57 protein-coding genes (1 of these 57 running past the window's edge) are annotated in these 55451 nt (G+C 70.6%); 28 read left to right on the forward strand and 29 right to left on the reverse strand.

Annotated features, from left to right (window positions below; all coding sequences use genetic code 11):
• A partial coding sequence (locus tag BWR60_RS09770) for an MFS transporter (protein WP_218823422.1) occupies window positions 1-1487 on the forward strand: 1487 nt, incomplete at its 5' end.
• 163 nt (window positions 1488-1650) lie between these two features.
• Here the strand turns inward: BWR60_RS09770 and BWR60_RS09775 are convergent.
• Window positions 1651-2070 (reverse strand): acyl-CoA thioesterase, encoded by a 420-nt coding sequence (locus tag BWR60_RS09775; protein WP_034849154.1) that lies wholly within the window; start codon window positions 2068-2070, stop codon window positions 1651-1653.
• A 138-nt stretch (window positions 2071-2208) separates the two neighbouring features.
• Here BWR60_RS09775 and BWR60_RS09780 point away from each other — a divergent pair, with 138 nt between their 5' ends.
• The 3 genes from BWR60_RS09780 (at window position 2209) to BWR60_RS09790 (ending at window position 4161) form a co-directional block, all read left to right on the forward strand.
• The gene (locus tag BWR60_RS09780; RefSeq protein WP_088150827.1) at window positions 2209-2550 is read left to right on the forward strand and encodes a cupin domain-containing protein; all 342 of its coding nucleotides are present in this window, start codon (window positions 2209-2211) and stop codon (window positions 2548-2550) included.
• The gene (locus BWR60_RS09785) at window positions 2508-3725 is read left to right on the forward strand and encodes a family 1 glycosylhydrolase (protein ID WP_088150828.1); all 1218 of its coding nucleotides are present in this window, start codon (window positions 2508-2510) and stop codon (window positions 3723-3725) included. The genes BWR60_RS09780 and BWR60_RS09785 overlap by 43 nt, the downstream gene beginning before the upstream one ends.
• A 127-nt stretch (window positions 3726-3852) precedes the next feature.
• Window positions 3853-4161, forward strand: coding sequence for a hypothetical protein (locus BWR60_RS09790; protein WP_144445576.1), 309 nt, complete (start codon window positions 3853-3855; stop codon window positions 4159-4161).
• A gap of 10 nt (window positions 4162-4171) precedes the next feature.
• Here the strand turns inward: BWR60_RS09790 and BWR60_RS09795 are convergent, their stop codons facing one another.
• The 4 genes from BWR60_RS09795 to BWR60_RS09810 form a co-directional block, all read right to left on the reverse strand.
• Entirely contained in the window at window positions 4172-4966 is a 795-nt protein-coding gene (locus BWR60_RS09795; protein WP_088150830.1) for an undecaprenyl-diphosphate phosphatase, read from the reverse strand.
• A 118-nt stretch (window positions 4967-5084) separates the two neighbouring features.
• A complete protein-coding gene (locus BWR60_RS09800) occupies window positions 5085-6539 on the reverse strand; it encodes a hypothetical protein (RefSeq protein WP_088150831.1) in 1455 nt (484 codons plus the stop codon).
• Window positions 6540-6918: 379 nt separating this feature from the next.
• Complete coding sequence (locus BWR60_RS09805; protein WP_088150832.1) at window positions 6919-10032, reverse strand: efflux RND transporter permease subunit; 3114 nt, start codon at window positions 10030-10032, stop codon at window positions 6919-6921.
• A gap of 1 nt (window position 10033) precedes the next feature.
• Window positions 10034-11089 (reverse strand): efflux RND transporter periplasmic adaptor subunit, encoded by a 1056-nt coding sequence (locus tag BWR60_RS09810; RefSeq protein WP_179221705.1) that lies wholly within the window; start codon window positions 11087-11089, stop codon window positions 10034-10036.
• A gap of 282 nt (window positions 11090-11371) precedes the next feature.
• On the opposite strand from BWR60_RS09810, the gene BWR60_RS09815 reads away from it, so the two are divergent.
• Complete coding sequence (locus tag BWR60_RS09815; protein WP_088150834.1) at window positions 11372-11788, forward strand: response regulator; 417 nt, start codon at window positions 11372-11374, stop codon at window positions 11786-11788.
• A gap of 135 nt (window positions 11789-11923) precedes the next feature.
• Here the strand turns inward: BWR60_RS09815 and BWR60_RS09820 are convergent, their stop codons facing one another.
• Window positions 11924-13000 carry a Gfo/Idh/MocA family protein gene (locus BWR60_RS09820; protein WP_088150835.1) on the reverse strand — a complete coding sequence of 359 codons (1077 nt, stop codon included), beginning with the start codon at window positions 12998-13000 and terminating at the stop codon, window positions 11924-11926.
• A 99-nt stretch (window positions 13001-13099) separates the two neighbouring features.
• Between BWR60_RS09820 and BWR60_RS09825 the strand changes: the two genes are divergently transcribed.
• Window positions 13100-13843 (forward strand): TlyA family RNA methyltransferase, encoded by a 744-nt coding sequence (locus BWR60_RS09825; RefSeq protein WP_088150925.1) that lies wholly within the window; start codon window positions 13100-13102, stop codon window positions 13841-13843.
• A 154-nt stretch (window positions 13844-13997) separates the two neighbouring features.
• Here BWR60_RS09825 and sppA read toward each other — a convergent pair whose 3' ends face one another.
• The 4 genes from sppA to pdxH all read right to left on the reverse strand — a co-directional run bounded on the left by sppA (window position 13998) and on the right by pdxH (window position 18070).
• Window positions 13998-15752, reverse strand: coding sequence for a signal peptide peptidase SppA (gene sppA, locus BWR60_RS09830; RefSeq protein WP_088150836.1), 1755 nt, complete (start codon window positions 15750-15752; stop codon window positions 13998-14000).
• Between the two features lie 22 nt (window positions 15753-15774).
• Complete coding sequence (locus tag BWR60_RS09835) at window positions 15775-16347, reverse strand: peroxidase-related enzyme (RefSeq protein ID WP_088150837.1); 573 nt, start codon at window positions 16345-16347, stop codon at window positions 15775-15777.
• Between the two features lie 83 nt (window positions 16348-16430).
• Window positions 16431-17396, reverse strand: coding sequence for a cation diffusion facilitator family transporter (locus BWR60_RS09840; protein ID WP_230983005.1), 966 nt, complete (start codon window positions 17394-17396; stop codon window positions 16431-16433).
• Complete coding sequence (gene pdxH / locus BWR60_RS09845) at window positions 17393-18070, reverse strand: pyridoxamine 5'-phosphate oxidase (RefSeq protein WP_088150838.1); 678 nt, start codon at window positions 18068-18070, stop codon at window positions 17393-17395. The genes BWR60_RS09840 and pdxH overlap by 4 nt, the downstream gene beginning before the upstream one ends.
• 117 nt (window positions 18071-18187) lie before the next feature.
• Between pdxH and BWR60_RS09850 the strand changes: the two genes are divergently transcribed.
• Window positions 18188-18658, forward strand: a complete 471-nt coding sequence (locus BWR60_RS09850; protein WP_088150839.1) for an RT0821/Lpp0805 family surface protein — start codon at window positions 18188-18190, stop codon at window positions 18656-18658.
• Between the two features lie 199 nt (window positions 18659-18857).
• Here BWR60_RS09850 and BWR60_RS09855 read toward each other — a convergent pair whose 3' ends face one another.
• Window positions 18858-20225, reverse strand: a complete 1368-nt coding sequence (locus tag BWR60_RS09855) for a YihY family inner membrane protein (protein WP_088150840.1) — start codon at window positions 20223-20225, stop codon at window positions 18858-18860.
• Window positions 20226-20336: 111 nt separating this feature from the next.
• Here BWR60_RS09855 and fabI point away from each other — a divergent pair, with 111 nt between their 5' ends.
• From fabI to aroC, 3 genes are all read left to right on the forward strand, one after another.
• Window positions 20337-21176, forward strand: coding sequence for an enoyl-ACP reductase FabI (fabI, locus tag BWR60_RS09860; RefSeq protein ID WP_088150841.1), 840 nt, complete (start codon window positions 20337-20339; stop codon window positions 21174-21176).
• Complete coding sequence (locus BWR60_RS09865) at window positions 21173-21670, forward strand: GNAT family N-acetyltransferase (RefSeq protein WP_088150842.1); 498 nt, start codon at window positions 21173-21175, stop codon at window positions 21668-21670. The genes fabI and BWR60_RS09865 overlap by 4 nt, the downstream gene beginning before the upstream one ends.
• A 174-nt stretch (window positions 21671-21844) precedes the next feature.
• Window positions 21845-22921, forward strand: a complete 1077-nt coding sequence (gene aroC / locus BWR60_RS09870; RefSeq protein ID WP_088150843.1) for a chorismate synthase — start codon at window positions 21845-21847, stop codon at window positions 22919-22921.
• A gap of 147 nt (window positions 22922-23068) precedes the next feature.
• Here the strand turns inward: aroC and BWR60_RS09875 are convergent, their stop codons facing one another.
• The gene (locus BWR60_RS09875; protein ID WP_088150844.1) at window positions 23069-23296 is read right to left on the reverse strand and encodes a hypothetical protein; all 228 of its coding nucleotides are present in this window, start codon (window positions 23294-23296) and stop codon (window positions 23069-23071) included.
• Window positions 23297-23583: 287 nt separating this feature from the next.
• Between BWR60_RS09875 and BWR60_RS09880 the strand changes: the two genes are divergently transcribed.
• The 3 genes from BWR60_RS09880 to BWR60_RS09890 all read left to right on the forward strand — a co-directional run bounded on the left by BWR60_RS09880 (window position 23584) and on the right by BWR60_RS09890 (window position 26050).
• Window positions 23584-24648, forward strand: a complete 1065-nt coding sequence (locus BWR60_RS09880) for a trypsin-like peptidase domain-containing protein (protein ID WP_088150845.1) — start codon at window positions 23584-23586, stop codon at window positions 24646-24648.
• A 156-nt stretch (window positions 24649-24804) separates the two neighbouring features.
• Complete coding sequence (locus BWR60_RS09885; RefSeq protein ID WP_088150846.1) at window positions 24805-25593, forward strand: phosphodiesterase; 789 nt, start codon at window positions 24805-24807, stop codon at window positions 25591-25593.
• Window positions 25594-25621: 28 nt separating this feature from the next.
• Window positions 25622-26050, forward strand: a complete 429-nt coding sequence (locus BWR60_RS09890; RefSeq protein WP_088150847.1) for a GNAT family N-acetyltransferase — start codon at window positions 25622-25624, stop codon at window positions 26048-26050.
• Window positions 26051-26234: 184 nt separating this feature from the next.
• Here the strand turns inward: BWR60_RS09890 and BWR60_RS09895 are convergent, their stop codons facing one another.
• Window positions 26235-27275, reverse strand: coding sequence for a LacI family DNA-binding transcriptional regulator (locus tag BWR60_RS09895; RefSeq protein WP_218823423.1), 1041 nt, complete (start codon window positions 27273-27275; stop codon window positions 26235-26237).
• A 270-nt stretch (window positions 27276-27545) separates the two neighbouring features.
• Between BWR60_RS09895 and BWR60_RS09900 the strand changes: the two genes are divergently transcribed.
• From BWR60_RS09900 to BWR60_RS09930, 7 genes are all read left to right on the forward strand, one after another.
• Window positions 27546-28769: an ABC transporter substrate-binding protein gene (locus BWR60_RS09900; protein WP_218823424.1), complete on the forward strand. Its 1224-nt coding sequence runs from the start codon at window positions 27546-27548 to the stop codon at window positions 28767-28769.
• 174 nt (window positions 28770-28943) lie between these two features.
• Window positions 28944-29813 (forward strand): carbohydrate ABC transporter permease, encoded by an 870-nt coding sequence (locus BWR60_RS09905; RefSeq protein WP_088150849.1) that lies wholly within the window; start codon window positions 28944-28946, stop codon window positions 29811-29813.
• A complete protein-coding gene (locus BWR60_RS09910; RefSeq protein ID WP_218823425.1) occupies window positions 29810-30622 on the forward strand; it encodes a carbohydrate ABC transporter permease in 813 nt (270 codons plus the stop codon). The genes BWR60_RS09905 and BWR60_RS09910 overlap by 4 nt, the downstream gene beginning before the upstream one ends.
• 90 nt (window positions 30623-30712) lie before the next feature.
• On the forward strand, window positions 30713-31609 hold the full coding sequence (locus BWR60_RS09915; protein ID WP_088150850.1) for a bifunctional 5,10-methylenetetrahydrofolate dehydrogenase/5,10-methenyltetrahydrofolate cyclohydrolase: 897 nt from the start codon (window positions 30713-30715) through the stop codon (window positions 31607-31609).
• Between the two features lie 71 nt (window positions 31610-31680).
• Window positions 31681-31932 (forward strand): antitoxin, encoded by a 252-nt coding sequence (locus BWR60_RS09920; RefSeq protein WP_088150851.1) that lies wholly within the window; start codon window positions 31681-31683, stop codon window positions 31930-31932.
• 12 nt (window positions 31933-31944) lie between these two features.
• Window positions 31945-32337, forward strand: coding sequence for a type II toxin-antitoxin system VapC family toxin (locus tag BWR60_RS09925; protein ID WP_218823426.1), 393 nt, complete (start codon window positions 31945-31947; stop codon window positions 32335-32337).
• 134 nt (window positions 32338-32471) lie between these two features.
• Window positions 32472-33848, forward strand: coding sequence for a DHA2 family efflux MFS transporter permease subunit (locus BWR60_RS09930; RefSeq protein WP_230983011.1), 1377 nt, complete (start codon window positions 32472-32474; stop codon window positions 33846-33848).
• 24 nt (window positions 33849-33872) lie between these two features.
• Here the strand turns inward: BWR60_RS09930 and BWR60_RS09935 are convergent, their stop codons facing one another.
• A complete protein-coding gene (locus BWR60_RS09935) occupies window positions 33873-34361 on the reverse strand; it encodes a hypothetical protein (RefSeq protein WP_088150854.1) in 489 nt (162 codons plus the stop codon).
• Window positions 34362-34401: 40 nt separating this feature from the next.
• Window positions 34402-35619: a 5-aminolevulinate synthase gene (gene hemA / locus BWR60_RS09940; protein WP_088150855.1), complete on the reverse strand. Its 1218-nt coding sequence runs from the start codon at window positions 35617-35619 to the stop codon at window positions 34402-34404.
• A gap of 219 nt (window positions 35620-35838) precedes the next feature.
• Here hemA and BWR60_RS09945 point away from each other — a divergent pair, with 219 nt between their 5' ends.
• The 3 genes from BWR60_RS09945 (at window position 35839) to BWR60_RS36945 (ending at window position 37905) form a co-directional block, all read left to right on the forward strand.
• Window positions 35839-36333 carry a VOC family protein gene (locus tag BWR60_RS09945; RefSeq protein WP_088150856.1) on the forward strand — a complete coding sequence of 165 codons (495 nt, stop codon included), beginning with the start codon at window positions 35839-35841 and terminating at the stop codon, window positions 36331-36333.
• A gap of 304 nt (window positions 36334-36637) precedes the next feature.
• Window positions 36638-37261, forward strand: a complete 624-nt coding sequence (locus tag BWR60_RS09950) for a TetR/AcrR family transcriptional regulator (RefSeq protein ID WP_088150857.1) — start codon at window positions 36638-36640, stop codon at window positions 37259-37261.
• 77 nt (window positions 37262-37338) lie between these two features.
• Complete coding sequence (locus BWR60_RS36945; RefSeq protein WP_088150858.1) at window positions 37339-37905, forward strand: hypothetical protein; 567 nt, start codon at window positions 37339-37341, stop codon at window positions 37903-37905.
• A gap of 115 nt (window positions 37906-38020) precedes the next feature.
• On the opposite strand, the gene BWR60_RS09960 is transcribed toward BWR60_RS36945, so the two are convergent.
• On the reverse strand, window positions 38021-39226 hold the full coding sequence (locus BWR60_RS09960; protein ID WP_230983006.1) for a M20 aminoacylase family protein: 1206 nt from the start codon (window positions 39224-39226) through the stop codon (window positions 38021-38023).
• Window positions 39227-39399: 173 nt separating this feature from the next.
• Here BWR60_RS09960 and BWR60_RS09965 point away from each other — a divergent pair, with 173 nt between their 5' ends.
• On the forward strand, window positions 39400-40323 hold the full coding sequence (locus BWR60_RS09965; RefSeq protein WP_088150860.1) for a ribokinase: 924 nt from the start codon (window positions 39400-39402) through the stop codon (window positions 40321-40323).
• A gap of 241 nt (window positions 40324-40564) precedes the next feature.
• On the opposite strand, the gene clpS is transcribed toward BWR60_RS09965, so the two are convergent.
• Window positions 40565-40873: an ATP-dependent Clp protease adapter ClpS gene (clpS, locus tag BWR60_RS09970; protein ID WP_088150861.1), complete on the reverse strand. Its 309-nt coding sequence runs from the start codon at window positions 40871-40873 to the stop codon at window positions 40565-40567.
• A 196-nt stretch (window positions 40874-41069) separates the two neighbouring features.
• Between clpS and BWR60_RS09975 the strand changes: the two genes are divergently transcribed.
• Window positions 41070-42242: a M20 aminoacylase family protein gene (locus tag BWR60_RS09975; RefSeq protein ID WP_088150862.1), complete on the forward strand. Its 1173-nt coding sequence runs from the start codon at window positions 41070-41072 to the stop codon at window positions 42240-42242.
• A 51-nt stretch (window positions 42243-42293) separates the two neighbouring features.
• On the opposite strand, the gene BWR60_RS09980 is transcribed toward BWR60_RS09975, so the two are convergent.
• Complete coding sequence (locus BWR60_RS09980) at window positions 42294-42905, reverse strand: hypothetical protein (RefSeq protein ID WP_088150863.1); 612 nt, start codon at window positions 42903-42905, stop codon at window positions 42294-42296.
• Entirely contained in the window at window positions 42902-43930 is a 1029-nt protein-coding gene (locus tag BWR60_RS09985) for a TAXI family TRAP transporter solute-binding subunit (RefSeq protein WP_179221706.1), read from the reverse strand. Before BWR60_RS09985 ends, BWR60_RS09980 begins: the two co-directional genes overlap by 4 nt.
• Window positions 43931-44101: 171 nt before the next feature.
• On the opposite strand from BWR60_RS09985, the gene BWR60_RS09990 reads away from it, so the two are divergent.
• Both BWR60_RS09990 and BWR60_RS09995 read left to right on the forward strand, forming a co-directional pair.
• Entirely contained in the window at window positions 44102-44812 is a 711-nt protein-coding gene (locus tag BWR60_RS09990) for a hypothetical protein (RefSeq protein WP_088150865.1), read from the forward strand.
• 8 nt (window positions 44813-44820) lie between these two features.
• Window positions 44821-45546, forward strand: coding sequence for a molecular chaperone DnaJ (locus BWR60_RS09995; protein ID WP_088150866.1), 726 nt, complete (start codon window positions 44821-44823; stop codon window positions 45544-45546).
• A gap of 3 nt (window positions 45547-45549) precedes the next feature.
• On the opposite strand, the gene BWR60_RS10000 is transcribed toward BWR60_RS09995, so the two are convergent.
• The 10 genes from BWR60_RS10000 to coxB form a co-directional block, all read right to left on the reverse strand.
• On the reverse strand, window positions 45550-46989 hold the full coding sequence (locus tag BWR60_RS10000) for a DHA2 family efflux MFS transporter permease subunit (RefSeq protein WP_088150867.1): 1440 nt from the start codon (window positions 46987-46989) through the stop codon (window positions 45550-45552).
• 289 nt (window positions 46990-47278) lie between these two features.
• Entirely contained in the window at window positions 47279-48772 is a 1494-nt protein-coding gene (locus BWR60_RS10005) for a carboxypeptidase M32 (protein ID WP_088150868.1), read from the reverse strand.
• Window positions 48769-49494 carry an SURF1 family protein gene (locus tag BWR60_RS10010; protein ID WP_088150869.1) on the reverse strand — a complete coding sequence of 242 codons (726 nt, stop codon included), beginning with the start codon at window positions 49492-49494 and terminating at the stop codon, window positions 48769-48771. The genes BWR60_RS10005 and BWR60_RS10010 overlap by 4 nt, the downstream gene beginning before the upstream one ends.
• A 17-nt stretch (window positions 49495-49511) precedes the next feature.
• A complete protein-coding gene (locus tag BWR60_RS10015; protein ID WP_230983007.1) occupies window positions 49512-49856 on the reverse strand; it encodes a DUF983 domain-containing protein in 345 nt (114 codons plus the stop codon).
• A 6-nt stretch (window positions 49857-49862) separates the two neighbouring features.
• Entirely contained in the window at window positions 49863-50744 is an 882-nt protein-coding gene (locus tag BWR60_RS10020) for a cytochrome c oxidase subunit 3 (protein ID WP_088150870.1), read from the reverse strand.
• 68 nt (window positions 50745-50812) lie between these two features.
• Entirely contained in the window at window positions 50813-51412 is a 600-nt protein-coding gene (locus tag BWR60_RS10025) for a cytochrome c oxidase assembly protein (protein WP_088150871.1), read from the reverse strand.
• 1 nt (window position 51413) lies between these two features.
• On the reverse strand, window positions 51414-51566 hold the full coding sequence (locus BWR60_RS36950) for a hypothetical protein (RefSeq protein WP_088150872.1): 153 nt from the start codon (window positions 51564-51566) through the stop codon (window positions 51414-51416).
• Between the two features lies 1 nt (window position 51567).
• Window positions 51568-52500 (reverse strand): heme o synthase, encoded by a 933-nt coding sequence (locus tag BWR60_RS10035; RefSeq protein WP_088150930.1) that lies wholly within the window; start codon window positions 52498-52500, stop codon window positions 51568-51570.
• A gap of 75 nt (window positions 52501-52575) precedes the next feature.
• Window positions 52576-54171, reverse strand: a complete 1596-nt coding sequence (gene ctaD / locus BWR60_RS10040; RefSeq protein WP_088150873.1) for a cytochrome c oxidase subunit I — start codon at window positions 54169-54171, stop codon at window positions 52576-52578.
• Window positions 54172-54247: 76 nt separating this feature from the next.
• On the reverse strand, window positions 54248-55081 hold the full coding sequence (gene coxB, locus BWR60_RS10045) for a cytochrome c oxidase subunit II (RefSeq protein WP_230983008.1): 834 nt from the start codon (window positions 55079-55081) through the stop codon (window positions 54248-54250).
• 364 nt (window positions 55082-55445) lie between these two features.
• On the opposite strand from coxB, the gene tldD reads away from it, so the two are divergent.
• Window positions 55446-55451: the start of a metalloprotease TldD gene (tldD, locus tag BWR60_RS10050; RefSeq protein WP_088150875.1), read on the forward strand. The gene runs 1428 nt beyond the window's last position; 6 of the gene's 1434 nt are visible here — the first part of the coding sequence; it begins with the start codon at window positions 55446-55448; its stop codon lies off the right edge, out of view.

A 55451-nucleotide genomic window follows, 5' to 3' on the forward strand; every position in this document is an offset into this window, starting at 1 on the left:
CTGCCGCGGGTGGAGCGCGGCGCATCCCGGTCGGCCGGGACAGCGGCCCCGGCGGCGTCAGCCCGACCGACCTCGCCGCCTTCCGCCATCGGCCCGGCGGTCAGGGCTTCGGAGCCGGGGCCTCCGGCTCCGGCCGCCCCGGCGCCGGCCGCTCCTGCTCCCGCGACCGCGCCGGAGGCCCCGGCTCCGAAGCCCTGACCGCCGGGCCGATGGCGGAAGGCGGCGAGGTCGGTCGGGCTGACGCCGCCGGGGCCGCTGTCCCGGCCGACCGGGATGCGCCGCGCTCCACCCGCGGCAGCCGGCGCGGCCTCGACTGGTTCGTGTTCTTCGTCGCCGACGTCCAGACCGGCTTCGGCGCCTTCGTCGCGGTGTTCCTGACGACGCAGCGCTGGACCCAGGTCGATATCGGCCTGGTCCTCACCGTCAGCGGCCTGGTCGGGCTGGTCGGCCAGGTGCCGCTCGGCGCCTTCGTCGACTCGGTCAGGTCGGTGCGGGCGACGGCCGCGGCGGCGCTGGCGGCGATCGGCGTCAGCGCCTTCGCCTTCGCCGCCTGGCCGATCTTCCCGGTGGTGCTGGCTTCGCGCGTGCTGCATGCGGCGGCCAGCTGCATCGTCAGCTTCGCCATCGTCTCGCTCAGCCTCGGCCTGGCCGGCCCGGCGGGGATGAGCGAGCGGCTGGGCCGCAACGCCGCCTTCGCCTCGGCCGGCACCGGCATCGCCGCCGCGGTTATGGGGCTGTGCGGCCAGTACCTGTCCAGCCAGGCGGTGTTCTTCCTGGCGGCGGCGCTGGTGGCGCCGGCGCTGTTCGCCCTGACCCGGATCCGGCCGCAGGAGATCCGGCCGGCGCCGGCCCCGCCGCGGGGGGGGGGCAAGGGGCTGAAGGCCTCGGCCGCCGGCCTCGCCGCGCTGGGGCGCAACCGCACGCTGGTGGTCTTCGCCGGCTGCATCGCCATGTTCCACCTGGCCAATGCGGCGATGCTGCCGCTGGCCGCCAGCATGGTGACGCTGCGCTCCAGCCAGGCGGCGACGCTGATGGTGGCGGCCGCGGTGATCGTGCCGCAGCTGACCGTCACCGTGCTGTCGCCCTGGATGGGCCGGGCGGCGCAGCGCTGGGGACGACGGCCCTTCCTGATCCTCGGCTTCGCGATGCTGGCGGTCCGCGCCTTCCTGTTCTCGCTGACCAGCGATCCGCAGCTGCTGGTGGCGTTCCAGGTGCTGGACGGGGTGTCGGCGGCGGTGCTGGGCGTGCTGGTGCCGCTGACCATCGCCGACGTCGCCCGCGGCAGCGGCCATTTCAACCTGGCCCAGGGGCTGGTGGGCTGCGCCATGGGCGTCGGCGCCTCGATCAGCACGCTTCTGGCCGGGGTCGTGACCGACAGCTTCGGCAGCTACGCCGCCTTCACCACCCTGGCGGCCGTGGCCGCCGCCGGCCTGGTCCTGATCACGCTGACGATGCCGGAGACGCGGCCGGCCAAGGAGACGGCCTGATACGGGCGGTCTTGAGATCGACTCTCCAGCCCTTCCTCGTCATGGCGAGGAGGCGAAGCCGACGTGGCCATCCAGAGGCCGGTGCGAGGGGCCCTGGATGGCCACGCCCCTACGGGGCTCGCCATGACGATGTGGGAAGCGTCATCGTCAACGAGAGCGGGTACTACAGCTCCGGCGCGAAGCGGGTGCGCAGCTCCTCTGGGATCGGGAAGGACTGGCGCGTCTCCAGGTCGAACATCGCGCTCACCGTCTCCGCCGTCGCGTGGCAGCGGTCGCCGACGAACAGCGCCTGGGCATAGGTGAAGGACTTGCCGCCCAGCTTCACCATGCGGGTGCCGATGCGCACATCGTTCGGCCAGGTCAGCTCGCGCAGGAAGTTCATGGTGATGCGCACCACCACGGCGCCGCGGCTCTTGCCCAGATGGATGCCGGCGTCGCGGAAGAAGTGCAGCCGCGCCGTCTCGAAATAGACGCCGTAGGCGTTGTTGTTCACATGGCCCAGCGCGTCGGTGTCGGAGTAGCGCACGCGCTCCTCCGCCCAATGCGGGTAGGAGGCGGGGTCGGTCGGGTCGAACTCGGTCATTCTGCTCTCCGGACAGGCTGCCCGCGACATAGCCCCGAATCGGCGGCGGAGGGAAGCCGCAGCTTGTCGCGAGACAAGGTCGCCCGCGGGGCCGGATCGGGCTAGCCTTCCCGGACCAGGGACCACAGGAGAAGCGCCATGAGCGCCGAGCAGGATTGGCTGGTCACGGTCGCCGGGACCGAGGCCCTGTTCCCCGCGCCGCCGGCCGAGCAGTTCCTCTACCGGCTGCAGCACGGCACCATGAAGGCCGGGCTGTACGCCCCGCGCGGCACCGACCCGCAGGGGCCGCACAAGCGCGACGAGCTCTATGTCGTCTGGCGCGGCAGCGGCACCTTCTGCCGCGACGGCGAGCGGAAACCGTTCGGACCGGGTGACGTGATCTTCGTTCCGGCCCATATGGAGCATCGGTTCGAGGATTTCAGCGATGACTTTGCGACATGGGTGATCTTCTGGGGCCCGGAGGGCGGGGAGACGAGCTAGAGCCGGCGCGGCCGGCCATCGTCTGGGGTGCCGATCTCGGCGCGCCGGCAACACCGCTTCAGGAGGCCGAGGCACTGCGCCTGGCTGCCGAGATGGGCGCCGCCGCCGGCCGTTTCGCGATCGACTGGGCGGCGCTGCAGCCGGAGGGGCGCGGCAGGCTCGATCCCGTGGCGCTGGCCGGGCTCGACCGCCGGGTCGACGCGCTGGGCGAGGCCGGGCTGGCTCCCTGGCCGCTGCTGGCCCCGGCGCGGCTGCCGCGCGACCTCCGCATCCGCGGCGGCTGGACGGCGCGCGACACGGCCTGGCGCTTTGCCGAATTCGCCTGCCGCGTCGCCGGCCGGATCGGCGACCGCATGGCCGCGCTGGTCATCGATGCCGGCGCGCCGGGCTTCGCCCGCGACGAGACGGTGCAGCGCGACCGGCCGGTCGGCATGGCCGAGGACACGGCTTTCCGCGCCGCGCTGCATCACCTGCTGCTGGGCCGCGGCCTGGCGCTGTCGGCGCTGCGGCAGGAGAGCGGGCGCTGGCGCCTGGGCGCCGCCCTGGCCGGGCCGCCGCCCGACCCCTGGGACGACACGCTGGCCTCCGCCGACGCCGTGGCGATCGCCGAGGCGCTGGGCTGGGAGGCCTCGGTCGCGACCCTGCGCGACGGCCGGTATCCCGAGCTGGCGGCCGAGCGGCTGGGCCGGCTGGTGGAGGAGGATGACGAGACGCGCTGCCGCGGCCCGGTGGACCTGCTGCTGCTCGACCATACCGGGCCGCTCTGGGCCCGGATGGATGCGGCCGCTCCCGGCGGCGTGGACCTGGTGGGCCGGCCGCGCGGCGGTGCGGTGCCGGGGAGCGCCGGCCCCGACTCGCTGCGCCGGGAGCTCGACCGGCTGGCCGTGTCCTGGCCGAAGCTGTCGCTCCACCTGACCTTGCGGATCGCGGCCGAGGACCCGCCGCCGCGCGAGGGGCGGGTCGAGGATGGCGCCCGGATCGACGGGCTGGAGGCGCATCTGGAGGCGGCCGCGACCGCCTTCGCCGCCGGGCTGAAGCTGGCGACGCTGTTCCTCGGCCCGGTGCTGGACGACGGCACCACGCCGCCGGCCGGCCTTGCGGCCTGGGACAGGCGGGCCGACGCGCCGCTGCCCAAGGACAGCTGGCGCCGGCTGCAGCGCCGGATCCGGGGATAGCGATGATCGTGGCGGCGGCGGAGGGCGGAGGAACCGGACGGGCCGTGCCGCGTTGATTCGTCACGCCGCGGGGGGACGCCGCGACGCCGTCGCAGCGCCAGCCCGCGGCCTGATGGAGTATCAGGTCATGTCTCGGACCCGTCTGCGCCGGCTGGTGCTGGCCGGTGCCCTGGCGGCCGCCGCGGTCGGCCTCGGCGGCTGCTACGCCTATCCGGTCGGCTATGCCGGCTACGACACCTACGGCTATGACGACTACGCCTATGCCGCGCCGGGCGGCTATTACGGCTATTCGCGGCCCTATGCGTATCGCCCCTACTACAACTACAGCCGGCCACGCGGCTACAGCGGGTACTATCCACGCTACTATCGCTATCCGCGCTACGGCTATCGCGGATATGGCGGCTATGGCAGCTGGGACCGCGGCAGCCGGCGCTAGGCCGGCCCGGTCAGGTGACCCAGCCCAGCGCCGCCGCGCCCAGCAGCAGCGCGCCGAAGATGATGCGGTAGATGGCGAAGGCGGTGAAGCGGTGCGTCTGGATGTAGCCCAGCAACCACTTCACCGCGACGAAGGCGGTGATGGTTGAGACCACGAAGGCGATGCCCAGCGCGGTCCAGTCCTCGTTCACCCCGCCCTCCTTGAACTGGTCGTACAGCTCCTTGGCGCTGGCCGCATACATGGTCGGGATGCCGACCAGGAAGGCGAATTCGGTGGCCGCGGCGCGGTTGCTGGCGCCGACCAGCATGGCGGCGAAGATCGTGGCGGCCGAGCGCGAGGTGCCCGGGAAGATGGCGGCGACGATCTGGGCCAGGCCAACGGCGATCGCCACCAGCCAGGTGATCCTGGCGCTGTCCGGCAGCGTTGCCGCCTTCTTCTCGGCCCAGATCATCCAGACGCCGCCGACGACCAGCGCGATCGCGACCGGCGTGACGGTCGTGGGCAGCTCGAAGCCCAGCTTCTTGATCAGCAGGCCCAGCACCCCGGTGATGGCGAAGGCCAGCAGCAGCCGGATGCCGTAATGCCGGTTCTCCGGCCGGCGCCAGCCCAGCACCAGATCGAGGATCCGGCGCCAGTAGATGATGGTCACGGCCAGGATGGCGCCGGCCTGGATGACGATGTTGAAGGTGTCCGAGCGCTCGCCCAGCCAGTGCTCGGCAATCAGCAGGTGGCCGGTCGACGAGATCGGCAGGAACTCGGTGATGCCCTCGATCACCCCGAGGATGATCGCGCTCAGATAGTCCAAGTCAGTGCTCCGGGGTGAAACGGGCCCGCTCCGCTTGTGAACGAAGCCGGCGGGTTTGGGAACCCGGCTTCAACCCCTGGCGGCGGTTAAAGTTTCGTAACCCGCCGCCGGCCCGGCCTCAACCGCCGGCCTGACGCGCGGTGCCGCGGCGGATGGCGATGGCGTCGAAGGCGGGGTCGTGCCCGGCCCGGTAGTCGGCGAAGGTGAAGCCCGTCGGCATGGTCGGCGACAGGTCGCCCGCGGCGACGCCGTAGATGTAGTTCAGCCAGAAGCAGCGGCCGATCTGCGCCAGCCCGCAGCCATGCTCCCAGTCATGGAACGCGCTGGCATAGCGGATCGAGAGGCCGGAATTCGGCAGGCTCATACGCCCGCCTTCCGCCCAGAACGCCGTGACGTCGCCCATCGGCTGGCCGACGATCTCGATGTCGCCCAGGGCGAAATGCTTCAGCCGCGCCAGGGTGGTGATGGCGGCGGAGAAGGTGTCGGGCCCGGTCAGGACATAGATCCGCCCGTCCGGCCCCAGCGCCTCCGGCAGCCGCCGGGTGAACTCGGCCGTCAGCTCGTAATTGCCGCCGGGGTTGGCGCGCAGGTCGATGATCGCGGCCCTCGGCTGGCGCCGCGCCGCCTCCTCCACCACCCCGGCCAGGAAGTCGGACAGGCCGGTGCCGGGATCGTTGCTGACGCTGCGCAGCTCCACGAACAGGGTGCTGGGGTCGGGATAGGCCTGCCAGTAGGACCGGTCGCCATGCTGCAGGTACAGCGGCAGGGCATCGGCGCCAGACAGGACATGGCGCCAGGGGCCGTCATCCTGCGGCAGCCTGGCGGGCAGCAGGTCGAGCGCCGGCTGGCGGACCACGCCGTCGCCGCGCATCAGCGGCCGCGGGTCGGCGGCGATGTCGCGGGTGACCCGGCGGCCATCGGCCAGCTGCAGCTCCAGCGTCGCCGCATCGGGCGACGGCAGCAGGCCCAGGGCGTGCAGCGCCGCCGGGGACGAGATCAGGTCTGCCGACAGCAGCCGCGCCCGGCTGTCCCGGCCGCCGACATAGGGGCGCAGCGTGCCGGCCAGCGTCTCCGGCGCCTGGCCGCCCAGGGCCAGCACGCGCGCGCCCAGCAGCTCGGCCAGCGCCGCCCGGGCCGAGACGACGTAGAGGCCGTCATCGAACCAGACCAGGCGCAGCGGCAGCGTGTTCAGCGACCGGCCCATGGAGACGCCGCGGACATAGGTGTGGCCGTTGCCGGCCAGGGCGACGGCCCGGGTGACGCCCAGCTCGAACCCGGCATCGTCCAGCCCGCCGGGCGCGGCCGCCGAGGCCTGTGCCGCCAGCGCGTCGATCTGCCGGTTGAACGCCGCAAGAGCCTCCGGCGAGAAGCTGCGGTCGATCTCGGGCAGCCGGCGCAGCCGCTCCAGGTCCTGGCGCTGCGCTTCGGCGCGGCTGCCGGGCGCCGGCGCGTCGGCCGGCGGCAGCTGCGGGTAGTTCGGCCGGATCACGGCGAGATAGGCGGCCCCCGCCGCCGTCCCGGCCGTCACCATCAGCGCGGCCCCGATCCAGGCCGCGATCGCCCATCGTCTCATAACTGTTCCCCACCCGCTTCACCGGCCGGTCCGGCCGGCCAGGAGGGCTTTGCAACCGCTGTGCCAGGATGCCGCGAGGACGCATCACTCCGGCTGCCGACAGCACCCGCAGCTCGCTTCTTCAGTCCTCGCTCAGACAAGGAGGCCTTTTCATGGTGCCCTTCAACGTCATTGCGAGGAGGCGAAGCCGACGAAGCAATCCAGGGGCCGGTTCGCGCTGGCCCTGGATTGCCTCGCTACGCTCGCAATGACGGTGTTCGGAATTCTGAAAAGGTCTCGCAACGGGCGAGACTGAAGAGATCCAGCCGGATGGTGTGCGGCTGCGGCAGTCCAAGCCGTGTGGTTGGGCGAAAATTCCGCCGGGCTTCGGCGGATTCTCCTACTCCGCCGGCGAGCCCTCGCTGCGATGGACCAGCAGCTGGCGCTCCAGCTCCTTCGCCGTGCGGCTGGCCGGGGCGGTGTAGCGGGCCAGGGCCCGGTAGATCACCGGCACCAGGAACAGCGACAGCAGGGTCGAGACCATGACGCCGCCGAAGATGACGACGCCGATGGCCTGGCGCGATTCTGCGCCGGCCCCGGTCGCGATCGCCAGCGGCAGGGCGCCCAGCGCGGTGGCGATCGAGGTCATCAGGATCGGCCGCAGCCGGGTCGCCGCGGCCTCGCGCACCGCCTCCAGCACCTCCAGCCCCTCGTCGCGCAGCTGGTTGGCGAATTCGACGATCAGGATCGCGTTCTTCGCCGTCAGCCCGATCAGCATGACCATGCCGATCTGGGTGTAGATGTTCACGGTCATGCCCAGGAGGGCGACGGAGCCGAGGGCGCCGAAGATCGCCAGCGGCACCGTCAGCAAGATGGTGACCGGGTGGACGAAGCTCTCGAACTGCGCCGCCAGCACCAGGAAGACGATCAGGAGCGCAGTGCCGAAGGTGATGTAGAGCGACGCGCTGCTCTCCAGGAACTCGCGGGTGTCGCCGTCCCAGGACAGGCGGGCCTCGACCGGCAGCACGTCGGCGACGGCGGCGCGGATCTCCGTCACCGCGTCGCCCAGCGTCGCGTCGTCGGCCAGGCTGGCGGTGAAGGTGATGGCGCGGACCCGGTCGAAGCGGCCCAGGCTGGCCGGGCCGGCGACGTCCTGCAGCTTCACCAGGCTGGTCAGCGGCACCAGCGTGCCGCCGGAGGCGCGGACGAAGATGTTCGACAGGTCGCGCGGCGTCTGCCGGTCCTCCGGCCGGGCCTGCAGCACGACGTCGTACTCCTCGCCGTCATCCTCGTAGCGGGTGACGGCGACCGACCCGAACATCGCCTCCAGCGTCTCGCCGATGGCGCGGATCGAGATGCCGAGATCGGCGGCGCGGTTGCGGTCGATGGTGACCCGCAGCTCCGGCTTGGTCTCGTCGTAATCGGCCTGCAGGTTGCGCAGCACGGGGGAGTTGCGCAGCCGGTCTTCCAGCTGGTCGCGCCATTGCGCCAGCTGCTCATAGGTGTTGCCGCCGATGACGAAGCGCACCGGGGCGCCGGAGCCGCGGGCCAGGCCGCTGGGGTTGATGGCGACGGCACGGATGCCGGGAATGCCGGCCAGCTTGGCCCCCAGCTCGCGCACCACGTCCTGCTGCGACCGGGTGCGCTCCTCCCACGGCTTCATCTGGCCGACGACGGTGACGCGGTTCACCCCGGTCGGGCCCCAGGACGGTGCCAGGATGGCCAGCAGGCGGGTGACGTCCTCCGCCTCGACATAGGGCGTCAGCGCCGCCTCGATCCGTTCGAGCTGCGCCGTGGTGTACTCCATGCTCGAGCCTTCCGGCCCGGTGGCGCTGATCACCACCCGGCCGCGATCCTCGGTCGGCACGAATTCCTGCGGCAGGCCCTGCAGCAACGCCACGGCGCCGAGGCTGAGGGTGACGGCGATGGCGCAGACCAGGATCGGCGCGCCGAGCGCGAAGCCGAGCGTCGCGCGGTAGCCGCGGTTCAGCAGCTCGAAGCCGTGCTCCGTCACCTTGTGCAGCCAGGTCTCCTCATTGGCCGGGCGCAGCAGCCGGCTGCACATCGCCGGCGTCAGGGTCAGCGCGATCAGGGCCGAGAACAGGACCGAGGAGGCGACGGTGATGCCGAACTCGCTGAACAGCCGGCCGATATTGCCCTGCAGGAACGAGATCGGGACGAACACGGCGGTCAGCACCGCGGTGGTCGCGACCACGGCGAAGCCGATCTGGCGCGAGCCGAGATAGGCCGCCACCAGCGGCGGCTCGCCATGCTCGATGCGCCGGCTGATGTTCTCCAGCACGATGATGGCGTCGTCGACCACCAGGCCGATCGCCAGCACCATCGCCAGCAGGGTCAGCACGTTGATCGAATAGCCCAGCGCCGCCAGGATCATGAAGGAGGCGATGATCGACACCGGCACCGCGACCGCCGGGATCAACGTGGCGCGGATGCTGCGCAGGAAGATGAAGACGATGCCGATCACCAGCGCCAGCGCGATCGCCAGCGCCAGGAACACCTCCTCGATCGACTTGTCGATGAACACGCTGTCGTCGGAGGAGACCTCGATCCGCACATCCGGCGGCAGCGATTGGCGCAGCGTGTCCAGCGCATGGCGCACCGCCTCGGCCACATCCAGGGTGTTGGCGGTGGACTGCTTGACGATGCCCAGGCCGATGGCGGGCTTGCCGTCGGCCCGGAAGCCGCTGCGGTCGTCGCGGGGGCCGACCTCGACCCGGGCCACGTCGCCCAGCCGCACCAGCGTCGTGCCCTCGCGGCGCAGCACGATGCGGGCGAACTGCTCCGGCGTCGTCAGCCGGGTGTTGGTGCGCACCGTCAGCTCGCGGTCGTTCGATTCGACCCGGCCCGACGGCAGCTCGACATTCTGGGCCTCCAGCGCGTCCTTGATGTCCTGGGCCGTGACCCGGCGCGCCGCCATGGCGTTGCGGTCCAGCCAGACCCGCATCGACGGCTGGCGCTCGCCGCCGATCGTCACCTGGGCCACGCCGGTGACGGCCGACAGCGGGTCGACGACATAGCGCTTGGCCATGTCGCTCAGCTCGATCGCCGAGCGGCCGTCGCTGGTCAGGGTGGCGTAGATGATCGGGCTGGCGTCGCTGTCGACCTTGCGGATGATCGGCGCGTCGGCATCGTCCGGCAGCCGGCCGATGATGCGGCTGACGGAATCGCGGACGTCGTTGGTCGCGCTCTCGACATCGCTCTCGACATTGAACTCCAGCCGGACGCTGGACCGCCCCTCCTGGCTGGTCGACCGCAGGGTGCGGATGCCGGCGACGCCGGACACGCCCTCCTCGATGATCTGGGTGATCTGGCTCTCGATCACCTGGGCCGACGCGCCCTCATAGGTGGTGGTGATCGAGACGATGGGCGGGTCGATGTTCGGGTATTCGCGGACGGTCAGCCGCTGGAAGGCGAAGGCGCCCAGCACCACCAGCAGCAGGCTGACGACGACGGCGAAGACCGGCCGCTTGATGGCGGTGTCGGACAGGACCATGTCAGGACGCCGCCGGCGCCGTGCCGGCCTCCTGCACCTTGACCGGCAGGCCGTCGCGCAGGCGCTGCGTGCCCTCGACCACCACGGCGTCGCCGACGGCCAGGCCGGACAGGATCTGCACCTCGCCGCGCAGCCGGGTGCCCAGCGTCACCTCGCGCCGCACCGCCCGGCCGTCGACCACCAGGTACACGAACTGCCGGCTGCCCTGCGGCACCAGCGCCTGCTCGGCCACCAGCAGGGCGGCCGGGTCGGTCGACAGCTGCACCCGCACGGTCATGAACATGCCGGGGCGCAGCAGGCCCTCGCGGTTGTCGACCTCCGCCACCGTGGTCACCGACCGGGTGGCCGGGTCGATGCGGGTGTCGACCGAGGTGACGGTGGCGCTGAAGGCGCGGTCGGGATAGGCGTCGCTGCGGACCTCCAGCGCCACGCCGGGGGCCAGGCGCGGCAGCAGCACCTCGGGCAGGTTGAAATCGACCTTCACCCGGCTCAGGTCGTCCAGCGTCACGATCGCGGTGCCGGGCGACACCAGCGCGCCCGGGCTGACCTGGCGGATGCCCAGCGTGCCGGCGAAGGGCGCCACGATCACCCGCTCGGCCAGCCGCGCCTTCTGCGCCGCCAGCGTCGCGGTCTTGACCTCCATGTCGGCGCGCAGCGTGTCGATCTGGGCCTGGGCCACGGCGCGCGACTTCGACAGGATCTCGCCGCGGTCGAGCGACTGGCGGGCGTTGCGCAGCTCGGCCTCGGCCGAGGCCACCGTCGCCTCCAGCTCGGCGCTGTCCAGCCGGATGATCGGGGCGCCGGCGGCGACGGTCTGGCCGTCCTCGAACTCGATCTTGTCAACGATGCCGGTGGTCTTGGCGGTGATGGTCACCGCCTCCCGCGCCCGGGTGGTGCCGACGGCGTCCATCGCCTCGGTCACCGTGCCGGTGCGCACCGGGGCCAGGATCACCGGCACGGCCACGGGCCCGCCATGCGGCCCGGTCGCCCCGTCGGCCTGGAACGGCGCATAGCGCCACACCCCCGCCGCCGCTGCCGCGAGCAGGCCGACCGCCACCAATTGTTTCCACGCGCGCATGCGTCCGCGAAGCCCCCTTCCGTCCGCGCACCCGTCCTCACGGGCGCATTGTAGTACCAATCGCCCGTTTCTTGTTTGTGAATGCCGAGCTGTGTCCTTCACGGCACAGGACGGAGATTCCGTCGCACCAGCCCTGCGCGAGGGAACAGGCCACGAAATCCGGTGTTTATGGCGATGATATGACGAATCAGCCGCGCGACACCGCGGCTCTGGAAGGGACCCGGGGAACGGCCCCTGCACGGCCGGCCCGGGACGGGTGGAATGGGACTGCTCTACAGCGAAGCGGAGGATGCGGTCGATCTTCACGGCCGCCGCATCCTGATCGTCGAGGACGAGCAGATCGTGGCGCTCGACCTTGAACTGACCCTGCGAACCTGGGGCGGCACGGTGGTCGGCCCGGCGACGACGGTGTCGCGCGCGATTGAGATGGCACGCAGCCAGACGATCGACGGTGCCATGGTCGACCTCAACCTGTCCGGCGCCGCGGCCTTCCCGGCGGTCGACATCCTGCTGCAGCGCGGCGTGCCGGTGATCCTGGCCACCAGCTATCCGCGGGAAAGCCTGCCGGCCGCGTACCGCAACCTGCCGATCCTGCCGAAGCCCTACGACCCGCGCCGCTTCTCCGGCCTGGTGCAGTCGATCTTCAGCGTCCGCTCCGGCGAGGCCAGCATCCACTGAGGGGCCGGCCCCGGTCTATTATCCGTCATGGCGAGCCCCGCAGGGGCGTGGCCATCCAGGGCGGCTCGCACCGGCTCCTGGATGGCCACGTCGCTTCGCTCCTCGCCATGACGGGATAGGAAGGCTGGCCAGGGTTCATGAGGCCCAGGGCTGGGTCTCCGTCGTCACCGCCTGCCCCGACGCCTTCGCCGCCGCGATCGACAGTGCCAGATACTGGTCCTGCGCCGCCGCGGCGAAGCCGTAGATCTCCTCCCCTGTTTCGACGTACCGGGCCATGCCGGCCAGGCAGGCGCCCACGGCGATCTCGTCGTCGTTCAGCCGCGCCCCGGCGAAGGGGTTGCGGTACACCCACTCCGCCCCGGCCTGGATGCCGATCAGGTGGTGGCCCTGGATGTTGGCGTATTGCCCGGCGTCCTGGCGCAGCAGCCGCAGCGTCACCGGGGTGCGGTGGTCCTCGAGATAGCGTAGCTCATCATCCTTGATCTCGCCGCGTTCGCCCCGCACCAGCAGCCGCGCGCTGCGGATCCAGTGGTGGTACTGGTCGCCGGTGAAGTCGAACACGGCCGACCGGCCGCCGCCGAAATCCAGCGTGGCGACGGTCTGCTCCGACTGGGCGATGCGGTGCTCGGCCGGCGGGCCGGCCCGGGTCGGGCCGGCGACGATCGGGCTGGTGAAGCCCTGGGCCAGGATGGTGGCGTTCTCGAAGCCCAGGCCGAGATAGGTCCGGATCAGGCTGGTGCCGTGATAGCCATGCGCCACCGCGACATGGGCGTGGCTCGGCGTGCCGATGCGGCCGGCGGCGATCAGCGCCAGCCGGGCGGCATGGGTCGGCTGCAGGAAATACTGCTCGGCCACCTGGAGGCGGGCGCCGCCGCGCACCAGCGCCCACAGCCGCAGCAGCCCGTCCAGGTCGGGCGCCGGCGGCGTCTCGGTCAGCACTGGCTGGCCGGCGGCGGCCAGCTCGGCGATCACCCCAGGCGCGGCCGGCTGCGACACCGACACCACGGTGAAGCGTGGCCGGGTCAGGCGCAGCAGTGCCTCGACGGTGCGGAAGGTCGGCACGCCCCATTCCGCCTCGACGGCGGCGCCGCGGGCCGGATCGCGCACCACCACGCCATCGACGCGGAAACGCTCCGGCAGCGCCTTGGCGACGCGCAGGAAGAACTCGGTGCGCCAGCCGGGGCCGACGATGGCGAAGTTGCAGGCGGGCATGGGGATCCTTCCCTCGGGAGACTCGGGAGCCGGATCGGAATCTCACCCCGGAACCGCAAAGGGTGTAAACCGCATCCGACGGGATGTCGGAGGGATATGATGGCGAAGCGGCCGCGGGCGGATCTGGTGCTGGTCGAGCGCGGCCTGGCGGAAAGCCGGGCGCGGGCCCAGGCGCTGATCCTGGCCGGGCTGGTCTATGAGGGCACGAAGCGGGTCGGGAAGCCGGGCGACGGCATCGCCCAGCCGGAGGCGCTGACGGTGCGCGGCCGCGACCATCCCTGGGTCAGCCGGGGCGGGCTGAAGCTGGTCAAGGGCCTCGACCATTTCGGCATCGACCCGGCCGGCCTCGTCGGGCTCGATGTCGGCGCCTCGACCGGCGGCTTTACCGATGTTCTGCTGAACCGTGGGGCCGCGAAGGTCTATGCCGTCGATGTCGGCCACGGCCAGCTGGCCTGGTCGCTGCGCCAGGATCCGCGCGTGGTGGTGCTGGAGCGGACGAATGCCCGGCATCTCGACCGGGCGCTGGTCCCGGACCCGGTCGGCATCGTCGTCTGCGACGCCAGCTTCATCGGGCTGGAGACGGTGCTGCCGGCGGCGCTGGCCCTGGCCGCGCCGGGCGCCTGGCTGGTGGCGCTGATCAAGCCGCAATTCGAGGTCGGGCCGGACAGGGTCGGCAAGGGCGGGGTGGTGCGCGACCCGGCGCTGCACCGTGAGGTCTGCGACCGCATCACCGCCTGGCTCGCCGCCCGTCCCGGCTGGCAGGTGCTGGGCGTGACCGAAAGCCCGATCACCGGGCCCGAGGGCAATGTCGAGTTCCTGATCGGCGGCCGAGCCCACTTGTAAACACGCTCGCGCGGCCGTCTGACGGCGGTTTCTCCGCTTCCGGTGCTCACGCACCAACCGTGCGCTGCGCTCCGGTTCTCGAAACCACCGCCAGCCGACTCACGCCAGCGCGTTTCCAAGCGGGCTCGGGTCATCTCCCTATGGACCTGGTCTCTTAACGCCCCAGCACCAGCGGCTCCATTGCCGCGACCGGGCCGTCGGCCGCGGCGGCGAGGGCGCTGAAGCGCTCCGCGACCGGGGCCAGCGGGCCCAGCCCGGCCTGCTCCAGCAGCGCCGCGCCGCCCAGCGGGCTACCGGAGACCAGCCGGCGCAGCGTGTCGAGCGCCGAGCGCGGCCGTGGCAGGCGCACCACCGCCACCTTCGCATCGGGGCCCAGGCCGATCGCCTGACGGGCGATGACCATGGCGGCGTCGAGGCCGCCCAGCCGGTCCACCAGCCCGTTCTTCACCGCCTCGCTGCCCAGCCAGACCCGGCCCTGGGCGATGGCGTCGACCGCCTTGGGGTCCATGCCCCGGCCCTTGGCCACCAGCTGCAGGAAGGCGTCGTAGCCGGCGTCGATGCCGGCCTCGAAGCGGGCCTTGCCGTTGGCGTCCATCGGCTCGTTCAGGGTCCAGATGCCGGCGTTGCGGCCGCGCTGCACGTTGCCCCAGCTGACGCCGACCTTCTTCCACAGCGCCTGCAGCACCGGCTTGCCGGCGAAGATGCCGATCGACCCGGTCAGGGTCGAGGGCTCGGCCACGATCGCCTTGGCCTGGGCGGAGATCCAGTAGCCGCCGGAGGCCGCGGCCTCGCCCATCGACACCACGACCGGCTTGCCGGCGTCGCGCGCCCGCCCGACCGACCGGCCGATCAGGGCCGAGGCGACGACCGATCCGCCGGGGCTGTCGACGCGCAGCACGATCGCCTTGATCTTCTCGTTCTCGACCGCGTCGTCGATGGTCTGGGCCAGCTCGCGGCCGACGATCTCGCGCTCCAGCCGGCTGTCCGACGGCTCGTCAACGATCGGGCCGGTGGCGTAGATCACCGCCACCTGCGGCTGGTCGGCCTTCGCCTCGGGCTCGGTCGCTTCCAGATAATCGTCGGCCTTGACCTCGGCCAGCTTGCGGCCGGCGCGGGCGTCGACCAGGTCGTCGACCTCGTCCCAATAGGCCAGCTTGTCGACCAGCTTGGCGTCGACCGCCTCCCTGGCCGTGTAGGGGCCGCCGTCGATCAGCTTCTTGACCTGGTCCGGCGGCAGGGCGCGGCCCTGGGCGATGCCGGCCACCAGCTGGTCGTACAGCCCCTGGGCCATGTCCTCGTTCATCGCCCGGCTGGCCGGGGTGAAGTCGCGCTCGGTGAAGGTCTCGGGCGCCGATTTGTACTGGCCGCGCTTGCTGACCTCGGGCTGGATGCCGACCGTGTCCAGCAGGTCGCGCACGAACGGCACCTCGACCGAGATGCCGGTCAGGCCGACGCCGCCCTGCGGCATCATCAGGCTCTGGTCGAAGCCGGCGGCCAGGAACACCGCGACATTGCCCGGCCCGGCGCTGCCCAGATCCTCGGCATGGGCCACGGTCAGCTTGCCGGCGCGGCGGGCGCGGTCGATGGCGTCGCGCAGCTCCTGCGCCGAGGCCAGCGGCACCGCGTCGGGCGACAGGCGGGCGACGATGGCGCCGATGCGCGGGTCGGCGGCGGCGCGGTCGATCGCGTCGATGGTCTGGTGCAGCGTCAGCGGGGTGCGGCTCAGGCTGAAGCCGCCAGGCACCTGGTCCGGCGCGCCCTTCCGCAGGTCCAGCACCAGGGCCAGGTCGCCCTTGGGCAGCGGATGCGTCCGCGTCATCGCGTACCAGGTCAGGCCGCCGCCGGCCAGGATCAGCAGCAGGAACAGCACGCCGAAGATGATGAGGATGGCGCGGATGAAGCGGCCCATGATGCGTCCGGCTCCGGGGAGGTCAGCGATTCATCGCGTGATAGTCGCGGTTCGGCATCATGTCGACGCCCGACGCGACGCGGTTCGACATGTTGAAGAAGCCGACCACGTCGCAGATGTCGAAGATGTCCTCGTCGGAGAAGCCCTGTCCGCGCAGCGCCGCGCGCTCGGCGTCGCCGACCATGTGCGGCTCGGTGGTCAGCCGCCAGGCGAAATCCAGCATGGCGCGCTGGTGCGGCGGCAGCCGGGCGACGCGGTGGTTGAAGGCCAGCATCTCGCCCAGCTCCGGGTCGTCGGCCAGGCGCCGCACCGCCTGGCCATGCGCGACCAGGCAGTAGTAGCAGCGGTTGGCGGCGGAGACGGTGACGGCGATCATCTCCCGCTCCAGCTTCGACAGGCCGCTGTCGCCCAGCATCAGCTCGTTGTAGGTGGCGATGAAGTTGCGCAGCTTCTTCGGCCGCAGGCTGTAGGCCCGGATCACGTTCGGCACCAGCCCCAGCTTCTCCAGGCACTTGGCGTAGTAGGCCTTGAGGTCCTCGTCGAGCGCGGCCTCGTCCGGGATCGGGAAGGCCATCACATGATCGGGCTGCGGCACGATGGGAATCCTCTCTGGTCGCCGGCCCAGCCTAGCAGGCGGCAAGGGCCGGGTCGAACCCGGCCGCAGAGGGGATCGGAGGGTCAGGTCCGGCGCTTGTAGATGCGGTGGTCCAGCCGGTCGTCGTCCAGCCCGGCCGGCTCCTGGTGCAGGATCACCTCGGAATCGGGGAAGGCGGCGGACAGCGCCGCCTCCAGCCGGTCACAGACGGTGTGGGCCTGCCACAGGGTCAGGCCGCCATCCATCTCGACATGTAGCTCGATGAACCGGGTGCCGCCGGCGCTGCGGGTGCGCATGTCGTGCAGGCCCGCCACCTCCGGGTCGGCGCGGACGATGGCGGCGATCCGGCTCCGGTCCTCCTGCGGCAGCTCGCGGTCCATCAAATGGTCGACGGCGCGGCGGGCGATGCCGGCGGCGCTGGCCAGCAGCCACAGCGCCACGCCGATGGCAGCGGCGGGGTCCAGCCATTGCCAGCCCGGCCGCTGGCCGATCACCAGCACCGCCAGCACCACGATGCTGGTGGCGGTGTCGCCGACATAGTTCAGCCGGTCGGCGGCGATCGCGGTCGAATCGGTGCGGCGGGCGACGCTGCGCTGGAACAGCACCAGCGAGATCGTGGCCACCAGCGACACCAGCATCACGGCGATGCCCAGCGGCACCTCGGCCACCGGCTCCGGCGTGATGAAGCGGCCGGCCGATTCGAAGATCAGCAGCAGGGCCGAGCCGCCGACGAAGGCGGCCTGGGCGATGGCGCCCAGCGGCTCGGCCTTGCCGTGGCCGAAGCGGTGCGACCGGTCGGGCGGTCGCAGCGCGTGGCGCACGCTGATCATCAGGATGCCGGAGGCGGCGACGTCGACCATGCTGTCCAGCAGCGACGACAGGATCGCCGCCGACCCGGTCACCAGCCAGGCGCCCAGCTTGAGCACGGCGAGGGTGGAGGCGACCGAGACGCTGATCGCCGTGGCCAGCTTCAGCAGCCGGTCGCGCCGGGCCTGGTCGCCGCCGGTCTGCCCCCCGCCGGTCTGCCCGGTCCGGGCGATATCGGTCACGGATACAGCCGGTGGTGGCGCCAGCCGTCCAGGCCCGGCTCGTACACCACCCGGTCGTGCAGGCGGTACGGCCGCTCCTGCCAGAACTCGATGCGCCACGGCACCAGGCGGAAGCCGGACCAGTGCGGCGGTCGCGGCACCGGCCCGTCCGATTCCTCCGGCCCGAAGCGGCGGGTGGCCTCGTCCACCGCCTGCTCCAGCGTCGCCCGGTCGGCCAGCGGCCGAGACTGGGCCGACGCCCAGGCGCCGATCCGGCTGCCGCGGGCGCGGCTGGCGTAATAGGCGTCGGCCTCCGCCGGCTCGACCGGCGTCACCGGCCCCTCGATCCGCACCTGCCGGCGCAGGCTCTTCCAGTAGAAGCACAGCGCCGCCCGCGGGTTGCGCGCCAGCTCCTCGCCCTTCCGGCTCTCCAGATTGGTGAAGAAGACGAAGCCGCGCGCCTCGGCCGCGGCGTCGTCGACCCCCTTCAGCAGCACCATCCGCACCGACGGCACGCCGTCGGCCGTCGCGGTCGCCAGGGCCACGGCGTTGGGGTCGTTGATTTCATGGGCCGATGCCAGGGCGAACCAGCCCTCGAACAGGGCGAACGGGTCCGCCGGCGGAACGAAATCCCGGTTTGCGGGTTCGGATGCGGCACTGCCGGAATTCGGCGTGTCGGACGGGGGCGTCGTCATGGCGCACGGCCTTCATTCGGTCGAATTTTGGCTACATTAGGCATCGACGCCGTGAAGTCCATGGCGGCCAGGACAGGTCCGATGCCCGCTGCGGGCATCCCAGGAGGATCGGAGAGAATGAGGAAGTTCACCATCGCCGCCGTGCTCGTGGGTGCGGTCGCCCTGGCCGGGTGCCAGGACTACGGCCCGAAGCAGGGCGCCGGCACGCTGATCGGCGCGGCCGGTGGCGGCCTGCTGGGCTCGCAGTTCGGCAGCGGCACCGGCAAGCTGGCCGCGACCGCCGCCGGCGTGCTGATCGGCGGCTGGCTCGGCAACTCGGTCGGATCCTCGCTCGACCGGTCGGACCAGCTCTATGCCGAGCGCACCTACAACCGGTCGTTCGAGACCGCCCAGACCGGCACCTCGAGCTCCTGGCGCAACCCGGACTCGGGCAATTACGGCACCGTCACCCCGACCCGCACCTATCGCGACTACGGGCGCGACTGCCGCGACTTCACCCAGACCATCTACGTCCAGGGCCGGGCCCAGACCGGCACCGGCACCGCCTGCCGCGAGGGGGATGGCACCTGGCGGATCCAGAACGGCTAAGAGACCAACGGCCTTTAAGATCGATTCTCTAGCCCTTCCTCGTCATGGCGAGGCGCGCAGCGCCGTGGCCATCCAGGGGCCGGTGCGAGCCGCCCTGGATGGCCGCGCCCCTCCGGGGCTCGCCATGACGGGGCGATGTTTCAGGCCGCTGGTGTAGGACGCACGATCCGACGTGTCCGAAGAAGGCCCGCCGTGCCCCTCACGGCGGGCCTTCCGCATTCGGGGCCACCCGGTGCAGCGGGATCGGCGGCTTCTCTCCGCGGCCGGCCAGGCGCTCGGCCGGCGGCTCGTCCACCAGCACCGCCGCCAGCGATACGCCCAGGCTGTCCTGATGCGCCTCCTCGGCGGCGTGGATGCGGTCGGCCAGCGCCTGCAGCCAGGCACCCTCCAGCCCCGGCACCTCGCCGATCTTGCCGCGCATGCCGACGCCGAGGCCGCGCATCAGGTCGGCCAGCGTCGTGATCCGCAGGTCGCGCGAGATCAGCCAGGTGTCGGCGGCGGAGCGCTCGACGAAGCGGGCGTGGCGCAGCTGCTCCAGCATGCCGTCGAGGGCGGAGATGCCGACCGGCACCCGGTCCACCAGGGTCGGGCGATGCAGGCCGACGCCGAGGCGGCTGGCGGCCGCCAGCTCACGCAGGATGGCGACCGCGATGGTCAGGCGCGGCCCGGGCAGGATGCTGTCGATCTCGCCGCCCAGCAGGCGGCCGGACCGCCAGTCGGGCAGCGCCGCGGCGATCACCGCGCCGATCAGCACGATCGACCAGGCGAGATACAGCCACAGCAGGAAGATCGGGATGGTGGCCAGGGCACCGTAGATCGTCTCATAGGCCGGGAATTCGCGCAGGTACCAGGCGAACAGGCGCTTGGACAGGTCGAACGCCACCGCGGCGATGGCCCCGCCGATGACGGCATCGTTCCAGCGCACCGAACGGTTCGGGATCAGCTGGTACAGGAAGGTGAAGCCGATGAACTGCAGCACCAGCGGCACGAAGCCGATGAACGGCGCCCATAGCTGCTGGGCCACGCCGCCGCTGTGGCTGCCGAAGAAGCTGATGGTGAAGGAGAAGCTGGCGACCACCAGGATCGGGGTCAGGGTCAGGATCGCCCAGAAGGTGACGATCCGCACCAGCCAGGCCCGCTGCTCCTTCACCCGCCAGATGCCGTTGAACGCGTCCTCGATGGTGGCCAAGAGCAGCACCGAGCTGACCACCAGTCCGACGATCGAGAAGGCGGTCAGCCGCCCGGTGTTCTGGCTGAACCCCTCCAGGTAGTTCAGCACCGTGTGCCCGACCTCCGGCACCAGCATCTCGACCAGCCAGGCCTGGGCCGCGCCCTTGATCACGCCGAAGGCCGGGAAGGCGGACAGGATCGAGAAGGCGATGGTGGCGATCGGCACCAGCGCCAGCAGCGAGGAATAGGTCAGGGCCGAGGCCGCCTGGGCCCCGCGGTCGTTCCAGAACCGCAGCACCGCATAGCGGCCGAAGGTGTAGATCGCCTTCGCCCAGCTGCGGGCCTTCTGCCCGAAACTCCGGCTCCGCTCTTGCCGATCACCCGGTCCCGATGCCATTCATCAGCCCACATTTGACCCGAAAGGGCGTTCGTGTACGATCCCGGGCGTATTCCCGAGGACCCGCGGCGCGCCCCGTTCGGGTGTCCTGACCCCAACTGAGGCTCTGCAATGACGGTTCCCTCTCCGCTCCTCCAAGGCAAGCGCGGCTTGATCATGGGCGTCGCCAATGACCGGTCGATCGCCTGGGGGATCGCCTCGGCCTGTGCGGCGCAGGGTGCGGAGCTCGCCTTCACCTACCAGGGTGACGCGCTGCACAAGCGTGTCAAGCCGTTGGCGGAGAGCGTCGGCTCGACCCATGTGCTGCCCTGCGACGTCACCGACCAGGCCAGCATCGACGGGGTGTTCCAGACGCTGGAGCGCGACTGGGGCCGGCTCGACTTCCTGGTGCACGGCATCGCCTTCTCCGACAAGAACGAGCTCGACGGCCTGTACCTGAACACGACGCGGGACAACTTCCTGCGCACCATGGATATCTCCTGCTACAGCTTCACCGCCGTGGCGCAGCGGGCGGTGCCGCTGATGACCGACGGCGGCAGCCTCCTGACCCTGACCTATTACGGGGCGGAGCGGGTGATGCCGCACTACAACGTGATGGGCGTGGCCAAGGCGGCGCTGGAGGCCAGCGTGCGCTATCTCGCGGTCGATCTGGGCGGCCGCAACATCCGGGTCAACGCCATCTCGGCCGGCCCGATCAAGACGCTGGCCGCCAGCGGCATCGGCGATTTCCGCTACATCCTGAAGTGGAACGAGCTGAACGCGCCCTTGAAGCGCAACGTCACCATCGAGCAGGTCGGCGGCGCCGGCCTGTACCTGCTGTCCGACCTCGGCTCCGGCGTCACCGGCGAGGTGCACCATGTCGATGCCGGCTACCACACGGTCGGCATGGTGGCGGTCGACAATGCGGCCGCGACGGCCGAGCTGCTGCAGAGCCTGGCGCCGAAGCCGTGAGCACGCCCGCCGTCACGGTCCGGCTGGCCACGGAAGCCGACCGCGCGGCGGTGACGGAGCTGTTCCAGGACCTCGACCGGCACTATGCCCAGGGCCGGACGCTGGACCCCGACGCGGTGACCGCCGAGCGGGTCGAGCAGTATGTCTGGGGCGAGCATCCGACCGAGATCGCCCTGGCCGAGGTCGACGGAAGGGCGGTCGGCATCGCCAGCTTCGGCATGCTGTTCCCGGGCCGGGCCTTGACCGGGCATCTGCAGCTGAAAGACCTGTATGTCCGCGACGGGGCGCGCGGCCTCGGCGCCGGCGAGGCGCTGCTGCGCTTCCTGGCCCGGCTGGCGCAGCAGCGCGGCTGCACCCGGCTCGACTGGACCACCGAGACCTGGAACGAGGGGGCGCAGCGCCTCTACGACCGGATCGGCGCGGCGCGGCTGGCGCAGAAGATCTATTATCGGCTCGAGGGCGACGCCCTCGACCGCGTGGCCGGAGGGGAGTAGGCGGCCGGCATCTCGCCGGTCTTACCTCCTTCTTTGTCATGCCCGGGCTTGACCCGGGCATCCAGGGGCAGCCAGAGCCGCTCGCAGCGGCCCTGGATTGCCGGGTCAAGCCCGGCAATGACATGGTGAGAGACTTGTGGGGCCACTCTGGTTCGGCCCGGACGGAACGAAATCATGGCCGGCAACAGCTTCGGAACATTGTTCCGCTTCACCACCTGGGGCGAAAGCCACGGGCCCGCGATCGGCGTCGTGGTCGACGGGGCGCCGCCGCGCTTGCCCCTGGCCGAGGCCGACATCCAGCCCTGGATGGACAAGCGCAAGCCCGGCCAGTCGCGCTTCGTCACCCAGCGGCGCGAGGCCGACGAGGTCAAGATCCTGTCCGGCGTCTATGAGGGCCAGACCACCGGCACGCCGATCTCGCTGCTGATCGAGAACACCGACCAGCGCAGCAAGGACTATTCCGAGATCGCGGCCAAGTTCCGGCCCGGCCATGCCGACTACACCTACTGGAAGAAATACGGCATCCGCGACCCGCGCGGCGGCGGCCGGTCCAGCGCGCGCGAGACCGCGTGCCGGGTCGCCGCCGGCGCCGTCGCCCGCAAGATCCTGGCCGGCGTCACCATCCGCGGCGCGCTGGTGCAGATCGGCCCGCACAAGGTCGACCGCGACCGCTGGGACTGGGACCAGGTCGACCAGAACCCGTTCTTCTGCCCGGATGCCGAGACCGCCTCGCGCTGGGAAGACTATCTCGACGGCGTGCGCAAGGCCGGCTCCTCCACCGGCGCGGTGGTCGAGGTGGTGGCCGAGGGCGTGCCGCCGGGCTGGGGCGAGCCGATCTACGACAAGCTCGACAGCGACCTGGCCCGGGCGATGATGACGATCAACGCGGTCAAGGGCGTCGAGATCGGCGCCGGCTTCGGCGCCGCGGCCCTGTCGGGCGAGGAAAATGCCGACGAGATGCTGATGGGCAATGACGGCGAGCTGCGCTTCACCGCCAACAATGCCGGCGGCATCCTCGGCGGCATCTCGACCGGCCAGCCGGTGGTGGTGCGCTTCGCGGTCAAGCCGACCAGCTCGATCCTGACGCCGCGCCGCACGGTCGACATCGAGGGCCACAACACCGAGATCCTGACCAAGGGCCGGCACGACCCCTGCGTCGGCATTCGCGCCGTGCCGGTTGGCGAGGCGATGATGGCCTGCGTCCTGGCCGACCACCTGCTGCGGCAGAGGGCGATCGAGGATCGGGGCTGAGGGGCCTGCCCTCGCTGCCATTTCCCCTTGCTGTCATTGCCGGGCTTGACCCGGCAATCCAGTGGGTGTCGACGCTCTCTGGATCCCCGGGTCAAGCCCGGGGATGACAGACTATGGGGATGCGATGTGCGCGATAGCCGTCGCCCCTCAGCGCCTCCGCACGACCTGCCGGGCGCGGACGTCGATCACGGTGAAGGCGCGGTCGGCATAGGCCTGGATGCCGCTTTCGGTCGCCGTCGACGGGTTGTCGAAGAAGCACTTGATCCGGCCGCGGCGCACCAGCGCGTAGGGCGCCACCGCCGCCGCGTCGGATTCGGACAAAAATTTCGCCAAAGCCTCGATATCCGCGCTGTCGGCATGGTCCGTCGCGGTCATTGAAGTTCCTCCGGATCTGAAGCGGATCGCGGCCCGACGCCCGTCGCCGACGCCGATGTCACACAGCCGTCATGTCTGACTATATACCCTGCCCGGGGGCGAGATGGGAGGGGCAGTGTCGCTCCGACCGCAAAACCCTTGCTCCAGGCCGGTCTTGCCGCCACCCTGGCCGGCCGTCCGTGAACTTTCACCGCCCTCGCGGGTTCGGTGATCGGGAATCAACCCGGGGCCTGGACGCTTGGCGCAAACCGGCGCACATCTTCCAGCGGATCGGAAGGAGAGATTTGATGCGCCGCATCCTGACGCTGCTGATCGTGCCTGCGATGTTGGCGCTGTCCGCCTGCAATTCCGGCGGCTCGGTCGGCTCCGCCTCGAGCGGAGGGCTGCCGACGCTGAACCCGCTGCTGACCAAGGCCATGCCGGCGGTGGTGAACGTCTCGGTCCGCGGCACCGTGCGCCCCAGCGCCGAGATGCTGCGCGACCCCGACATCCGGCGCTATTTCGGCGGCGAGAAGGAGAAGGCGTTCCGCAGCGTCGGCTCCGGCGTCGTCGTTGACGCCGCCAAGGGGCTGGTCGTCACCAGCGCCCATGTCGTCGAGAACGCCACCGAGATCGGCGTCACCCTCGGCAACGGCAACGAGGTGCCGGCCCAGGTCGTGGGCTCGGCCGCGGACATCGACATCGCGGTGCTGCGCATCCCGGCGGCGGGGCTGACCACCGAGCTGCCGGTGGACGACACCGACATGCCCAAGGTCGGCGACTTCGTGGTCGCGATCGGCAACCCCTTCGGCCTCGGCCAGACCGCGTCGCTCGGCATCGTCAGCGCCACCGGACGCAGCGGCCTGGGCATCGAGGGCTATGAGGACTTCATCCAGACCGACGCGGCGATCAACCCCGGCAGCTCCGGCGGCGCGCTGATCAATCTCGACGGCCATCTGGTCGGCATCAACACGGCGATCATCAGCCCGTCCGGCGCCAATGCCGGCATCGGCTTCGCCATCCCGATGCACATGGTCAAGAACTCGATCGACCAGATCGAGCAGTTCGGCTCGGTCTCGCGGGCCAAGCTCGGCGTGGCGATCGAGGACCTGACGCCGGCCAAGGCGACGTCGCGCGGCATCTCCGCCGCCACCCGCGGCGCGCTGATCACCGGCATCGTCCCCGGCACCGTCGCGGCCTCGGCCGGCCTCAAGATCGGCGACGTGGTGACGGCGCTGGACGGGCACCCGATCGACGGCGCCACCGCGCTGCGCAACGCCGTCGGCCTGATGCGGCCGCAGACCTCGGTGACCCTGACCGTCGTGCGCGGCAAGGACACGCTCAGCCTGCCGGTCGCGCTCGGCGCGCAATAACCGTTCGGTGTCGCGGGCCGGGGCGCGGGCGCCGCATCCGGCGCTGGCGCTCGGCCTCACCGCCGGTGTAACGGTCTGGGACTGAAATCGGGTCGGCCCGGCCCGCGCGACCGTGCCGACCCCGTCCCGCTGCGCGACGCCGAGGACCGGACGTTCATGCTGATCGCCCAGATCACCGACACCCACGTCACCACGCCGGAGGTGGCGGTGGAGACGGGAATCGACGCACTCGGCGCGCTGCGGCGCTGCGTCGAGCACCTCGGCGCGCTGTCGCCGCGGCCGGACCTGCTGCTGGTCACCGGCGACCTGGTCGACCGGGGCGATGTCGAATCGTACCGGCTGTTCCGCAAGGCGCTGGCGCCGCTGGGCCTGCCGATGCTGGCGATCCCCGGCAACCATGATTCGCGCGAGGCGATGCGCGAGGCCTTCGCCGGCCATGCCGGGGTCGGCACCGACGGACCGTTCCTGAACATCGCCGGCGAGACCGGGGGGCTGCGGCTGATCGGCCTCGACACCACCATCCCGGGCCGGATCGAGGGGCTGTTGTGCGACGAGCGGCTGGACTGGCTCGACGCCCGGCTGTCGGAGGCGCCGCAGCAGCCGGCGCTGGTGTTCATGCACCACCCGCCCTTCGAGACCGGCCTGACCCGGATGGATGGCTGGCGCTGCGGCAATGGCGACGGGCTGGCCCGGGTGCTGGTCCGGCACCGCCAGGTGGTGCATGTGCTGTGCGGCCATGTCCACCGTGCGGTCGACACCACCTTCGCCGGCATCCCGGCCTCGATCGGCCCCAGCCCGTCGCATGCGGTCGGGTTCAACCTCGAGCAGGGGGCCGAGCTGACGGTCGGCATCGAGCCGCCGCTGGTCCGGCTGCTGTACTGGACCGGCAAGCGGCTGGTCTCGCATTTGTCGCCGATCGACGGGGTGCAGCGCCGGGTGTCGTGAGCGTGCAGGCTGAGAGGCGGAGGCGGCGATGAGCGATCCCGAGATCGTCATGACCGAGACGGCCGACGACCGGCTGGAGGCCCTGATCAATGACGGGCTGAACGCCTATAACGACGCCGTCACCGGCTATAGCGACCGGCGGCCGCTCTCGGTTGTGGTCCGGGATCCGGACAGCGGCGAGATCCTGGGCGGCGCCAAGGGGCGCACCTCGCTGGGGGTGCTGTTCGTCGAGCTGTTCTGGCTGCCGGAGCGGCTGCGCGGGGGTGGGCTGGGCAGTCGGATCCTGCGGATGATGGAGGAGGAGGGGCGCCGCCGCGGCTGCCGCGCCGGCATCCTGTTCACCATCAGCTTCCAGGCGCCGGAGTTCTACCGCCGCCAGGGCTGGCGGGTGTTCGGCGAGGTCGCCTGCGACCCGCCGGGCACCAGCCGCGTGTTCATGACCAAGGATCTGAGCTGACGCGGGATGAGTTCGGGCCCGGATCGGCCATCCCATCGCTTACAATGCCTTTCCCTCGCCGTCATTGCGAGGAGGCGAAGCCGACGAAGCAATCCAGGGGCCGGTGCGCACCGGCCCCTGGATTGCTTCGCTTCGCTCGCAATGACGGTTTTGGGAATTCTAAAAAGGTTTTGGTGACCAGACCTCAGGTCACCTCATTCAGGCCAGCCACCGTCTCCCGCCGCACCAGCGTCACCGGCACCACGTCGATCACGGCCGGCCGGGCGGGATCCTCGGCGCGCTCCAGCATCAGCGCCGCGGCGCGGGCGGCCAGGCCGGCGGCATCCTGGCGGATCGTGGTCAGCCGGTAGGGCGCCAGCCCGGCCGGCGTCACGTCGTCGAAGCCGATGATCGAGACATCGCGCGGCGCCGCCCGGCCCGTCGCCCGGGCGCCGTCCAGGAAGCCGCAGGCCAGCAGGTCGCTGGCGCAGAACAGCCCGTCCAGCGGCGCGTCCCAGGCCCGGGCGGCGGCCGCGGCGCCGGCCTCATGGCCCGGCCCGGCGGCGAGGAGCGGGCGGAAGGTGGCGCGGCCGGCGGCCAGGGCCGGCGCCAGCGCGGCGACGAAGGCGGCGCTGCGGGCCAGGCCGCTATAGGTGCCGCCCTCGACCCCGAGGAAGCCCAGATGTCGGCAGCCGGCCTGCAGCAGCGCCTCCGCCGCCAGCCGGCCTCCGGTCTCGTTGTCCGACAGCACGGCGTCGACCCCGGGGATCGACACGGCGCGGTTCAGCGCCACCACCGGGATGCCCAGCCGGGCGCATTGCTCGGCCAGGGCGATCGGCGGCGCGCCGGAGGTGACCAGCACGCCGCTCACCCGGTATTGCAGGAAGCGGGCGATGGTGCGGTCCAGCGCCGCCTCGTCGTCGACCTCGGCCACCAGCGACTGCAGGCCGCGGGCGTCGATCTCGCGCAGCAGCGCCTCGAACAGCGCGGCGCGGTAGGGATCGGTGGCGCCGCGCACGACGATGCCGACCAGGTCGGAGCGCTGGCGGTTCATGCCGCGGCCCAGCATGTTGACCTGGTAGCCCAGGGCCGAGGCCGCCTCCAGCACCCGCTCGCGGGTCTCGTCGGCCACCCGGGCCTGGCCCGACATGATGCGCGACACCGTGGCGCGCGACACGCCCGCCCGGTCCGCCACAGCCTGGGCCGTCACCGGCCGTGCCCCGAAATCCTGCCGTCGCCGTCCCAACCAGGCCTCCGAGCCGAAGACTCAACAGCGCACACGTGTTCACGAACGCGGAGCATCGTAAAGCGGAAATCGTTTGCCCCGAAGCGATGTCACCGGACCGTCACGAAACATTCATTTCCTTGAAAGCGTGCGGTGTCCGGGACCATGATAGAACCGCCGCCGGAGAGCGGTGCGGCCGAACGATCGGATTTGATGGATCGTGAACACGTGTTCACATTTTCGTTGTCCGGAGCGCCGCCGACGATCCTGCGGACTGGGAGGGATTGGGAGATGATGACGAAGTTGATCGGCCGGGTGGCGGGCCTGGCGGCGCTGCTGCTGGCCGGGACCGCGCAGGCGGATGAGCTGGTGATTGCAGGCCGCGACGGCGTTTATGGCGACGCCCTGGCCTATGCGATCGATGCCTACAAGAAGGTGTCGCCGGACACCGAGGTCGAGCTGCTGAAGCTGCCCTATGCCAGCCTGTACGAGAAGCTGGTGGTGTCGCTGCGCGGCGGCGCCGACGCCTATGACGTGATCGTCGCCGACGACACCTGGATGCCGGAATTCACCGCCAATGGCTGGCTGAAGCCGGTGACCGCCGACCTGTCGGGCGTGATCCCCAGCCTGACCGCCCTGTCCAAGGGCACGGACGGCAAGGTCGTGGCGCTGCCCTTCGCCGGCAATGTCGAGATGTTCGCCTGGCGCACCGACCTGTTCCAGGCCGCCGGCCTGGCCGCGCCGAAGAGCTGGAGCGACGTGGTCAAGGCGGCGGAGACGCTGAAGGCCAAGGACCCGAATGTGGCCGGCGTGGTGTTCCGCGGCACCAAGGGCAACCCGATCGTGACCGGCTTCCTGCCGATCTTCTGGGCCCATGGCGGCGAGGTCATCGACGGCTCGGGCAAGGCGGCGCTGGCGTCGCCGGCCGGCGTCAAGGCGCTGCAGCAGTTCCTGGCGCTGAAGGCCTATGCCCCGACCGGGGTCGAGACCTACAACGCCACCGAGGTGCGCGACGCGCTGCAGCAGGGCCGCGCCGCGATGGCGATCGAGGTCTGGCCGGCCTGGGTGCCGTCGCTGGACGAGGCCGACAAGTCGAAGGTGGTCGGCAAGGTCGCGATCGGCCCGGCCCCGGGCGAGACCAAGGGCCCGGCGCCGATGCTGGGCATCTGGCAGGTGGCGGTGCCGTCCGGCGCGCCGAACGCCGAGGGCGCGCAGAAGTTCCTGGCCTTCCTGAACGGCGCGGAGATGCAGAAGGAGCTGGCGCTGCGCTTCGGCCTGCCGCCGACGCTGACCGCGCTCTATGCCGACAAGGACCTGGTCGCCAAGTACCGCTGGTACCCGGACCAGCTGAAGGCGCTCGAGGCCGGCGTGTCGCGGCCGCGGATCAAGCAGTGGCCGCAGGTCGAATCGATCCTCGGCGACTACCTGCAGCTGGCCCTGGTCGGCCAGGTGGCGCCGGAAGAGGCCCTGAAGAAGGCCTCGGCCGACATCGACACGGCGCTGGCGAAGAAGTAACCGGCGGCCTTCCCCCTCACCCTCCCGGCCCAAGCGAGCCGGGCCCCTCCCTCTCCCCGAGGAGAGGGGTGTTTCGCCTCTCCCTTGGGGAGAGGTCGGACATCCCCCAGGATGTCCGGGTGAGGGGGCGGCACCGGCCCTTCCGTTTCGACCGATTCCTGTTCCCGGACCTTCATGCTCTTCACCGACCGCCGGCAGCTCGTGCTGCTCCTGCTTCCCGCCGCGCTGCTGCTGGTCGTGTTCGCGCTCGCGCCCGTGGTCCAGGTCGCGCTCTACTCCTTCCAGGACATCGACTACGCCGCCGACACCGCGCGCTGGGTCGGCCTCGAGAACTACGTGACGCTGTTCGGCGACTGGTTCTTCCGGGTCGATATCGGCAACACGGTGAAGTTCGCGGTCGTGGCCTCGCTGGTCCAGGTCGCGCTCGGCACCGGGCTGGCCCTGCTGCTGAACCGCGAGTTCCGCGGCCGCGGCGCGGTGCTGTCGGTTGTGGTCTATCCGATGATGCTGTCGACCCTGGTCTGCTCGGCGATCTGGCGGTCCTGGTTCCATTACGATGTCGGGATCCTGAACGGCGCGCTCACCTGGCTGCACCTGCCGCGGGTCGCGTGGTTGTCGGATCCAGGCCTGGCGCTGTGGTCGGTGATGCTGGTCGACACCTGGCAATGGACGCCGATGACGACGCTGATCGTCCTGGCCGGGCTGCAGTCGATCCCGCCCGAGGTGGTGGAGGCGGCGCGGACCGACGGCGCCCGCCCCTGGGTGCTGCTGACCCGGATCGTGCTGCCGCTGGTGCGCGGCCAGATTTTCCTGGCGCTGCTGCTGCGCCTGATCGACACCTTCAAGCTGTTCGACAAGGTGTACGCCCTGACCGGCGGCGGCCCCGGCAACGCCACCGAGACGATGTCGATGTATGTCTACCAGAAGGGCTTCAAGTTCTTCGATGTCGGCCTCGCCGCCGCCGCCTCGGTGGTGATGATGGCGATCGCCTGCGGCCTCTGCGCCGTCTACGCCGCCCAGGCCATGCGGGGCTCGTCCAAGTGACCCGCCTCCGCCAGGTTCCCGCCTATGCCGGTATCGCGTTCTTCGTCCTGGTCTTCGCCCTGCCGGTGGTGTGGATGATCGGTGCGGCCTTCGAGACCCCGGCCCTCGCGGGGCGCGGCTTCCTGCCGACCGCGCCGACCCTCGACAACATCCGGGCGGTGCTGGCCGACGGCTTCCTGGTGCGGCTGAAGAACACCGCCATCGTCGCCTTCGGCGCCACGCTGCTGTCGCTGTTCGCCGGCTTCCTGGCCGCCTATGCCCTGTCCCGGTTCCGCTTCCCCAGGCGGCTCGACGTGCTGTTCCTGCTGCTGGTGCTGGTGGTCAAGCTGATGCCGCCGATCGTGGTGGCGCTGCCGCTGCACGCGCTGCTGCTGGATCTCGGCCTGCTCGGCACCCTGTCCGGGCTGGTGCTGGTCTACCAGCTCTACACCCTGCCCTTCTGCCTGTGGATGCTGCTGGGCTTCGTGCGCGAGGTGCCGGTGGAGATCGAGGCCGCGGCTGCGATCGACGGCGCCGGCCTCTTGCGCCGGCTGTGGCACATCGTGCTGCCGCTGGCCCTGCCCGGGCTGGTGGCGACGCTGATCTTCGCCCTGATCCTGTGCTGGAACGAGTTCCTGTTCGCGCTGCTCTACCTCCAGCGCCCCAGCCGCTTCACCCTGCCGCTCTACGTCGCCACCTTCATCACCGAGGATGAGACGCTGTGGGGCCGGCTGATGGCGATCGGCCTCCTGTCCTCGCTGCCGGTGCTGCTGGTCGCCGGCTACATCCAGAAGCACCTGCTGCGCGGCTTCGCCCATCAGGCCAAATAGCGGCACAGGGGTGCCATCCGTCCGCGCGGGTTGACGCTGCCGCCCGTCGAGGCGAAAAGCCGCGCATCCTGGATGCGGCGGAGCAGGGCGATGGGCGAGCGGGACCTGACCGGGCGGGCGGTGGCGGATGCCATCCTGGCCGATGTGGCGGCGGAGGTGCAGGCGCTGGGCGAGGCGCATTGGCCGCCGAAGCTGGTGTCGATCACGGTCGGCGACGAGAGCGCGGTCGACGTCTATGTCCGCAACCAGCGGCGCACGGCCGAGGGCGTCGGCATCGCCTTCGAGACCCGGCGCCTGCCGGAGCGGATCACGCAGGAGGAGCTGCGCGCCGCCATCGCCGCGCTGAACGCCGACCCGCAGGTCAGCGGCATCATCCTGCAACGCCCGGTGCCGAAGCACATCTCGATCAAGGCGATGCAGACGGCGATCCATCCGCTCAAGGATGTCGAGGGCATGAACCCGGCCTCGATCGGCAACATCGTCTACAACGAGCTGGAGCTGGCGCCCTGCACCGCCCTGGCGGCGGTGGAGATGCTGAAGCGCACCGGCCTGACCCTGGCGGGGCTGGAGGTGGTGGTGATCGGCCATTCCGAGATCGTCGGCAAGCCGATCGCCTTCCTGCTGATGTCGGAAGGCGCGACGGTCACGGTCTGCCACCACATGACCCGCTCGGTCTCCATGCATTCGCGCCGGGCCGATGCGGTGTTCGTCGCCGTCGGCAAGCCGAAGCTGGTCACCGGCGACATGATCAAGCCGGGCGCCGCGGTGATCGACATCGGCATCAACGAGGTGCTGGACGATGACGGCAAAAGCCGCGTTGTCGGCGATGTCGACTATGACAGCGTCGCCCCGGTGGCGGGCTGGATCACCCCGGTGCCGGGCGGCGTCGGGCCGGTGACGGTGGCCGTGCTGATGCGCAACACGGTGGTCGCCACCCGCCGCCAGAAGGCCCATTACGAGGCCCGGTTGGGGGCGTCGATCGCCTGAGCCGACGCCTGGCCGCATTGAATTCCGACCACCGTTTTGTATATACTGTATATACGTAATGGAGGCGATCGATGCTGACCCGGCTGTTCAGAAGCGGCAACTCCCTGGCCGTGCGCATTCCCAAGGAGCTGGCCTTCGCCGACGCGGCGCAGGATGTGGAGATCGAGCGCCGGGGTGACACTCTGCTCATCCGGCCGGTGACGTCCCGCTCACTGGCCGGCGTGGCGCAGGTCTTTGCGTCTTTTCCGCCGGGCTTCATGGCCGAGGGTCGGGAGCATCACGAGCAGAAGGAGCGGGATTGGGGCCGGGGCGACGGCGCCTGAGCCATGCGCTACATGCTCGATACCAATATCTGCATCCATCTGATCCAGCGTCAGCCGCCGCAGGTGCTCAGTCGCTTCGCGGCGCTGTCTCAGGGCGATGTGGTGATGTCGGTGGTGACGCTGGCCGAGCTGCGCCACGGGGTCGAGCGTGACCCGTCGGCGAAGCCCCAGGCCGAACAGGCCCTGGACCGGCTGCTCGACTTCATCCCGGCCCAGCCCTTCGACACGGAGGCGGCAGTCCGCCACGGCGTGCTGGCCGCCGCCATCCGCGACCGCCGGCGCGATGTGCTGGACCGCATGATCGCGTCCCATGCCCTCAGCCTGGGGCTGCCCCTGGTCACGAACAACGAAGCCGACTTCAATTTCTATCCCGGCCTGACGGTGGAGAATTGGGCGAAGCCCTGACGCCGCCGCAACCCTGCGGCGCATGAAGGCGGGATGCCAGCGGCCGGGCGCGGGTCTAAACCCGACATATGACGGCATCGGACCGAGTCCCTGACCAGCCCCAGTTCGTGACGGAGCGGGATCCGCGGTTGCGCGTGATCATCCCGATGATCGTCGCCGTCGCCTTCCTGATGGAGCAGCTCGACTCCACCATCATCACCACCGCCATCCCCGACATGGCGGCCAGCCTGGACACCACGCCGCTGCGGCTGAACCTGGCGGTGACCACCTATGTGCTGACGCTGGCCGTGTTCATCCCGGTCAGCGGCTGGTTCGCCGACCGGTTCGGCGCGCGCCGGATCTTCGCCCTGGCGCTCGGCATCTTCACCCTCGGCTCGGCGCTGTGCGGCATGGCCGACAGCTTCGCCATGCTGCTGGCGATGCGGGTGGTGCAGGGGCTGGGCGGCGCCATGATGACCCCGGTCGGCCGGCTGATCCTGCTGCGCAGCTTCCCGCGCGCCCAGCTGGTCACGGCCATGACCTACATGACCCTGCCGGCGATCCTGGGGCCGGTGATCGGGCCGCTGCTCGGCGGCGTGCTCACCACCTACACGTCCTGGCGCTGGATCTTCTACGTCAACGTGCCCTTCGGCTGCGCCGGCATCCTGGCGGCGTTGCACTATTTCGAGGATGTGAAGGGCGAGACGGTGACGCCCTTCGACTATCCGGGCTTCGTCATGGTCGGGGCCGGCGTCGCCCTGCTGCAATACGGGCTGGAGAATATCGGCCGGCCGACCATCCCGGCGCCGGCGATCGCGGCGGTGCTGGCGGCGGCCACGCTGCTGCTGCTCGCCTTCGGCCGCTATGCCCGCCGGCGGGCGAACCCGGCGGTCGACATGACACTGTTCCGGCTGCGCTCCTTCTGGGTCGGCACGCTGGCCGGCGGGCTGTGCCGGGTCGGGCTGAACGGCGTGCCCTTCCTGCTGCCGCTGATGCTGCAGGTCGGCTTCGGCTTCAGCCCGGTGGTGTCGGGGTCGCTGACCTTCGTCAGCAGCCTCGGCGCCCTCCTGATCCGGCCGGCGCTGTCGCCGATGCTGCTGCATCTCGGCTTCGACCGGGTGCTGATCATCAGCGCCGGCCTCGGCGCCGTCGCCATCGCCGGCTTCGCCCTGATGGGGCCGGACACGCCGCACTGGGTGCTGCTCGGCTACATCTTCCTGTTCGGCCTGCTGAGGTCGATGCAGTTCATGACCTCGAACACCTTGTCCTATGCCGACATGCCGGCGGAACGGCTCAGCCGCGCCACCAGCCTGGGCGGGGTGCTGCAGCAGCTCAGCGTCAGCTTCGGCGTCTCGGTGGCGGCGATGCTGCTCGGCCTGGTCAGCTTCGAGAGCCATGTGCTGGCGCCGGAGCGCTTCCACGAGGCGTTCCTGCTGCTGGCGGTGATCCCGCTGCTGTCGATCCCCGGCTTCCTCTATCTGAGGCCGGAGGACGGGGTGCAGGTCAGCAAGCACCAGCGCCGCCCGCGCTGATCGTCTCTCCCGGCCCGATCGGGCTCAGCCGGCGGCGTTCAGGAAGGTCGTCCACTCCTCCGCCCAGCGATCCTGCTGGGGCGCCGGCACGTCGGCGGGGAAGCAGAAGCGGATGTCGGACTGGCCGGCCATCGGCCGGCACGACCAGTCGCCGCCGACCTTGTCCCGGTCATGCGGCAGGGCCAGGCCGACGATGCGGCCTCCGGCGATGCCGACGAACAGGTCCGGCCAGCCCGACTCGTCATCCGCGCCGGCGCCCGGGGCGGACCAGTGGCACAGCTGGTCGAAGGACAGCACCGGGTTGCCCGGCGGGACGCAGCTGTTGTCGCCGCTGGCGAAGTTCTCGCGCAGCAGGGCCGCGCCATGGCCCGACGCCGTGGCGCGGTCGGCTGCAGACAGGCCGGTCAGGGCCTCGACCAGCCGGGCCTCGGTGCCGATCGGGGCGGCATGGGCGCCTCCGGCGCCGACGCACGCGGCGATCAGGAGCGGGGCGAGCCCGGTCAGCAGTCTCATCTCGAGGATCTTTCCGAAGGGCCGAGCGGCGGGGATGGAGTCACGCGGCCGCGGCGGCAGGGATGGCCAGCGTCGCCCAGACATCGCGCAGCGCCTCGACCAGCCGGGCCATCTGCAGGTCGTCATGCAGTGGCGTCGGGGTGATGCGCAGCCGCTCCGCCCCGCGCGGCACGGTCGGGAAGTTGATCGGCTGGACGTAGATCCGGTGCCGCTCCAGCAGCAGGTCGCTGGCCGCCTTGCACAGCCGGGCGTCGCCGACGAAGACCGGCACGATGTGGCTGACCGACGGCATCACCGGCAGGCCGGCGGCGCGGAGGAGGCGCTTCAGCGTCGCCGCCCGCTCCTGGTGCCGCTCGCGCTCGGCGCCGCTGGCCTTGAGGTGGCGGATCGCGGCCAGCGCCCCGGCCGCCACCACCGGCGGCAGCGAGGTGGTGAAGATGAAGCCCGGCGCGTGGCTGCGCAGCGCGTCGACCAGCATGGCCGAGCCGGCGACATAGCCGCCCATGACGCCGAAGGCCTTGCCCAGCGTGCCCTCGATCACGGTCAGCCGGCGGGTCAGCCCGTCGCGCTCGGCGATGCCGCCGCCGCGCGGGCCGTACATGCCGACGGCATGGACCTCGTCGAGATAGGTCATGGCGCCGTGCTTGTCGGCGACGTCGCAGATCTCGGCGATCGGCGCAATGTCGCCATCCATCGAATAGACGCTCTCGAACGCCACCAGCTTCGGCCGGGTCAGCGGGTATTCCGACATCAGCCGGTCCAGGTCGGCCGGGTCGTTGTGGCGGAAGATCCGCTTCTCGCAGCCGGAATGGCGGATGCCGGCGATCATCGAGGCGTGGTTCAGCGCGTCGGAGAAGATGACGCAGCCGGGGATCAGCTTCGCCAGGGTCGACAGCGCGGCGTCGTTGGAGACGAAGCCGGAGGTGAAGAGCAGCGCCGCGTCCTTGCCGTGCAGGTCGGCCAGTTCCTCCTCCAGCGCCCGGTGGTAGATGTGGGTGCCGGAGATGTTGCGGGTGCCGCCGGCGCCGGCGCCGCAGCGGTCCAGCGCCTCGTGCATCGCCGCCAGCACGGCCGGGTGCTGGCCCATGCCGAGATAGTCGTTGGAGCACCAGACGGTGACGTCCGGCGCGCCGTCCAGGCCGTGATGGGCGGCGCGCGGGAAGGCGCCGGCATGGCGTTCGAGCTCGGCGAAGATGCGGTAGCGGCCCTCGGCCTTCAGGGTGTCGATCGCCGTCCGGAATATGGTCTCGTAGTCCATTCCACCGTCTCGCCGTGCCTCGGGCCGGGGCCCGGGCGGAAAGTGTAGCGCATCTGTTGCCGTCGCGTGAAATGGCACCATAGTCGAACCAGGCCCGCAAGCGAGGCGTGCGGCGGGTTCGGCGGCGATCCGCCGCACGAGGCGAGAATTTCTCCGAACCCCTGTCGGGATGCGTCCGGCGCCGCCGTCCTAGGGACATCATCAACGCAGGAGGCCGCCTTGGCCCAGCTCACCCAGAAGATCTCGCCGTTCCTGTGGTTCCTCGACGGCAAGGCCGAGGAAGCGGCCGAGTTCTACGTCTCGGTCTTCGACAATTCGCGCATCACCTCCGTTCTGCGCAATGGCGAGGCCATGTCGGGGCCGAACGGCACCGCCCTGACCGTCGGCTTCCAGCTCGAGGGCCAGGACTTCACCGCGATCAATGGCGGCGGCGACTTCAAATTCTCCTGGGCCGTCTCCTTCGTCGTGCTGTGCGAGACCCAGGAGGAGGTCGACCGGTACTGGGCCCGCCTGGTCGAGGGCGGCGGCAAGCACAGCCAGTGCGGCTGGCTGCAGGACCGGTTCGGCCTGTCCTGGCAGATCACGCCGAAGATCCTGCTGGAGCGGACCCACGATGCCGACCCGGCGAAGGCGGCCCGGGCGTTCCAGGCGATGCTGCAGATGACCAAGATCGACATCGCCGCGATCGAGCGCGCCTATCGCGGCGAGGCCTGAGAGACCGTTTGGAAACTCTACTCTGGCGGCCATCTGACGCGGTTTTCTGCGCTTCCGGTGCTCACGGACCTCATGTCCGCTGCGCTCCGGTTCTCGAAAACCACGCCAGCTGACTCGCCAGAGCGAATTTCCAAACGGTCTCTGACCGCCGCGCCCCGGCCGGATCGCTACGGGCGTAGCCATTCCGCGCTGGGGCAACCCGGCCCGGCCATGCGACGAAGAGTGTGCCCGGCGGGCTTTGCGCCCGCCGGCTTCGGCGTCATGATCCCCCCAAGGCGTGGGGACGCAGGACAGGTTGGGTTCGATGACGGTGCAGGATGCGGCGGCGAGGGTTGCGTTGACCCCCCGCGGCCGGAAGAAGCGCGAGGCGATCCTCGACGCCGGGGTCAAGGTGTTCATGGCGGAGGGCTATGCCGCCAGCATGGATCGGGTGGCGGCCGAGGCCGGCGTCGCCAAGCAGACCCTGTACAGCCATTTCGGCAGCAAGGAGGGCCTGTTTCACGCCCTCTTCGACCGCTACAAGCAGCAGTCGCTGGTCGGGCTGGACCCGGCGGGCGACCTGGCGGACGAGCTCGTCACCCATGGCGAGCACATGCTGCGCCGGATCTTCGACCCCGAGATCCTCGGCGTGCAGCGGCTGATGATCGCCCAGGCCGCCGCCTTTCCGGAGCTGGCGCGGATCTTCTACGAGGCCGGCCCGGGCCGCGCCCGGCTGAAGCTGGTGGAATTCCTGCGGGCCAGGATCGAGGCCGGGGCGCTGGACCCGGTCGATCCCGTGGCGGCGGCGGACGACCTGATGGCGCTGCTGCAGGGCAGCCGGCGGCAGCGCATCCTGTTCGGGGTCGAGGCGGCGCCGGACCCGGCCGAGCTGCGCGGCATCGCCGAGCGCGCCGTGACAGTCTTTTTACGCGCCTATACAACACGTTAAGGTCTTGTTTCGCACCCTTGTTTCGCCGCAATTCGATCTTACCTCCGAGGGCGAAGGGGCACCGACGGAGGAAGCAGATGGCGAAGTTCCGCTATTGGGGCGTGTCGGTTCTGCTCAGCCTGGGCCAGGCCGACCTTGCCGTGGCCACCGAGCGCCCGCCCTATGGCGAGGCCCTGGCCGCCTATCTCGGCTCGGCCCGCGCGGCCAATGACGATCAGGGCCCGCTCTATCTCTACCGCCCGGACAGCTTCAGCCGGGTCACCTTCATCGGCCATGTCACGCCGGATGCAGTGCCGTCCTGGCGCGGCGTCGCCCTCGACGGCGTCTGGCAGCCGGCGGTGTCGGCGGACGACCTCGCCCCGCTGCTGCTGCCCGACACCGGCTGGGCCGCGGCGGATGCGGCGACGCGCGAGGCGATCGCGGTGCGTTGGGTCGAGGAGATCGTGCTGGCCGGCGAGGCGCTGAAGAGCGGCGCCGACCTGGTGCCGCCGGCGCCGGAGGGCGCGATCGTTCCCGCCGCCGCCCGCACCCTGGCCGACGGCTCGATCGAGGTCAGCGGCTGGGTCTCGCATCTCAGCATCGCGGGGGAGGTCGCCGACCCCTTCACCGTCCGCCTGGCGCCGGACGGGACGGTCTTGGCCTGAGGCTCCGTCATTGCGAGGAGGCGAAGCCGACGAAGCAATCCATCGTCCCGCAAGGGCTGCTGCATGGATTGCTTCGCTGCGCTCGCAATGACAATGGGAGCTGTTCGGGAAGGGGCTACCCCTCCACCCCCAGCTCCTTGCCCACCAGCGTGACCCAGTAGGTCGAGCCGAGCGCCAGGATCGCGTCGTTGAAGTCGTAATGCGGCGTGTGGACGTAGTGGTAGCTGCCGTCCGGGTTGACGCCGTTGCCGATCATGATGAAGGCGCCGGGCCGCTGCTCCAGCATGAAGGAGAAATCCTCGGCCCCGGTGATCGGCGGGATGCTGGTCGCGACCTTGTCGGTGCCGACGATGCTGGCGGCGACGCCGGCGGCGATGTCGGTCTGCTCCGGATGGTTGACCAGCGGCGGGTAGCGGCGCTGGTAGTCGACCCGGGCGGTGCAGCCATAGGTCGCCGCCAGCCCCTCGGCGGTCTCGCGCAGCCGGCGTTCGATCGTGTCGCGCACCTGGGGCGAATAGCTGCGCGCGGTGCCGCTGACCACCACCTCGGGCGGGATGATGTTGGGCGACCCGGCCGAACCGCCGGAGATGTGGCCGACGCTGATCACCGCCGGCTCGACCGACGGGATGTTGCGGCCGACGATGGCCTGCGCCGCCAGGATGAAATGCGCCAGCACCACCGTCGGGTCGGTCGCCAGATGCGGGGCCGAACCGCCATGGCCGCCGGTGCCGCCGAAGGTGACGGTCCAGGTGTCGGCCGCGGCCAGCATCGGGCCCGGGCGGATGCCGAATTCGCCGACCGCGCGGCCCGGATTGTTGTGCATGCCGTAGACGGCGTCGGCCGGGAAGCGGTCGAACAGCCCTTCCTCGACCATCAGCCGGCCGCCGCCTTGGCCCTCCTCGGCCGGCTGGAAGATGAAATGCACCGTGCCGGCGAAGTCCCGGTTTTCCGACAGGTAGCGCGCCGCTCCCAGCAGCATGGCGGTGTGGCCGTCATGGCCGCAGGCATGCATCTTGCCGGGCACGGTCGAGGCATGGGGCAGGCCGGTCTTCTCCTCGATGAACAGCGCGTCCATGTCGGCGCGCAGCGCCACCGCCCGGTTGCCCGGCCGGGTGCCCTTCAGCGTGCCGACCACGCCGGTCTTGGCGATGCCCTCATGGGTCTCGATGCCCAGGCCGCGCAGCGTCTTCGCCACCAGGGCGGCGGTGCGCACCTCCTCGAACCCGGTCTCGGGATGGGCGTGGATGTCGCGGCGGATGGCGATCAGCTCGTCCTCATAGGATCTGATCTCGGCCAGGATGTCTTTAGGCTCGGCGGTCACGATCGCTCCCCCTGATTGCGGCTGTTGGCTCAGGTAGGACATTTGCAGGTTTTCCGTCCTGCGCCCAGAGGGGACCGGGCGGATCTCGCGCGGACCCGGTTGCGTTCCGGCCCGCGCCGCGCCAGGATCGCGCCCTTCGTCGGGGAGGCCCGCTTTAACCAAAGGATGGCCGCGTGATCCTGGATTTCGGGTCGATCAACATGGACCTGGTGATGGCCGTCACGGCGCTGCCGCGGCCGGGCGAGACCGTGCTGTGCGACGGCTATGTCACCAAGCCGGGCGGCAAGGGGTCGAACCAGGCGGTGGCGGCGGCGCGGGCCGGGGCCAGGGTGGCGATGGCCGGCGCGGTCGGCGATGACGGCTTCGGCCAGGTGATGCGCGCGACCCTGGCGAAGGAGGGCATCGACACCGCCCTCTTGGCCACCAGCGACCGGCCGACCGGCGTTGCCTATATCTGCGTCGACGCCAAGGCCGAGAACTTCATCGCCGTCGGCAGCGGCGCCAATCTCGGCGTCCGGGCCGACCAGGTGGCGGACGACCGGCTGACCCCCGAAACGCTCCTGATCCTGCAGATGGAGCTGCCGCCGGAGCAGAACTGGGCGCTGCTCAAGCGCGCCCGGGCCCGCGGCTGCCGCGCCATCCTCAACGTCGCCCCGGCGGCGGCGGTGCCGGAGGCGGCGCTGCGCGACCTCGACCTCCTGGTGGTGAACGAGCATGAGGCGCTGGCCATCGCCGGCGGGCTCGGCCTCGATACCTCCAGCCCCCAGGCCGCGGCCCGGGCGCTCAGCGGCCGCATGGCCCTGACCTGCGTCGTCACCCTGGGCGGCGAGGGCGCGATCGCGGTCGGGCCGGATGCCGATTTCGCCGTGCCGGCGCTGCCGATCCAGCCGGTCGACACCACCGGCGCCGGCGACACCTTCACCGGCGTGCTGGCGGCCGGGCTCGATGCCGGGTTGCCGCTCGACCAGGCGCTGCGCCGCGCCTCGACCGGCGCCGCTTTGGCCTGTCTGGCGCTGGGCGCGCAGGAGAGCATGCCGACAGCCGTCGCGATCGACGCCGCCCTGCCGCGCCTGGGGCCGACGACGCCGATCGGTTAGGCGGACAGCTCCGGGTCACATCCGCCGGAGGAGCCGAGCCGATTGCCTCTCCCGCTTGCGGGTGCCTTTCATGATGTCCACCCCTTGCCGTCATTGCGAGGAGGCGAAGCCGACGAAGCAATCCAGGGGCCGGTTCACCCTGGCCCCTGGATTGCTTCGCTGCGCTCGCAATGGCGGTGTTTGGAATTCCGAAAAGCTCTCGCTTGCAGAAGAGGCCAAGCGAAGACGCTACGGCGAAGGCCTAAGCCTCTTCCGGCTCGGTCGTGAACAGCAGCGGATAGCCCTTCTGGCGGGCGGCGTCGGTGGCCCGGGTCGCCTTGGTCTCGGCGACCTCCTTGGGATAGACGGCGACGACGCAGACGCCGCGCTGATGCGCGGTCATCATCACCCGGTGGGCCTGCTCCTCGCTCATCCGGAACTCGCCCTTCAGCACCGTCACGACGAATTCGCGCGGCGTGTAGTCGTCGTTCAGCAGGATGACCTTGTGCAGCCGCGGCCGCTGGGTCTTCGGCTTGATGTCGACACGGGGCTTGGTCGTGAAGTCGCTCATCGGCTGCTCCTGGCTGGCGCCGGCGGCGGAAAATCGGCCGCAGCTTCTCACGCCCGGCCCCGTCCGTCCATCGCCGCGGGCAGCGGCCCGATGCCGCGTGGGAACCGCCCCGCAACCGCTCTGGGTTGCCCCGGCGGCGCGGAGGGACCAGTATTGATCTTTCGCCATCCCAGCCAGCGCAAGACGAGACCGACCGATGCCCGTCATCAATTCGATTGCCGCCCGCAAGGAGGAGATGACCGCCTGGCGGCGCGACCTCCACGCCCATCCCGAACTGGGCTTCGAGGAGGTGCGGACCTCGGCCATCGTGGCGGAGAAGCTCGCCGCCTGGGGCATCGAGGTGCATCGCGGCCTGGCCAAGACCGGCGTCATCGGCGTGCTCAAGGGCCGCACCGACAGCGGCCGCACCATCGGCCTGCGCGCCGACATGGATTGCCTGCCGATGGACGAGCTGAACGACTTCGCCCACAAATCGACCGTGCCCGGCAAGATGCATGCCTGCGGCCATGACGGCCACACCACCATGCTGCTCGGCGCCGCCCAGTACCTGGCGGAGACGCGGAACTTCGACGGCACCGTGCACTTCATCTTCCAGCCGGCCGAGGAGGGCGGCGGCGGCGGCGACGTGATGGTGCGCGAGGGGCTGTTCGACCGCTTCCCCTGCGACGAGGTCTATGGCCTGCACAACTGGCCGCTGCTGCCGGCCGGCATCGTCGGCGTCCGCCCGGGCCCGATGATGGCGGCGGCCGACATGTTCGACATCCGCATCCGCGGCGTCGGCGGCCATGCCGCGATCCCGCAGACCGCGAAGGACCCGGTGGTAATCGCGGCCCAGCTGGTCGGCGCGCTGCAGACCCTGGTCAGCCGCAACACCAACCCGATGGATTCAGCGGTGCTGTCGATCACCCAGATCCACACCGGCACCACCCACAACGTGATCCCGGACGAGGCCTACCTCAACGGCACGGTGCGGACCTTCCGGCCCGAGGTGCAGGCGATGATCGTCGCCGGCATCAAGCGCATCGCCGACGGCATCGCCGCCGCCTTCGGCGTGTCGATCGAGGTGAAGTACGACTACGGCTATCCGGCGACCGTGAACCATGCCGACCAGGCCGAGACCGCGGCCCAGGTGGCGGAGCGGATCGTCGGCGAGGCCAATGTCCAGCGCGACGTCGAGCCGTCGCTGGGCGGCGAGGATTTCGCCTATCTGCTGAACGCCCGGCCGGGCGCCTATCTGTTCCTCGGCCAGGCCCGCGCGGCGGGGGATACGATGGTCCACAACCCGCATTACGACTTCAACGACGAGGTCCTGCCGCTCGGCGCCTCGCTGCTGGCCGGGCTGGTCGAGACCCAGCTGAAGGCGGGGTGACGGGAGCCGGGGGTCGGGTTCGCCTGGCGCACCCGACCCGGGCTTGCCCGGCTATTGCGGCGCCTTGAAGCCCCAGGGCTTCAATGTCTGGTCCGCATCCGGCAGGACGATCTGGTCGACCTTCCAGCGGCCGCTCGGCAGCCGCACCAGCTTCAGCTTGATCGCCGCCGGCCGCCCCTCCGTCTTGACCGGTAGGGTTGCCGCGTCGCCGGCCACGGCCGATGTCCCGGCCTTGGCGGCCGTGCCGATGGTGAAGGGCAGGGCGTCGAACCGCTCGGCCGTCTGCATCAGGTTGTCGAAGAGCAGGTTCGGATCCGTCATCAGCTCGTCCCATAGGCTGTCGCCCGGGCCATAGACCGACTTCTGCATCACCGCATCGGCCTGCCGGGGCAGCAGGGTCCTGAGATTGAAGGTCCTGGTGATCTGGCCCACCCACCCCGCTTGTGCCTCCGGCGACAGGATCGCGTTGGCGGTGGCGTAGTCGTGCCGCGCCCAGGCCGCCAGGAAGGCCCGGGCCGCCGTCTCGGGCGTGCTGAAGTCGATCGCCTCGTAATAGGTCCGGGCGCCATTCGTGAAGATCGAGCCGGGCGTCGCCTGCTGTGCCGGGGCCGCACCCGACAGCAGCAGGATGGCGGCGGCAGCGGCGGCGGGCAGGGGCCTCATCGCACCTGGTCCGCCGGAACGGTGACGCCGTGGGCGGCCCAGGCCGCGGCGGCGCCGCGGTGGAAGGGCAGGGCGTGGTTGGTCAGCGGATCGAAGGCGGGGGACAGCTCCAGCCCGGCGGCCTCGGCCAGCGGCGCCGCCTGGGTGATGGCGATCTCGGTGGCGCGGCGGGCCACATCCTCGGGCAGCGCGTCGGTCGCGACCAGCCAGGTCCACATGCCGGCGCTGGGCGGCACCGGCAGGGGTGGCACGACAGCCGGCGGCGCGGCCGGATCGGGGGGGACGGACGGCTCGACCGGCTGGGTCGGGGGCGAAGCCGCGGGCGGCAGCGGCACCGCGGCGGCGGCCACACCCGGAATGGCGGCGGAGACCGTGGCGACCTCGGCCACGGTCAGGCCGAAGGTCACGGCCGGCTGCTCCGGCGGCAGGGCGAAGGGCGCGAGCCCGGTGACGGCGACGGCATCGATCTTCTTGTCGGCCAGCTGCTTGGCGACCTCGCCCAGCGGCATGCGCCGCAGCGTCGCCTTGATGCCCAGCGCGGTCAGCATCGGCTCGGTCAGGGCGTCGTCGGTGGCCAGCGCCACGCGCTTGCCGGCCAGGGCGGAGGCGTTGGCGATGCCGCCGGCCGCCGGCGCCACGAAGCGCAGCACCGCGGCCGGCGCCACCGGAGCCAAGGCGCGCAGATGGTCGAACTTCATGCCCGGCGCCATCGGGCCCTTGCCCTCCCAGGCCGCGCCGGCGACATCCAGTGACACCAGGCCGATCGCCACCCGGCCGCTTTGCAGCAGCGCGCTGTTCGGCAGCGCGCCGGCGGTGATCGCCTCCGACACCGGCACGCCGGCGTCGGTCTTCAGCCGCTCGACGAAGGCGCCGCCCCAGCGGCCGAGTGGCGAGTTGACCGGGGCGGTGGCGACGATGATCTCGCGCGGCTTCGGATCGGTCGTCTGCGCCCCGGCGCCGGGGACGGCGAGGCCGAGGAGGAGGAGGGCCAGGCCCGCGAGAAAGGGGGCGCGCGAAGAGGGCATCATCGATCCGGAAAGGTGGCACCGGGGGACGAGGCTAGCGCCCGGCCGCGCTTTCCGCCAGAAGCCAGCGTCGGCCGCGATGGCCACGCGCCCCGCCCCGGGGTTCGCGACCCGTTCCGATTGGATTTCTGCCGTCCGGTCCCCATCCTTATCGCTGATGGACACGATGCGATGACACGCCCCGACGACAAGCTGCCCGCCGGCCAGGGCCGGTCGGAGGTCGACGCCTTCCTGCGCCGGGTGGCGGCGACTCCGGCGCCGCGCGAGGGCGGACGGCGCGGCCGGCTGATCTTCGCGCTCGACGCGACCCAGAGCCGCGAGGACACCTGGGACCGCGCCTGCCGGCTGCAGGGCGAGATGTTCACCGAGACGGCGGCGCTGGGCGGGCTGGACCTGCAGCTCGTCTTCTATCGCGGCTTCGGCGAATGCAAGGCCACCGCCTGGGTCTCCGACGGCGTCGAGCTGGCGCGGCTCATGGGCAAGGTGCGCTGCCGGGCCGGCGAGACCCAGCTGGGCCGGGTGCTGGCCCATGCCGAGGCGGAGGCCGGGCGCGGCAAGGTCGACGCGCTGGTCTTCGTCGGCGACGCCTTCGAGGAATCGATCGACCGGGTCTGCGCCCAGGCCGGGCGGCTGGCGCTGCGCGGCGTGCCGGTGTTCCTGTTCCATGAAGGCCCCGACCCGGTGGCGGCCCGCGCCTTCCGCGAGATCGCGCGGCTGACCCGCGGCGCCTATTGCCCGTTCGATTCCTCCAGCCCCGGCCAGCTGCGCGACCTGCTGGCGGCCGTCGCGGTCTATGCCGCCGGCGGCCGCCCGGCGCTGGAGGATCTCGGCCGCCGCCGCGGCGCCGCGGTCACGGCCCTGATCGGCCGGATGGGAGGGTAGGCCCCGCCGTGCTGCCGCTTCTCATCCTGGTCCTGGCGCTCGGCCTCGGCCTGCCGCTGCTCGCCGGCTGGTTCGCCAGCACCCAGCCCAAGCAGGTGATCCGGAGCGCCCGCTGGGGCGGCATCCTGCTGCTGGCCGGACTCGGCCTGTTCCTGCTGCTGACCGGGCGGCTGGCCGGCCTCCTCGCCGTGCTGGGCGCCGCTTTTCTCTGGCTGCAGCGCCTGTCGCCGCTGCTGATCCAGGGCCTGCCCTGGTTCCTGCGCTGGCGCCGCGGGCGGCAGGCGGCGGCCGGCCCGACGCCCGGCGGCGCGTCGCGGCTGAAGACGCACAGCCTCGACATCCAGCTCGACCACGCCAGCGGCGCGATGGACGGCTATGTGCTGCGCCCGGGCCCGCTGGAGGGGCGCAGCCTGGCCTCGCTGCCGCTGCCGGCGCTGCTGCGGCTGCTGTTCGAATGCCGCGCCGACGACTCCGATTCGGCCCGGGTGCTGGAGACCTATCTCGACCGCCGCTTCGGCCCGGACTGGGCGAAGCAGGATCCGGCCGGCCCGCGCCGGGCGGAGATGTCGGAGGCCGAGGCCTGTGCGCTGCTCGGCCTCGCCGCCGGGGCCTCGCCCGCGGCGGTGAAGGCGGCGCATCGCCGGATGATGAAGCAGCACCACCCGGACCATGGCGGCACGGCCGAGATGGCGGCCCGGCTGAATGCGGCGCGGGACCGGTTGCTGGGGGCCTGAGCCCTACTCCCCCGGCGCGACGCGCGGGGTAGCCGGCTGCACCGGGGCGACGGCGTGGCCGGAGACCTCGGCGCCGGCATCGGGCGCCAGGCGCAGGAACATCAGTACCGAGGACAGCGACAAGAGGCCGACGGCGAAGAAAGCCCAGGAGAAGTCCGAGGCCTGCAGCGTGTCGCCGCCATGCAGCATCAGGGTCAGGTTCAGCAGCACGGCGCCGGAGGCGACGCCCAGGCTGGCCGACAGCTGCTGCGCCGTGCTGGAGAAGCTGGAGGCGCGGCTCATCTTCTGGGGCGGGATGTCGGCGAAGGCGAGCGTGTTCAGGCTGGTGAACTGCAGCGACCGGAAATAGCCGCCGGCCAGCAGCAGCGCCATGATCAGCAGATGCGGCGTGTCGGCCCGGAACAGCGCGTAGCTCATCAGGAAGGCCGAGCTGATCACCGCGTTCCACACCAGCACCGGGCGGAAGCCGAAATGGCGGATGATCCGGGTGGCCGTCATCTTCATGCACAAAGCGCCGGCGGCGCTGATGAAGGTCAGGGTGCCGGATTCGAACGGCGTCATGCCGAAGCCCAGCTGCAGCATCAGCGGCAGCAGGAACGGGATGGCGCCGATGCCGACGCGGAAGATGGTGCCGCCGACCACCGAGATGCGGAAGGTGCGGACATGCAGCAGCGTCAGGTCGATGATCGGCGCCGGCACCCGGTGGGCGTGCCGGATATAGAGCCAGAGCGAGCCGAGGCCGATGACGAACAGCGCGCCCGTCACCGGCAGCGGCACGACCGACCGGCCCAGCGTCTCGAAGCCGAACACCATGCAGCCCAGGGCGATGCCGGACATCAGCAGGCCGCGGACGTCGAACGGGGTGCGCTCCTCCTCCCGCACATCGTCGATGAACAGCGTCACCAGGATCACGCCGATGATGCCGATCGGGACGTTGATGAAGAAGATCAGGCGCCAGGAGCTGTAGGTGGTGATGAAGCCGCCCAGCGGCGGGCCCAGCACGGGGCCCAGCAGCGCCGGGGTGGTCAGATAGGCCATGGCCCGCACCAGCTCGGCCTTCGACACGCTGCGCAGCAGCACCAGCCGGCCCACCGGCACCATCATGGCGCCGCCCATGCCCTGGATGATCCGCGCGCCGACCAGCTCGACCGTCGAATTCGACAGGCCGCACAGGATGGAGCCGCAGGTGAAGATGACAATGGCGGCCCGGAACACGTTCTTGGCGCCGAAGCGGTCCGCCACCCAGCCGCTGGCCGGGATGAAGACGGCGAGGCTGAGCAGGTAGGAGGTGATGGCGAGGCTGAGATGCAGCGGATCCGTGCCGAAGGACTTGGCGATCTGCGGCAGCGAGGTCCCGATCACTGTGGAATCGAGATTCTCCATGAACAGCGCGCAGGCGATGATCAGCGGGATCAGCTTCTGGCGCGGAAGGCGGGTGGTCATGTCTCAAGGCCGCGGCGGCCGCGGCCCCCTCGGGCGGTCGGGATCCGATTCTACACTCGTCTGATGAGTCCGAATCCTGCGCGCCAAACCCGCATTGGAGACATGCAAGTTTCGGGCGTCAGGCCCCCAAGGGCCCGTCCCGAACGAATGGCGCCCTCCCTCTGCCCAGGGCAGCTGTATTCCAACATCGTCATTGCGAGCGCAGCGAAGCAATCCAGGGCCGCATGAGCGCAGGGATGGATTGCTTCGTCGGCTTCGCCTCCTCGCAATGACGGCGTTGGGAAGCGGGTCACCCCTCGCCGGCGTAGCGCCGGCGCAGATGGGCCTTGAACACGGCGGCGTCGAGCGGGCGGCCGGTGGCGCGGGTCAAGAGCTCGTCGGTCTCCCAGCGTGAGGCCTGGCCGTGGATGTTGGCGCGCAGCCAGCCGACCAGCGGGGCGAAGTCGCCGCGGCCGATCGCCGGGAGGATGCCCGGTTCGGCCCGGTTGGCGGCGTCGAAGATCTGCGCCGCGGTCATGGCGCCCAGCGTGTAGGTCGGGAAATAGCCCCAGCCGCCGCTCGGCCAGTGGATGTCCTGCAGGCAGCCCAGCCGGTCGTCCGGCGGCACCACGCCCAGCAGCGCCTTCATGCCGTCGTTCCAGGCGGCCGGCAGGTCGGCCAGCGGCAGCTCGTCGGCGATCATCGCCTTCTCGAGGCGATAGCGCAGGATGACATGGGCGGGATAGGTCACCTCGTCGGCGTCGACCCGGATGAAGCCACGCTCGACCCTCGTATAGTGCCGCCACAGCGCCTCGGCCTCCCACGCCGGGCCTGATCCGCCGAAGGCGTCGCGCATCCGCGGCGTGGCGAAGGTGATGAACTCGCGGCTGCGGCAGGCCTGCATCTCCATCAGCAGCGACTGGCTTTCATGCAGGCTCATGCCGCGGGCCTGGCCGACCGGCTGGTTCATCCAGGCCTGGGGCCGCCCCTGCTCGTAAAGGGCGTGGCCGGTCTCGTGCAGCACGCCCATCAGGGCGCGGGTGAAATCGGTCTCGTCGTAGCGGGTGGTGATGCGGACATCGTTGTCGGCGCCGCCGCAGAACGGGTGGGTGGAGACGTCGAGGCGGCCGCGCTCGAAGTCGTAGCCCAGCACGCCCATCATGGCGACGCCCAGCGCCCGCTGCGAGTCGACCGGGAACGGCCCCTGGGGCCGCGGCGTGGCCGGCCGGCGCGCCTGGGCCGCCAGCACCTCCTCGGTGAAGCCGGGCAGGAACCCGGCCAGGTCGTCGAACAGCGCGTCGATCTTCGCCGACCGGCCGCCGGGCTCGTAGTCGTTCAGCAGGGCGTCATAGGCCGACAGGCCCAGCGCCTCGCCCTTGGCGCGGCCGATCTCGCGCTGCAGCCGCAGCACCTCCTGCAGCTTCGGCAGCAGCGCGGCGAAGTCCGAATCGGCGCGGGCCTGGCGCCACGCCATCTCGCAGGCCGACACCGCCTTGCTCGACGCCTCGACCAGGTCGGCCGGCACCACGGTCTGCACCGTCCACAGCCGCCGGATCTCGCGCAGATTGGCGCGCTCCCACTCGCCCAGCCGGTTGTCGGCCTCGGCCTCCGGCAGCCAGCCGGACAGGCGTGGGTCGGTGATCATGCCGTGGCGCAGCACCTGCAGCAGGGCCAGGCTCTCCGCCCGGGTCTCGGCGGCGCCCTTCGGCATCATCGTGGCGTTGTCCCAGTCGAGGATGCCGATGGCGTTGGACAGCGCGGCGATGCGGCCGAAATGGGCGGCGATCTCGGCATAGGCGGTCATGACTCGGGTCCTTTCCGGGCGGCACGGCCGCGCCGCAGGTGATGCAGCAGGTAGATCGCGACCAGGATGGCGGCGAAGCCGAACCAGGTGATCGCGTATTGCAGATGGTCGTTCGGCAAGTCGACCTGGGTCTGGCCGCCGATCGGGGCGCGCGCGCGGTCCGGGCCGGCCGCCTGCTCGACCACCACCGGCGCCGCCCCGCCCAGCCCGGCCGCGCCGGCCATGGCCGGCAGGTCGACCCAGAACCACTCATTGGTGGCCGGGCTGTTGTCCGGCTGCATCCAGCCCTGGGGCAGGGGGCGGCGGGCCACGCCCTCGACCGTCACCGTGCCGGCGGGCGGCGGGTCGTAGGCGGCGGGCTTGCCGTCGGGGCCGAGCGGCACCCAGCCGCGATTGACCATGACGGCCGGGCCGCCGTCGTCGCGGATCAGAGGCGTCACCACCTGGATGCCGGCGGCGCCGTCATGGACACGGGCCAGCAGCCGGAAGGCATGGGATGCGTCGAATCGGCCGGTGACGGTGACGTGGCGATAGTCGAAGCCGGGATCGACCTCGGCCGGCAACGGCGCCGGCGGGGTGGCCAGGCCGCGCTCGATCCGGTCGATCAGGTCGGTCTTCCAGGCCAGGCGCTCGAGCTGCCAGATGCCGAGGCCGAGCATCAGAGCGAGGGCGGGGACCAGGAAGACGGTCGGCCAGAGCTCCGGCCGGAAACGGGATGCCATCGCGGCCTCGGGGCTTTCTAGCCGGTGCGGCGGTGCCGGTACTGCAGCGCCACGACATAGGCCTTGGCGGGGCGAATCAGGAGGGCGGTGAGGACGACGAGGAGGGTGGCGCCGATCGCGACCGGCGCCCAGTCCGGCAGGTCGAAGGCGAAGCCGAGCCACAGCGTCAGCGGCACCACGGTGAAGCCGAGGATGAAGATCAGGAAGACGGCCGGGCCGTCGCCCGAATCGACCTCGGAGAGGTCGAGGCCGCAGACCGAACAGCGGTCGGCGACCGTCAGGAAGCCCTTGAACAGGGCGCCCCGGCCGCAGCGCGGGCATTTGCAGCCCAGCGCCGCGGACAGAGGAGAGACAGAGGTCACCGAGGGCTAGTGGGCCGCGACGGCGCCGCCATGGCCGCCCCACCAGTAGATGGCGACGAACAGGAACAGCCAGACCGCGTCGACGAAGTGCCAGTACCAGGCCGCCGCCTCGAAGCCGAAATGGCTGTCCTTGGTGAAGTCGCCGCGCACCGTCCGGAACCAGCACACCGCCAGGAAGATGGTGCCGACCAGCACGTGGAAGCCGTGGAAGCCGGTGGCCATGTAGAAGGTCGAGGCGAAGACGCCGTCGGTGAAGCCGAATTCGGAGTGGGTGTATTCCCAGACCTGGATGCAGGTGAAGACCGCGCCGAGCAGGACGGTGATGCCCAGGGCCTTTGCCGCCTCCTTCATGTTGCCTTCGACGATCTCGTGATGCGCCCAGGTCACGGTGCAGCCCGACAGCAGCAGCACCAAGGTCATCAGCAGCGGGAAGTGGAAGGCGTCGACCGGGGTGATGCCCTTGGGCGGCCAGATGCCGCCGGTCGCCGCGACGCGGGCGTATTGCGACGCCTCGTTGACGAACAGGCTGGAGTCGAAATAGGCCCAGAAGAACGCGACGAAGAACATCACCTCCGACGCGATGAACAGCATCATGCCGTAGCGCAGGCCCAGCTTCACCACCGGGGTGTGCAGCTTGCGGAAGGTGGCTTCCTTGATCACGTCGCGCCACCAGCCGAACATCACGGCCAGCACGCCCAGGAAGCCGGCGATCAGCAGCACCGGTCCTTCGTCATGCATGTACAGCACGCCGCCGATCGCCATGCAGCCGGCCGCGATCGAGCCCAGCAGCGGCCACGGGCTGGGGTCGACCAGATGATAGGGATGCGGAACCGCGTTCAGTTCGTAGCTCGTCTCGTGCCTGTCGGCATGGACGTCGGTTGTGCTCATCCTCGTGCCCCTCTCGGTCTCTCGTCCGATATCCGCTTGGTTTCCGCCCTATCGCTGCCGGCAGGCCGTCAGCCGTTCTTCTCGGCCGCACGATAATAGGCGGCCACCGCATTCTCCAGCGCCTTCGAGCGCTGGCTGTAGAAGGTGTAGGACAGGGTGATGGTGCGCACGTCGCTCAGGTTCGGCTGCGCGTCCATCGCCGCGTCGACATAGAAGTAGACCGGGAACTCCACCGTCTCGCCCGGCTGGATGATCTGCTCGGTGAAGCAGAAGCACTGCACCTTGGAGAAGTAGAGCCCGACCTTGTCCGGCGTCACATTGTAGACCGCCTGGCCGGCGGTCGGCTCCTTGGCCGTGCTGGTGGCCTGGAAGTAGATCAGCGCCGGCTCGCCCAGCTTGACCTCGACCTCGGTCTGCTCGGCCTTGAAGGTCCAGGGCAGCTCGGCGTCGGTGTTGGCGACGAAGCGCACCCGCACGGTGCGGTCCAGCACCTTGTCGGAGACCGAATCGGCGACCTGGGTGGTGCCGCCATAGCCGGTGACCTGGCAGAACAGCCGGTACAGCGGCGAGGAGGCGAAGGCCAGAACGCCCATCGAGAAGGCGACGCCGCACAGCGTGGTCATGAAGAGGCGGTTGCGGCGCCGGACCTTGGGGTCGAGCTCGGCCATCTCAGCCACCCTTCATCTTGACGATGGTGATCACGAAGATCAGCACGACCCAGGCGATCAGCCCCAGCGCCAGCGCCACGTTGCGGCCGCGCAGGCGGCTGCGGGCGTCGGGCGGGGGCGACTGCGGCGGTCTGGGGATCGGTCTGGCAGCCATCTCAGAGATGCACCGCGGTGTGGTCGACGATCAGCAGGCCGAAGATCGCGAACAGGTAGAAGATCGAATAGCCGAACATCTGCTTGGCGGCGCGGTGGTTGGTGGCCGCGTCGTCCTCGCGCAGGACCCGGACCGCGCAGAGGATGAACAGCGCGCCCAAGAGGCCGGCGCCGATGGCGTAGGTCAGCCCGGCGGTGCCGAGGAACCAGGGGGCAAGGCCGAGCGGGAACAGGGCCAGGGTGTAGGCCAGCATCTGGCGCTTGGTCTCGCGCGCGCCGGACACCACCGGCAGCATCGGCACGCCGGCCTTGGCGTATTCGCCGCTGCGGAACAGCGCCAGCGCCCAGAAATGCGGCGGGGTCCACATGAAGATCAGGGCGAACAGCACGATCGGGGCCAGGGTCACGTCGCCGGTCACGGCGGCCCAGCCGATCATCGGCGGGAACGACCCGGCGGCGCCGCCGATCACGATGTTCTGCGGCGTCCGCCGCTTCAGCCACATCGTGTAGACGAAGACGTAGAAGGCCGAGGCCGCGGCCAGCACGGCGGCGGCCACCCAGTTGACCGCCAGCCCCATCACCAGCACGGCGGCGACCGACAGGAACACGCCGAAGGCCAGCGCCTCGGACGGGGCGATGCGGCCGCGCACGATCGGGCGGCCGCAGGTCCGGCTCATCACCGCGTCGATGTCGCGGTCGTACCACATGTTGATGGCCCCGGCCGCGCCGGCGCCGACGGCGATGCACAGCACGGCGGTGGCGGCCAGGACCGGGTGCAGATGGCCCGGCGCCGCGATCAGCCCGGCGATGCCGGTGAAGACGACGAGCGTCATCACCCGCGGCTTCAACAGCGCGAGATAGTCCTGCCAGGTGGCGCCGCCCTCGGCCTCGGCCGAGGCGGATCGGGCTGTCCGGTCCAGGGTCACGTCCGACATCATAAACCTCAAGCGGACCGGGCCGCACGGGTGATCCGCGCGGCCCGGCCCATTCTCCTCAATTCTGGCCTCGGATCACTTGACCCGGGGCAGCTGCTCGAACTGGTGGAAGGGCGGCGGCGACGGCAGCGTCCACTCCAGCGTGGTGGCGCCCTCGCCCCAGTAGTTGCTCTCCACCCGGCGGCCGTAGCGGATCGTGTAGAAGGCGATGCCGACGAACAGGAAGGCTGCCGCGACCGAGATATAGGCGCCGAAGGACGACACCATGTTCCAGCCGTGGAACGCGTCCGGATAGTCCGGCTGGCGCCGCGGCATGCCGGCCAGGCCCAGGAAGTGCTGCGGGAAGAAGGTCAGGTTGACGCCGACGAACGTCATCCAGAAGTGGATCTTGCCCCAGGTCTCCGGGTACTGCCGGCCGGACATCTTGCCGATCCAGTAGTAGAAGCCGCCGAAGATCGAGAACACCGCGCCCAGCGACAGCACGTAGTGGAAGTGCGCGATGACGTAGTAGGTGTCGTGCAGGGCGGTGTCGATGCCGGCATTGGCCAGCACGACGCCGGTGACGCCGCCGATGGTGAACAGGAAGATGAAGCCGACGGCCCACAGCATCGGCGTCTTGAACTCGATCGACCCGCCCCACATCGTCGCGATCCAGGAGAAGATCTTGATGCCGGTCGGCACCGCGATGATCAGGGTGGCGGCGGTGAAGTAGGCGCGGGTGTCGACATCGATGCCGGTGGTGAACATGTGGTGCGCCCACACGACGAAGCCGACGACGCCGATCGCGACCATGGCGTAGGCCATGCCGAGATAGCCGAACACCGGCTTCTTCGAGAAGGTCGACACGATGTGGCTGATCATGCCGAAGCCCGGCAGGATCATGATGTACACCTCGGGGTGCCCGAAGAACCAGAACAGGTGCTGGAACAGCAGCGGGTCGCCGCCGCCCTCGGGCTTGAAGAAGCTGGTGCCGAAGTTGCGGTCGGTGATCAGCATGGTGATGGCGCCGCCCAGCACCGGCACAGCCAGCAGCAGCAGGAAGGCGGTGACCAGCATCGACCAGACGAACAGCGGCATCTTGTGCAGCGTCATGCCCGGCGCGCGCATGTTGAAGATCGTGGTGATGAAGTTCACCGCGCCGAGGATCGAGGACGCGCCGGCCAGGTGCAGGGCGAAGATCGCCATGTCGACCGACGGCCCGGGCTGCCCGGCCTCGGACAGCGGCGGGTAGATGGTCCAGCCGGTGCCGGCGCCCTGGCCGACGAAGGCCGAGCCGATCAGCAGGCAGAAGGCCGGGACCAGCAGCCAGAACGAGATGTTGTTCAGCCGCGGGAAGGCCATGTCCGGCGCGCCGATCATGATCGGCACGAACCAGTTGCCGAAGCCGCCGATCATCGCGGGCATGACCGTGAAGAAGATCATGATCAGGCCGTGGGCGGTGACGACCACGTTCCATTCCTGCCCGCCGGACAGGAACTGCAACCCCGGATTCTGCAGCTCGAGCCGCATGATCAGCGAGAACACGCCGCCGATCAGGCCGGCGCAGATCGCGAAGACCAGGTACAGCGTGCCGATGTCTTTGTGGTTGGTCGAGAACAGCCAGCGCTTGAAGAAGCCCGGCTTGTGGTCGTGGTGGTGGTCGTCGTGACCGTGTGCGTCGGCGTGAGCCATCGTGTCAACCTCTTGCCCGTCCGGGGCTTGCCTGTCGGGACCGCGGGCCCCGAGTGGGATCAACTCCCGGTGGGGATCACTGGCCGGCCTGGGCCAGCTTGGTGCGCGCCTGCGCCTCGTCCCAGGTCATGGTCAGAAGCTTCGGCTTCTCGGCCGGGTTCGGCCCGACCTTCTCGATGACCCACTTGTCGAAATCCGCGCGGCTGACCGCGTGCACCTCGATCGGCATGTAGGCGTGGTCGGTGCCGCAGAGCTGCGAGCACTGGCCGTAATAGATGCCCGGCTTGTCGATGCGGACCCAGGTCTCGTTGGTCCGGCCCGGGATCGCGTCCTTCTTCAGGCCGAAGGCGGGCACCGCCCAGGAGTGGATGACGTCGCCGGCGGTGGTCAGGATCTGGATGTCGGTGTCGACCGGCAGCACCACCGGGTTGTCGACCGACAGCATCCGCACCTGGTCCGGCTTCAGGTCCTCGTCCTTGACGATATAGCTGGTGAACTCGGCGACCTTCTGGTCCGGATACTCATAGCCCCAGTACCACTGGTAGCCATGGGCGATCAGGGTCATCTCCGGGTTCGGCGTGCGGTCGCCGGCGTAGAGCAGCCGGAAGGACGGCACCACGATGACCAGCAGGATCAGGACCGGCGCGACCGTCCAGATCACCTCGATCAGGGTGTTGTGCGCGGTCTTGGACGGCACCGGGTTGCGCTGGGCGCTGAAGCGCCACATCACATAGACCAGCAGGCCGAGCACGAACACCGTGAGCGCCACGATGATGACCAGGAGCAGATTGTGGAAGCTCTGCATCTGCTCCTTGACCGGGGACGCTGAGTCCTGGAAGCCGAGCTGCCAGTTGTGCGGCGGTCCGTCGGCGAAGGCCGCGCCTGTGCCGAGGAGAAGCAGGACCGACACGCCTGCCGCCAATTCACGCAGTCTGCCCGATCGCATGCCGTGCGCTCTTTCGTTATCGTTGTCGTTCCCACCCTGGCCCATGCCGGCTGCCGCCGCCAATGGACTCCGTCCGGCCTTATAGCGATGGAAACGCGAGGGTTGAAGCCCCCACGACATCGCACGGCGCACGAAGCCGGGCCAATCCTGGCCAGGGCGAAAATACAGGGCGTTCCGCGGGGCAACAACAGGCCGTGCGCCATGGCTGTCACGCAAATGGTCGCATCCCCTTGGCAAGCCGATTCGGTCGCACGCTCGAGCGGGGGCTGGCCCCGGCCGGCGGACGGCACTATCTCTGGAGTCCAGACCCGCTGATCGGACCCCAGCCATGAGC

Origin of the sequence: Inquilinus limosus, assembly GCF_002195995.1 — a bacterium.
GTDB lineage: Bacteria > Pseudomonadota > Alphaproteobacteria > DSM-16000 > Inquilinaceae > Inquilinus > Inquilinus limosus_C.

Coding starts and splice junctions, on each gene's coding strand:
- BWR60_RS09985 (WP_179221706.1), bottom strand. CDS start 43,930: ATGCCCTCTTCGCGCGCCCCCTTTCTCGCGGGCCTGGCCCTCCTCCTC.
- BWR60_RS09780 (WP_088150827.1), top strand. CDS start 2,209: ATGAGCGCCGAGCAGGATTGGCTGGTCACGGTCGCCGGGACCGAGGCC.
- BWR60_RS09905 (WP_088150849.1), top strand. CDS start 28,944: ATGCTCTTCACCGACCGCCGGCAGCTCGTGCTGCTCCTGCTTCCCGCC.
- BWR60_RS09790 (WP_144445576.1), top strand. CDS start 3,853: ATGTCTCGGACCCGTCTGCGCCGGCTGGTGCTGGCCGGTGCCCTGGCG.
- BWR60_RS10025 (WP_088150871.1), bottom strand. CDS start 51,412: ATGGCCGAGCTCGACCCCAAGGTCCGGCGCCGCAACCGCCTCTTCATG.
- BWR60_RS36945 (WP_088150858.1), top strand. CDS start 37,339: ATGGCGAAGTTCCGCTATTGGGGCGTGTCGGTTCTGCTCAGCCTGGGC.
- BWR60_RS09880 (WP_088150845.1), top strand. CDS start 23,584: ATGCGCCGCATCCTGACGCTGCTGATCGTGCCTGCGATGTTGGCGCTG.
- BWR60_RS09900 (WP_218823424.1), top strand. CDS start 27,546: ATGATGACGAAGTTGATCGGCCGGGTGGCGGGCCTGGCGGCGCTGCTG.
- BWR60_RS09820 (WP_088150835.1), bottom strand. CDS start 13,000: ATGCCCGCCTGCAACTTCGCCATCGTCGGCCCCGGCTGGCGCACCGAG.
- ctaD (WP_088150873.1), bottom strand. CDS start 54,171: ATGGCTCACGCCGACGCACACGGTCACGACGACCACCACCACGACCAC.
- clpS (WP_088150861.1), bottom strand. CDS start 40,873: ATGAGCGACTTCACGACCAAGCCCCGTGTCGACATCAAGCCGAAGACC.
- BWR60_RS09815 (WP_088150834.1), top strand. CDS start 11,372: ATGGGACTGCTCTACAGCGAAGCGGAGGATGCGGTCGATCTTCACGGC.
- BWR60_RS10020 (WP_088150870.1), bottom strand. CDS start 50,744: ATGAGCACAACCGACGTCCATGCCGACAGGCACGAGACGAGCTACGAA.
- BWR60_RS09925 (WP_218823426.1), top strand. CDS start 31,945: ATGCTCGATACCAATATCTGCATCCATCTGATCCAGCGTCAGCCGCCG.
- sppA (WP_088150836.1), bottom strand. CDS start 15,752: ATGGGCCGCTTCATCCGCGCCATCCTCATCATCTTCGGCGTGCTGTTC.
- BWR60_RS36950 (WP_088150872.1), bottom strand. CDS start 51,566: ATGGCTGCCAGACCGATCCCCAGACCGCCGCAGTCGCCCCCGCCCGAC.
- BWR60_RS09935 (WP_088150854.1), bottom strand. CDS start 34,361: ATGAGACTGCTGACCGGGCTCGCCCCGCTCCTGATCGCCGCGTGCGTC.
- BWR60_RS09915 (WP_088150850.1), top strand. CDS start 30,713: ATGGGCGAGCGGGACCTGACCGGGCGGGCGGTGGCGGATGCCATCCTG.
- BWR60_RS09825 (WP_088150925.1), top strand. CDS start 13,100: ATGGCGAAGCGGCCGCGGGCGGATCTGGTGCTGGTCGAGCGCGGCCTG.
- BWR60_RS09890 (WP_088150847.1), top strand. CDS start 25,622: ATGAGCGATCCCGAGATCGTCATGACCGAGACGGCCGACGACCGGCTG.
- BWR60_RS10010 (WP_088150869.1), bottom strand. CDS start 49,494: ATGGCATCCCGTTTCCGGCCGGAGCTCTGGCCGACCGTCTTCCTGGTC.
- BWR60_RS09805 (WP_088150832.1), bottom strand. CDS start 10,032: ATGGTCCTGTCCGACACCGCCATCAAGCGGCCGGTCTTCGCCGTCGTC.
- BWR60_RS09920 (WP_088150851.1), top strand. CDS start 31,681: ATGCTGACCCGGCTGTTCAGAAGCGGCAACTCCCTGGCCGTGCGCATT.
- BWR60_RS10000 (WP_088150867.1), bottom strand. CDS start 46,989: ATGACCACCCGCCTTCCGCGCCAGAAGCTGATCCCGCTGATCATCGCC.
- BWR60_RS10005 (WP_088150868.1), bottom strand. CDS start 48,772: ATGACCGCCTATGCCGAGATCGCCGCCCATTTCGGCCGCATCGCCGCG.
- BWR60_RS10035 (WP_088150930.1), bottom strand. CDS start 52,500: ATGTCGGACGTGACCCTGGACCGGACAGCCCGATCCGCCTCGGCCGAG.
- BWR60_RS09885 (WP_088150846.1), top strand. CDS start 24,805: ATGCTGATCGCCCAGATCACCGACACCCACGTCACCACGCCGGAGGTG.
- BWR60_RS09850 (WP_088150839.1), top strand. CDS start 18,188: ATGAGGAAGTTCACCATCGCCGCCGTGCTCGTGGGTGCGGTCGCCCTG.
- BWR60_RS09800 (WP_088150831.1), bottom strand. CDS start 6,539: ATGAGACGATGGGCGATCGCGGCCTGGATCGGGGCCGCGCTGATGGTG.
- BWR60_RS09990 (WP_088150865.1), top strand. CDS start 44,102: ATGACACGCCCCGACGACAAGCTGCCCGCCGGCCAGGGCCGGTCGGAG.
- BWR60_RS09785 (WP_088150828.1), top strand. CDS start 2,508: ATGGGTGATCTTCTGGGGCCCGGAGGGCGGGGAGACGAGCTAGAGCCG.
- aroC (WP_088150843.1), top strand. CDS start 21,845: ATGGCCGGCAACAGCTTCGGAACATTGTTCCGCTTCACCACCTGGGGC.
- BWR60_RS09950 (WP_088150857.1), top strand. CDS start 36,638: ATGACGGTGCAGGATGCGGCGGCGAGGGTTGCGTTGACCCCCCGCGGC.
- pdxH (WP_088150838.1), bottom strand. CDS start 18,070: ATGACGACGCCCCCGTCCGACACGCCGAATTCCGGCAGTGCCGCATCC.
- fabI (WP_088150841.1), top strand. CDS start 20,337: ATGACGGTTCCCTCTCCGCTCCTCCAAGGCAAGCGCGGCTTGATCATG.
- BWR60_RS09975 (WP_088150862.1), top strand. CDS start 41,070: ATGCCCGTCATCAATTCGATTGCCGCCCGCAAGGAGGAGATGACCGCC.
- BWR60_RS09980 (WP_088150863.1), bottom strand. CDS start 42,905: ATGAGGCCCCTGCCCGCCGCCGCTGCCGCCGCCATCCTGCTGCTGTCG.
- BWR60_RS09775 (WP_034849154.1), bottom strand. CDS start 2,070: ATGACCGAGTTCGACCCGACCGACCCCGCCTCCTACCCGCATTGGGCG.
- hemA (WP_088150855.1), bottom strand. CDS start 35,619: ATGGACTACGAGACCATATTCCGGACGGCGATCGACACCCTGAAGGCC.
- BWR60_RS09875 (WP_088150844.1), bottom strand. CDS start 23,296: ATGACCGCGACGGACCATGCCGACAGCGCGGATATCGAGGCTTTGGCG.
- BWR60_RS09855 (WP_088150840.1), bottom strand. CDS start 20,225: ATGGCATCGGGACCGGGTGATCGGCAAGAGCGGAGCCGGAGTTTCGGG.